Annotated in this window: 50 protein-coding genes and 3 tRNA genes (2 of these 53 cut by a window edge); 36 read left to right on the plus strand and 17 right to left on the minus strand. The window is 53.7% G+C overall.

The window, feature by feature from the left end; translation table 11 throughout:
- The 3 genes from choV to BC440_RS08870 all read right to left on the minus strand — a co-directional run.
- Positions 1-198, minus strand: partial view of a choline ABC transporter ATP-binding protein gene (gene choV, locus BC440_RS08860; RefSeq protein WP_037991387.1) — the start only. The gene continues 999 nt to the left of window position 1, outside the view; 198 of the gene's 1,197 nt are visible here — the first part of the coding sequence; it begins with the start codon at positions 196-198; its stop codon lies beyond the left edge, outside the window.
- A 2-nt stretch (positions 199-200) separates the two neighbouring features.
- Complete coding sequence (gene choW, locus BC440_RS08865; RefSeq protein WP_071239906.1) at positions 201-1,049, minus strand: choline ABC transporter permease subunit; 849 nt, start codon at positions 1,047-1,049, stop codon at positions 201-203.
- A gap of 92 nt (positions 1,050-1,141) precedes the next feature.
- Positions 1,142-2,101 (minus strand): choline ABC transporter substrate-binding protein, encoded by a 960-nt coding sequence (locus BC440_RS08870; RefSeq protein ID WP_071239907.1) that lies wholly within the window; start codon positions 2,099-2,101, stop codon positions 1,142-1,144.
- A 378-nt stretch (positions 2,102-2,479) separates the two neighbouring features.
- Between BC440_RS08870 and betI the strand changes: the two genes are divergently transcribed.
- The 5 genes from betI to BC440_RS08895 all read left to right on the plus strand — a co-directional run bounded on the left by betI (position 2,480) and on the right by BC440_RS08895 (position 9,538).
- The gene (betI, locus tag BC440_RS08875; RefSeq protein WP_007089364.1) at positions 2,480-3,070 is read left to right on the plus strand and encodes a transcriptional regulator BetI; all 591 of its coding nucleotides are present in this window, start codon (positions 2,480-2,482) and stop codon (positions 3,068-3,070) included.
- A 63-nt stretch (positions 3,071-3,133) separates the two neighbouring features.
- Positions 3,134-4,591 (plus strand): betaine-aldehyde dehydrogenase, encoded by a 1,458-nt coding sequence (gene betB, locus BC440_RS08880; RefSeq protein ID WP_071239908.1) that lies wholly within the window; start codon positions 3,134-3,136, stop codon positions 4,589-4,591.
- Between the two features lie 56 nt (positions 4,592-4,647).
- Complete coding sequence (gene betA / locus BC440_RS08885) at positions 4,648-6,333, plus strand: choline dehydrogenase (protein WP_071239909.1); 1,686 nt, start codon at positions 4,648-4,650, stop codon at positions 6,331-6,333.
- Positions 6,334-6,457: 124 nt separating this feature from the next.
- The gene (locus BC440_RS08890; protein ID WP_071239910.1) at positions 6,458-8,047 is read left to right on the plus strand and encodes an L-serine ammonia-lyase, iron-sulfur-dependent, subunit alpha; all 1,590 of its coding nucleotides are present in this window, start codon (positions 6,458-6,460) and stop codon (positions 8,045-8,047) included.
- Between the two features lie 177 nt (positions 8,048-8,224).
- The gene (locus BC440_RS08895) at positions 8,225-9,538 is read left to right on the plus strand and encodes an FAD-binding oxidoreductase (protein ID WP_071239911.1); all 1,314 of its coding nucleotides are present in this window, start codon (positions 8,225-8,227) and stop codon (positions 9,536-9,538) included.
- 4 nt (positions 9,539-9,542) lie between these two features.
- Here the strand turns inward: BC440_RS08895 and BC440_RS08900 are convergent, their stop codons facing one another.
- The 4 genes from BC440_RS08900 to BC440_RS08915 all read right to left on the minus strand — a co-directional run bounded on the left by BC440_RS08900 (position 9,543) and on the right by BC440_RS08915 (position 13,852).
- Complete coding sequence (locus tag BC440_RS08900) at positions 9,543-10,214, minus strand: cysteine hydrolase (protein WP_071239912.1); 672 nt, start codon at positions 10,212-10,214, stop codon at positions 9,543-9,545.
- Between the two features lie 236 nt (positions 10,215-10,450).
- The gene (locus BC440_RS08905; RefSeq protein WP_037991379.1) at positions 10,451-10,933 is read right to left on the minus strand and encodes a group III truncated hemoglobin; all 483 of its coding nucleotides are present in this window, start codon (positions 10,931-10,933) and stop codon (positions 10,451-10,453) included.
- An 83-nt stretch (positions 10,934-11,016) separates the two neighbouring features.
- On the minus strand, positions 11,017-12,366 hold the full coding sequence (locus tag BC440_RS08910) for an FAD-dependent oxidoreductase (RefSeq protein WP_071239913.1): 1,350 nt from the start codon (positions 12,364-12,366) through the stop codon (positions 11,017-11,019).
- Between the two features lie 115 nt (positions 12,367-12,481).
- Positions 12,482-13,852: an aspartate aminotransferase family protein gene (locus BC440_RS08915; RefSeq protein ID WP_007089372.1), complete on the minus strand. Its 1,371-nt coding sequence runs from the start codon at positions 13,850-13,852 to the stop codon at positions 12,482-12,484.
- A gap of 301 nt (positions 13,853-14,153) precedes the next feature.
- Between BC440_RS08915 and BC440_RS08920 the strand changes: the two genes are divergently transcribed.
- From BC440_RS08920 to pgi, 7 genes are all read left to right on the plus strand, one after another.
- A complete protein-coding gene (locus BC440_RS08920) occupies positions 14,154-15,536 on the plus strand; it encodes a glutamine synthetase family protein (protein ID WP_007089373.1) in 1,383 nt (460 codons plus the stop codon).
- Between the two features lie 54 nt (positions 15,537-15,590).
- On the plus strand, positions 15,591-16,139 hold the full coding sequence (locus BC440_RS08925) for a cupin domain-containing protein (protein ID WP_007089374.1): 549 nt from the start codon (positions 15,591-15,593) through the stop codon (positions 16,137-16,139).
- A gap of 69 nt (positions 16,140-16,208) precedes the next feature.
- On the plus strand, positions 16,209-17,714 hold the full coding sequence (locus BC440_RS08930) for an aldehyde dehydrogenase (RefSeq protein WP_071239914.1): 1,506 nt from the start codon (positions 16,209-16,211) through the stop codon (positions 17,712-17,714).
- Between the two features lie 27 nt (positions 17,715-17,741).
- Positions 17,742-18,713 carry an agmatinase gene (gene speB / locus BC440_RS08935; RefSeq protein ID WP_007089376.1) on the plus strand — a complete coding sequence of 324 codons (972 nt, stop codon included), beginning with the start codon at positions 17,742-17,744 and terminating at the stop codon, positions 18,711-18,713.
- A gap of 112 nt (positions 18,714-18,825) precedes the next feature.
- Positions 18,826-19,410, plus strand: a complete 585-nt coding sequence (locus tag BC440_RS08940; RefSeq protein ID WP_071239915.1) for a dual specificity protein phosphatase family protein — start codon at positions 18,826-18,828, stop codon at positions 19,408-19,410.
- A 152-nt stretch (positions 19,411-19,562) separates the two neighbouring features.
- Positions 19,563-20,534, plus strand: coding sequence for a PfkB family carbohydrate kinase (locus BC440_RS08945; RefSeq protein WP_071239916.1), 972 nt, complete (start codon positions 19,563-19,565; stop codon positions 20,532-20,534).
- A 142-nt stretch (positions 20,535-20,676) separates the two neighbouring features.
- On the plus strand, positions 20,677-22,323 hold the full coding sequence (gene pgi, locus BC440_RS08950) for a glucose-6-phosphate isomerase (RefSeq protein ID WP_071239917.1): 1,647 nt from the start codon (positions 20,677-20,679) through the stop codon (positions 22,321-22,323).
- 24 nt (positions 22,324-22,347) lie between these two features.
- On the opposite strand, the gene BC440_RS22380 is transcribed toward pgi, so the two are convergent.
- Positions 22,348-22,545 (minus strand): DUF2256 domain-containing protein, encoded by a 198-nt coding sequence (locus BC440_RS22380; RefSeq protein WP_083379330.1) that lies wholly within the window; start codon positions 22,543-22,545, stop codon positions 22,348-22,350.
- Positions 22,546-22,551: 6 nt separating this feature from the next.
- Complete coding sequence (locus tag BC440_RS08955) at positions 22,552-23,577, minus strand: FAD-dependent oxidoreductase (RefSeq protein WP_071239918.1); 1,026 nt, start codon at positions 23,575-23,577, stop codon at positions 22,552-22,554.
- A 172-nt stretch (positions 23,578-23,749) separates the two neighbouring features.
- On the opposite strand from BC440_RS08955, the gene BC440_RS08960 reads away from it, so the two are divergent.
- From BC440_RS08960 to BC440_RS08970, 3 genes are all read left to right on the plus strand, one after another.
- Entirely contained in the window at positions 23,750-25,348 is a 1,599-nt protein-coding gene (locus BC440_RS08960; protein ID WP_247643548.1) for a choice-of-anchor I family protein, read from the plus strand.
- 147 nt (positions 25,349-25,495) lie between these two features.
- Positions 25,496-26,254: a response regulator gene (locus tag BC440_RS08965; protein ID WP_240478846.1), complete on the plus strand. Its 759-nt coding sequence runs from the start codon at positions 25,496-25,498 to the stop codon at positions 26,252-26,254.
- Positions 26,255-26,265: 11 nt separating this feature from the next.
- Positions 26,266-27,774, plus strand: a complete 1,509-nt coding sequence (locus tag BC440_RS08970; protein WP_071239919.1) for an ATP-binding protein — start codon at positions 26,266-26,268, stop codon at positions 27,772-27,774.
- 91 nt (positions 27,775-27,865) lie between these two features.
- Here BC440_RS08970 and ugpC read toward each other — a convergent pair whose 3' ends face one another.
- From ugpC to BC440_RS08990, 4 genes are all read right to left on the minus strand, one after another.
- On the minus strand, positions 27,866-28,978 hold the full coding sequence (ugpC, locus tag BC440_RS08975) for a sn-glycerol-3-phosphate ABC transporter ATP-binding protein UgpC (protein ID WP_007089384.1): 1,113 nt from the start codon (positions 28,976-28,978) through the stop codon (positions 27,866-27,868).
- A gap of 4 nt (positions 28,979-28,982) precedes the next feature.
- Positions 28,983-29,870, minus strand: a complete 888-nt coding sequence (locus BC440_RS08980) for a carbohydrate ABC transporter permease (protein WP_007089385.1) — start codon at positions 29,868-29,870, stop codon at positions 28,983-28,985.
- A complete protein-coding gene (locus BC440_RS08985; RefSeq protein ID WP_007089386.1) occupies positions 29,863-30,771 on the minus strand; it encodes a sugar ABC transporter permease in 909 nt (302 codons plus the stop codon). The genes BC440_RS08980 and BC440_RS08985 overlap by 8 nt, the downstream gene beginning before the upstream one ends.
- A gap of 99 nt (positions 30,772-30,870) precedes the next feature.
- Positions 30,871-32,133, minus strand: a complete 1,263-nt coding sequence (locus BC440_RS08990; protein WP_037991354.1) for an ABC transporter substrate-binding protein — start codon at positions 32,131-32,133, stop codon at positions 30,871-30,873.
- A 561-nt stretch (positions 32,134-32,694) separates the two neighbouring features.
- Here BC440_RS08990 and BC440_RS08995 point away from each other — a divergent pair.
- Both BC440_RS08995 and BC440_RS22385 read left to right on the plus strand, forming a co-directional pair.
- The gene (locus BC440_RS08995) at positions 32,695-33,507 is read left to right on the plus strand and encodes a prephenate dehydrogenase (protein ID WP_071239920.1); all 813 of its coding nucleotides are present in this window, start codon (positions 32,695-32,697) and stop codon (positions 33,505-33,507) included.
- Between the two features lie 277 nt (positions 33,508-33,784).
- Positions 33,785-33,949, plus strand: a complete 165-nt coding sequence (locus BC440_RS22385; RefSeq protein WP_007089389.1) for a DUF1127 domain-containing protein — start codon at positions 33,785-33,787, stop codon at positions 33,947-33,949.
- Positions 33,950-34,070: 121 nt separating this feature from the next.
- Here BC440_RS22385 and BC440_RS09000 read toward each other — a convergent pair whose 3' ends face one another.
- A complete protein-coding gene (locus tag BC440_RS09000) occupies positions 34,071-35,645 on the minus strand; it encodes a cryptochrome/photolyase family protein (RefSeq protein ID WP_071239921.1) in 1,575 nt (524 codons plus the stop codon).
- A gap of 281 nt (positions 35,646-35,926) precedes the next feature.
- On the opposite strand from BC440_RS09000, the gene bfr (BC440_RS09005) reads away from it, so the two are divergent.
- The 5 genes from bfr (BC440_RS09005) (at position 35,927) to BC440_RS09025 (ending at position 40,475) form a co-directional block, all read left to right on the plus strand.
- Entirely contained in the window at positions 35,927-36,403 is a 477-nt protein-coding gene (gene bfr, locus BC440_RS09005; RefSeq protein WP_037991343.1) for a bacterioferritin, read from the plus strand.
- Positions 36,404-36,424: 21 nt separating this feature from the next.
- Positions 36,425-36,916 (plus strand): bacterioferritin, encoded by a 492-nt coding sequence (gene bfr, locus BC440_RS09010; protein ID WP_007089392.1) that lies wholly within the window; start codon positions 36,425-36,427, stop codon positions 36,914-36,916.
- 178 nt (positions 36,917-37,094) lie between these two features.
- A complete protein-coding gene (locus BC440_RS09015) occupies positions 37,095-39,581 on the plus strand; it encodes a heavy metal translocating P-type ATPase (RefSeq protein WP_083379331.1) in 2,487 nt (828 codons plus the stop codon).
- Positions 39,578-39,961: a Cu(I)-responsive transcriptional regulator gene (cueR, locus tag BC440_RS09020; protein WP_007089394.1), complete on the plus strand. Its 384-nt coding sequence runs from the start codon at positions 39,578-39,580 to the stop codon at positions 39,959-39,961. Before BC440_RS09015 ends, cueR begins: the two co-directional genes overlap by 4 nt.
- Before the next feature lie 31 nt (positions 39,962-39,992).
- The gene (locus BC440_RS09025; protein ID WP_071239922.1) at positions 39,993-40,475 is read left to right on the plus strand and encodes a cytochrome c; all 483 of its coding nucleotides are present in this window, start codon (positions 39,993-39,995) and stop codon (positions 40,473-40,475) included.
- 54 nt (positions 40,476-40,529) lie between these two features.
- Here BC440_RS09025 and BC440_RS09030 read toward each other — a convergent pair whose 3' ends face one another.
- Positions 40,530-41,642, minus strand: a complete 1,113-nt coding sequence (locus BC440_RS09030; RefSeq protein WP_063091907.1) for a PAS domain-containing sensor histidine kinase — start codon at positions 41,640-41,642, stop codon at positions 40,530-40,532.
- Positions 41,643-41,681: 39 nt separating this feature from the next.
- Positions 41,682-42,932 carry a D-amino acid dehydrogenase gene (locus tag BC440_RS09035; RefSeq protein ID WP_071239923.1) on the minus strand — a complete coding sequence of 417 codons (1,251 nt, stop codon included), beginning with the start codon at positions 42,930-42,932 and terminating at the stop codon, positions 41,682-41,684.
- 159 nt (positions 42,933-43,091) lie between these two features.
- Here BC440_RS09035 and BC440_RS09040 point away from each other — a divergent pair, with 159 nt between their 5' ends.
- The 9 genes from BC440_RS09040 to BC440_RS09080 all read left to right on the plus strand — a co-directional run bounded on the left by BC440_RS09040 (position 43,092) and on the right by BC440_RS09080 (position 52,835).
- The gene (locus BC440_RS09040) at positions 43,092-44,549 is read left to right on the plus strand and encodes a bifunctional ADP-dependent NAD(P)H-hydrate dehydratase/NAD(P)H-hydrate epimerase (protein WP_071239924.1); all 1,458 of its coding nucleotides are present in this window, start codon (positions 43,092-43,094) and stop codon (positions 44,547-44,549) included.
- Positions 44,550-44,808: 259 nt separating this feature from the next.
- Positions 44,809-44,893: transfer RNA gene (locus BC440_RS09045), tRNA-Leu, on the plus strand.
- Positions 44,894-45,007: 114 nt separating this feature from the next.
- On the plus strand, positions 45,008-46,465 hold the full coding sequence (gene tig / locus BC440_RS09050; RefSeq protein WP_007089399.1) for a trigger factor: 1,458 nt from the start codon (positions 45,008-45,010) through the stop codon (positions 46,463-46,465).
- A gap of 46 nt (positions 46,466-46,511) precedes the next feature.
- Positions 46,512-47,141, plus strand: a complete 630-nt coding sequence (clpP, locus tag BC440_RS09055) for an ATP-dependent Clp endopeptidase proteolytic subunit ClpP (RefSeq protein ID WP_007089400.1) — start codon at positions 46,512-46,514, stop codon at positions 47,139-47,141.
- Positions 47,142-47,444: 303 nt separating this feature from the next.
- Positions 47,445-48,710, plus strand: a complete 1,266-nt coding sequence (gene clpX, locus BC440_RS09060) for an ATP-dependent Clp protease ATP-binding subunit ClpX (RefSeq protein ID WP_007089401.1) — start codon at positions 47,445-47,447, stop codon at positions 48,708-48,710.
- Positions 48,711-48,840: 130 nt separating this feature from the next.
- Complete coding sequence (gene lon, locus BC440_RS09065) at positions 48,841-51,252, plus strand: endopeptidase La (RefSeq protein WP_007089402.1); 2,412 nt, start codon at positions 48,841-48,843, stop codon at positions 51,250-51,252.
- A 263-nt stretch (positions 51,253-51,515) separates the two neighbouring features.
- Positions 51,516-51,788, plus strand: coding sequence for an HU family DNA-binding protein (locus tag BC440_RS09070; protein ID WP_007089403.1), 273 nt, complete (start codon positions 51,516-51,518; stop codon positions 51,786-51,788).
- 110 nt (positions 51,789-51,898) lie between these two features.
- Positions 51,899-51,975, plus strand: a tRNA-Val gene (locus BC440_RS09075).
- 191 nt (positions 51,976-52,166) lie between these two features.
- The gene (locus BC440_RS09080) at positions 52,167-52,835 is read left to right on the plus strand and encodes a hypothetical protein (RefSeq protein ID WP_071239925.1); all 669 of its coding nucleotides are present in this window, start codon (positions 52,167-52,169) and stop codon (positions 52,833-52,835) included.
- A gap of 739 nt (positions 52,836-53,574) precedes the next feature.
- On the opposite strand, the gene fliG is transcribed toward BC440_RS09080, so the two are convergent.
- Positions 53,575-54,594, minus strand: a complete 1,020-nt coding sequence (gene fliG, locus BC440_RS09085; protein WP_063091910.1) for a flagellar motor switch protein FliG — start codon at positions 54,592-54,594, stop codon at positions 53,575-53,577.
- Between the two features lie 327 nt (positions 54,595-54,921).
- Between fliG and BC440_RS09090 the strand changes: the two genes are divergently transcribed.
- The 5 genes from BC440_RS09090 to BC440_RS09110 all read left to right on the plus strand — a co-directional run.
- Positions 54,922-54,998, plus strand: a tRNA-Asp gene (locus tag BC440_RS09090).
- Between the two features lie 287 nt (positions 54,999-55,285).
- Positions 55,286-55,651 (plus strand): NADH-quinone oxidoreductase subunit A, encoded by a 366-nt coding sequence (locus tag BC440_RS09095; protein WP_007089406.1) that lies wholly within the window; start codon positions 55,286-55,288, stop codon positions 55,649-55,651.
- Positions 55,642-56,184, plus strand: coding sequence for an NADH-quinone oxidoreductase subunit B (locus BC440_RS09100; RefSeq protein ID WP_007089407.1), 543 nt, complete (start codon positions 55,642-55,644; stop codon positions 56,182-56,184). The genes BC440_RS09095 and BC440_RS09100 overlap by 10 nt, the downstream gene beginning before the upstream one ends.
- An 18-nt stretch (positions 56,185-56,202) precedes the next feature.
- The gene (locus tag BC440_RS09105) at positions 56,203-56,832 is read left to right on the plus strand and encodes an NADH-quinone oxidoreductase subunit C (protein WP_007089408.1); all 630 of its coding nucleotides are present in this window, start codon (positions 56,203-56,205) and stop codon (positions 56,830-56,832) included.
- On the plus strand, positions 56,832-57,671 hold the 5' portion of the coding sequence (locus tag BC440_RS09110) for an NADH-quinone oxidoreductase subunit D (protein ID WP_007089409.1). It continues 339 nt past the right edge of the window; 840 of the gene's 1,179 nt are visible here — the first part of the coding sequence; its start codon is at positions 56,832-56,834; its stop codon lies off the right edge, out of view. The genes BC440_RS09105 and BC440_RS09110 overlap by 1 nt, the downstream gene beginning before the upstream one ends.

Here is a 57,671-nt window from a genome sequence, read left to right on the forward strand (position 1 = left end):
ACCCGAGCCCGAAAGCCCCATCAGAACGCAGATTTCACCCTGCGGGACGTCAAAGCTGACATTGGCAACACCAAGGATATTTCCGGTTTCCTTGGCTATTTCGTCACGGTTTTTACCGGCGTCGAGGAGGGCGAGCGATTCAGCCTGCTTATCCCCGAAAATGACGTCGATATTATCAAATTCAACAGCATTGCTCATGATTACTGCCCCGTATTTTCTGATTTGTCGCGGCGGCAGATGCGGTCCAGCACAATGGCCAGGATCACAATTGCAAGGCCGGCCTCGAAGCCTTGGGCGATATTGACCGTATTAAGGGCGCGAACAACCGGTTTGCCAAGTCCATCAGCCCCGACAAGAGCGGCAATCACCACCATGGACAGTGACAGCATGATGCATTGGGTAAGGCCCGCCATGATCGATGGCATGGCAGATGGCAGTTCGACCTTGAAAAGCAATTGCCGCGGCGTGCAGCCAAAGCTTCTGCCAGCTTCAATCAGCGCCTTTGGCGTGCTGGCGATGCCAAGATGCGTCAGGCGGATCGGGGCGGCGATGGCAAAGATCACGGTCGAAATCAGGCCCGGAACCACGCCAAGACCAAACAGGATCAGGGTCGGGATCAGATAGACAAAGGTCGGTATCGTCTGCATCAGGTCAAGAACCGGACGCAATGCCTGATAAAGCCAGGGGCGATGTGCCGATGCTACGCCAAGCGGTACCCCGATCATCATACAGAACAGCGTCGCATAGATTACAAGTGCGAGCGTTTCCATGGTGGCTTCCCAATAGCCAAGATTGACGATCAGAAGCAGGGAAAGAACCGTGAAGGCCGTCAGTTTCCATGATCTGTGCAGCCATGCAGCCAGCACGCCAAATAGCGCGATAATCAGAAACGGCGGTAACCAGACCAGCAGATCGACTGTGTTTTCGATAATGAATTCAAGAACGTCCGAGATGGTGTAAAACACGAAGTCGGCATGCTCGTTAAGCGCATCCATAAGGGATGCAATCCACCGTCCCAGCGGAATTTTAGTTTCCGTGAGCCATTCCATTGGATTTTTCCATTATTTGAACAAAGAAAATGTGCCGATACGCTGCCTGTGATGATGGCAACGTACCGGGATTATGTATTTGAAGCTGGACCCTAGAGACCGAGTTCATTTTTAAGCGCTGCCTTGGCATCGCCACCGTCAAAGGTGGTAACACCGTCAAGCCAGGCCATCGCGGCATCCGGATTGGCTTTAAGCCATGCGGTTGCGGCATCTTCCGGATCGGTGCCTTCGTTCAGAATGGCATCCATGATCTGGTTTTCCATATCAAGGCTGAATTTCAGGTTGGTGACGAATTTACCGGCATTCGGGCATTCATCGGTGTAACCGGCACGCAGATTGGTATGAACCGTGGCACCACCGAAATTAGGACCAAATACGTCATCGCCACCATCAAGATAGGCCATGTCATATTTGGCATTCATCGGGTGCGGTTCCCAGCCAAGGAAAACGATGAATTTGTCACGTGCCGATTTGCGTTTGACTTCGGCCAGCATGCCCTGTTCGGAAGATTCAACAAGTTCAAAGCCCTTGAGGCCGAACTGGTCATTGTCGATCATGTCCTGGATCAGGCGGTTGCCATCATTGCCCGGCTCGATCCCGTAAATTTCACCATCAAGCTGATCCTTGAATTTGGCGATGTCGGCGAAATCCTTGAGGCCCGCGTCATAAGCATTTTTCGAAACGGCGAGGGTGTATTTAGCGCCTTCAAGGTTGGCACCGGTGCTGACGACGGTTTTCTTTTCCAGATAGGGCGCAATGTCTGCTGCCATTGTCGGCATCCAGTTACCGAGGAAGACGTCAACGTCCCCGTTGGCAAGGCTGGTATAGGTGACAGGAACGGAAAGAAGTTCGGTTTCAGCGTCATAGCCAAGTGCTTCGAGAATAACCGATGCGGTTGCCGTGGTCGCGGTGATGTCGGTCCAGCCAACATCAGAAAATGTTACGGTTTTGCAAGCATCGCTATCAGCCGCCTGTGCACCGGCCGCCCCGAGAAGGGTGGTGGCAATGACAGTGGTGCCAAGAAGACGGCCAATGGTGGAACGTTTGGTCATGTTTATGGTTCTCCCTTGTGTGGACCTAGCGGTTACTGATGGTGGCAATATCGCCGCCATCAGACTTTCGGTTCCGGAGGCCAGACGCATGTCAAACGATGCGCATCTGGCACCGCCAACACCCGTCCAAAACCATGTGATCGGGTCCCCTGAACCCGGTCACATAGACCGGAATAATCATAAAAACAGCCGTAAAGCCGCGCAACCAAGGCACTTTCCCTGTTAACGTCGCGCCACAAAAGACGGCGTTTTTTATTGATTGATTGTTCAATTAAAATACAGCATATTCCCCCGAGGTCAATTGCGAAGGGCGAAAAAGTCGCATTTGCGTCATCAAACAGGCCTAAGTCCTTCGGATCGCTTAGAATTGGATTAGTAATGCCCAAGGTTGGAATGCAGCCTGTACGCCGCAGGCAACTGATCGATGCCACGATCGAGACCATTCACCGCTTTGGTTTTGCCGATACCACGATCAGTCGGATTGCCGGGGCGGCGGGGATGTCGTCAGGAATTATTTCGCACTATTTCGGCGGTAAGAATGCGCTTCTGGAAGCAACGATGCGCTTTCTGATGCAGGAATTGCGCAGCGATTTTCTGGGCCGCGTTGCCAAGGCGAAAACACCCCACGAACGTCTTGAAGCGATTGTTGATACCAACTTCAACGAAGAACAATTCACGCCGCAGGTGATTGGTGCGTGGTTGTCATTCTGGTCGCAGGTGCCGTTTTCCGATCCGCTGCGCCGATTGAATGCGGTTTATTTCAAGCGACTGGCATCGAATTTACGCCATGAGTTGCGCCGGCTGACAACCGATCAGCGGGCCGAAGAAATTGCGGCGGTGACTGCTGCCATGATCGACGGCATCTGGGTGCGGTCCGGTTTGACACCGGGACGCGCCAATGTCGCGGCGGCGCGGAAAATGGTGCTTGATACCATGCACCTGCATCTGGCGAGTTCGCCCGCGCGCTAGTCAATAGACATACACTTAAAAAAAGGGCTGCCCGTTTCCGGTGTGGCCTGCAGGAGTTTCGACATGAGCCTTTATCAGATCCAGAACTTTATCAACGGCAAAAAAGTTGCCGGTTCGGGTGCGGAAATGGTCACGCTGAACCCCGCGACCAATAAGGTCCTTGCCAAGGGTAAGGAAAGCACCGCTGCCGATGTTGATGCTGCAGTGAAGGCCGCACGTGCCGGTTTTGAAATCTGGAAAAACACGCCCGCGGCTGAACGGGCGCGCGTTTTGTTCAAGGCGGCCCAAATCCTGCGGGACCGTAACGATGAATTGGCGCTGGTAGAAACCCGTGATACGGGCCGTGCCATTCAGGAAACTGAAATCGTGGATGTGATTTCCGGTGTCGAATGCCTTGAATATTTTGCCGGTGTGGCCGGAAGCCTATCGGGCGAGCATATCGATCTTGGCGGCAATTTTGCCTATACCCGGCGCGAGGCGGTTGGCGTTTGCGGTGCGATTGGGGCGTGGAACTATCCGATCCAGATTGCCTGCTGGAAAGCCGCACCGGCATTGGCGTGCGGAAACGCGGTTGTTTACAAACCCTCCGAAGTCACACCGCTTTCGGCGATTGCGGTGGCCGAGGCATTGCAGCAAGCCGGTCTTCCCGATGGGGTTTACAACGTGGTTCAGGGCGCGCGTGCTTGTGGTGCAGCACTGGTCGAACATCCGGGCGTTGATAAGGTTTCACTGACCGGTTCGGCTGAAACCGGTGCCAAGGTTGCCGCGGTTGCCGCGGGCGGCATGAAGGCCGTCACCATGGAACTTGGCGGCAAATCGCCGATGATCGTGTTTGAAGATGCTGATCTGGATAACGCCGTATCGGGCGCGCAGATGGCGAACTTTTATTCATCCGGGCAGATTTGTTCGAACGGCACGCGCGTTTTCGTCCATGAAACCGTTGCCGATGCCTTCATCGAAAAACTGATTGCGCGCAGCAAGGATCTTGTTCTTGGTGATCCGGAAAAACCGACAACCCAAGTTGGTCCGATTGTGACCAAATCTCAGTTCGACAAGATCATGTCTTATATCGAAACCGGCAAGGGCGAGGGGGCGAAATGCGTTCTTGGCGGTCATGCGGTTACCGAAAACATGCCCGAAGGCGGCCTGTTTGTGGCCCCGACCATCTTTACCGGCTGCGCCGATGATATGGTTATTGTGCGTGAGGAAATCTTTGGTCCGGTGATGTCGGTCCTGACCTTCAGGGATGAAGACGAAGTCATCAAACGTGCTAACGATACCCAGTATGGTCTGGCTGCGGGGGTCTTTACCAGGGACCTGTCGCGCGGGCATCGCGTTGTCGCGCGGCTTGAGGCAGGAACTTGCTGGATCAATACCTACAACATCACCCCGATTGAAATGCCGTTCGGCGGGGTCAAGAAATCCGGGGTGGGCCGCGAAAATGGCCGGGCCGCGATTGAACATTATACCCGGATCAAATCCGTCTATGTCGAAACCGGTGACGTCGAGGCGCCTTATTGATCACGGTTCCGAACTGTGAATGGCTGCCTGCAACCTGTTGAAGATAAGGAAAAAGCATGAATACGCCGACCACCACGGAAAAGTACGATTACGTTATTGTCGGTTCCGGTTCTGCCGGTGCCGTGCTGGCCAGTCGCCTGACCGAGGACCCGGAAGTCAGGGTTCTGGTGGTTGAAGCCGGACCGGTTGATCATTGGTGGGACTGGCGCATCCATATGCCAACCGCACTTTCCTATCCGATGCAGTCCGAAACCTATAACTGGGCCTATTGGACGACGCCGCAGGCGAACCTTAACAATCGCCGTATGGAAACACCGCGCGGACGGGTCTTTGGCGGGTCCAGTTCAATCAACGGCATGGCCTATGTTCGAGGTCATGCGCTTGATTACAATCGCTGGGCGGAACAGGATGCGGTGCTGAAAGAATGGGATTATGCGCGGTGCCTTCCGTATTTCCGCAAGGCCGATACGCGCAACGAAGACACCAATGGTGACGAATATCACGGCGGAGATGGCCCGCTGCATGTCACCACGGGGGCTTGCAAAAACCCGTTGCACAAGGCTTGGATCAAGGCCGGTCAGGAAGCGGGTTATGAATTTACTCCGGACCAGAATGGCTATCGCCAGGAGGGTCTGGGGACGATGGATATGACGGTTTACAAGGGCCGCCGCTGGTCAACCGCGCGGGCCTATTTGCATCCGGCAATGAAACGTCCGAATTTGACAGTTCATGACAAGGCACTGGCGCAGCGCGTTGTTTTTGATGGAAAACGCGCCATCGGACTTGATTTCACCCACCGTGGTGAACTCAAACGCGCGACGGTCGAGCGCGAGGTGATTATTTCGGCAGGATCGATCAATTCGCCAAAGCTTTTGATGTTGTCTGGAGTTGGTCCGGCAGCACATCTGCGCGAACACGGGATTGATGTGGTGGCCGATATCCCCGGTGTTGGGGAGAACCTTCAGGACCATCTGGAACTTTACGTCCAGATGGAATGCACCCAGCCGATCAGTCTGAACAGCAAGCTTGATCCTTGGAACAAATTCAAGATCGGGTTGGAATGGTATCTTTTCAAAACCGGGCTTGGTGCGACCAACCATTTTGAAGCCGGTGGGTTTATCCGGTCAAAAGCGGGTGTTCAGCATCCTGACCTTCAATATCACTTTATACCGGCTGCGATTAACTATAACGGATCCAAAGCCGCCGAAAAGGATGGCTTCCAGGCGCATGTTGGTCCAATGCGGTCCAAATCGCGCGGCACGGTCCGGTTGGCGTCAAACGATCCGGCAAAGCGCCCGATTGTTGATCCCAATTACATGAGCCATCCGGAAGACTGGGAAGAAATGCGCGCATCCGTGCGTCTGACCCGCGAGATTTTCGCACAGGATGCCTTCAAGGACCTGCGCGGTATTGAAATTTCGCCGGGCAGGGGCATCCAGACCGATGATGAAATCAATGCATGGGTCGCCGATCACGCCGAAAGTGCCTATCACCCGTCCTGTTCGTGCAAGATGGGCAGCGACGATATGGCAGTGGTGGATGAAAAAACGCGCGTGCATGGTATCGAAGGTCTACGCGTGGTGGACAGTTCGATCATGCCGACCATTGCATCGGGCAATTTGAATGCTCCGACCATCATGATCGGGGAAAAGGCCGCAGATATCATTCGCGGACGCGATCCGTTGCCACCATCAAATGCGCCATATTTCGTCCATTCTGAATGGGAAACCAAACAGCGCTGATACTGCTCATCCCCGGTCTTTGATCTTTCAGGACCGGGGATTTTTCGTTTCGGTCATTGCTTTCGTCCATCTTGCGCGCGATCATCGGGGAAAATAACACGCAATTTTCCCGGATTGCCCCGCCATGCAAGAAATCAGTCTGCTTAATTCCGTTATTGGTCCCGTGATGCGCGGCCCATCAAGTTCCCATTGCGCAGCGCCTTATATGATGGCGAAGGTCGCGCGCGAATTATCGTGCAGCAATGGCGAGGTTTTGAAAAAGGCGATTGTCCGGTTCGATCCGCGCGGGTCGTTTGCGCCCGTGTATCAGGCACAAAGTTCGGATGAAAATTTTGCCGCCGGTTTTGCCGGGGCGGCGCTGACGGATACAGATTACCGTGACATTTTACCGCGTGTGACGCGCGGTGAGGGATTTCAGTTTGGCGTTGAAATCATTGAACTTGAAAACAACAACCATCCCAACCGTGTTGACCTTGAACTGACCGTAACCGAGCGGAATGGCATGGATCGTGCTGATCTGTATGCCGGTGCATCGGTTGGTGGCGGGATGTATTACATTGATGCGATGAATGGCGAACCGGTCTTTCTGACTGGCAAAACCGCAAGTGTGTTTGTCTGGGGCCCTGATATCGGTGCGCGGGCAGATAACATTGCGGCCGGGCTTGCTTTGAATGGCAACAGGTTGCTCGGCATATCGGTCGACCCGGATCATGATCGCTGCGAAATTGCCTTGCAGGCCTTGCCTGATACAACGTTGATAGCCTCTTTGCGTGATCAGGACGGTATCAAAGACGTTCGTTTCGCTGCTGCCTCGCAATATCCGGTGTGTGCCACTGATGATCTGTTTTCGACCAGCGATACGGTCATCGCGGTGGCCGAGCAACAGGGAGGATCGCTTGCCGAGGCTGGCCTGGTTCTGGAAGCAAGGCGCCTTGGTCTTTCACGTGATGCAACGCGCGCGCTTTTTCGTGAACGGTGCGAATTGATGTTGCGTGTGGTGGCCGAAGGGTTCGATGCCAAGCCCGAAGACAATGTGATGCGGTTTTTAACCCTTCGGGCGCGCAAGGTTCGCGACGCCAATTTGCCCGCAGGGCTGGGCGGGGCGGTTTTGCAGGATGCGATTGCAGGTGCCCTTTCGGCGATGGAACGGGATTCCAATCGCGGTTTGGTCTGTGCCGCACCGACGGCGGGCAGTGCTGGTGTGGTTCCGGGGACGCTGTATGGGTTGATCCGGCATGGCATTGATCTGGAGGGGGCGACCGATGCGTTGCAGGTGATGGCGCTGGTGGGTGCCGTGTTTGCCGCGCGCGGAACCTTTGCCGCCGAATGCGGTGGTTGTTCGGTGGAAACCGGTGCGTCGGCGGCAATGGCGGCCGCGGGTGTGGCGCAGGCATTTGGCGGAACACCTGTACAATGTTTTGACGCTGCCAGCATGTGTTTGATGAATACGCTGGGCCTTGTCTGTGATCCGGTGGGCGGGGATGTTGAAATCCCGTGCCATGCGCGCAATGTTGCCGGGGTGTCGCACGCATTTTCATCGGCAATGGCGGTTATGGCCGGGTTTGATGCGGTGTTGGGATATGACGAGTTGGTCGATCAGACGGTTAAAATCGGGGCCATGATGCATCCGGATTTGCGATGCACGGCACGCGGCGGATGTGCTGCGACCAAAACCGCCCTTCGTATGGTTGAGGCTGTAACGCAGGCGCGTTGAATTACCCTTATAAACCGGTTTTTGCGCAATCCTTTGTTCCGGTTGTTGCCTGTTTTGACATAATCGGTGAAAAGCATGTGCGAAGGCTGGTTTTAGCCATTTTTCCCTTGATGGTCCGATCAATTCCGGCACCATGACGGGATTATAAATCTCAAGACAACCAATCCGAGGCATCGCGTGTTTACCCCAAGCTTCCTGACCGCAAATGACAAGTCCGGTGCATATCCGTCGTCCTATTACGCCGCGACGGCAAACAAGACCGAACACTTTGTCGAACTGGATGGGGATCAGGTTTGCGATGTTGTTGTTGTCGGCGGCGGGTTTACCGGACTGTCCTCGGCACTTCATCTGGCGGAACGCGGATATAGTGTTGTGTTGCTTGAAGCGCACCGGGTTGGTTGGGGTGCATCAGGGCGCAATGGCGGGCAGGTCGGATCGGGACAGCGCCGCGAGCAGGACGACCTTGAAAAGATGGTCGGTCGCGACGATGCCAGAAAGCTATGGGATATTGCGGAGCAATCCAAGGATATCGTCAAAAGCCTGATCAGCAAGCATGACATCAAGTGTGACTGGAAACCTGGCATTCTGCATGCCGATCATCGCGAACGATTTGTTGCAGGTACGCATGAATATACCGAAAAACTCCGGACCGAATATGGCTACGGCGCCATTCGTGCCGTTGGCCGGGATGAAATCCGCGACATGCTGGGGTCGGATTTTTATCATGGCGGGTCGCTTGATATGGAGGCGGGGCATCTTCATCCGCTGAATTTCGCGCTTGGACTTGCGGATGCGGCACGTGCCGCCGGGGCGCGGATTTTTGAAAACGCGACGGTTACCGGCTATGAAAATGTTGAAAAGGTCGTTGTCACAACGGCGGGCGGGCATCGGGTGACGGCGGATATGATGGTGCTGGGCTGCAACGGGTATCTTGACGGGCTGGAAGACCGGGTTGCCAGACGGGTGATGCCGATCAACAATTTCGTTATTGCGACCGAGCCATTGGGCGATGATCTGGCGCGCGAACTGATCCGCGATGATGTGGCGGTGGCGGATTCAAAATTCGTGATCAATTATTATCGCCTGTCGGCTGATAAACGCATGTTGTTTGGCGGTGGCGAGACATACAGCTATCACTTCCCCAAGGATATAAAATCCTTTGTTGCGCCGTATATGCTGGAAGTCTATCCACAGCTTAAGGATGTGAAAATCGATTATGGCTGGGGCGGTACATTGGCGATTACGATGAACCGTATGCCGTTCTTCCGCAAGGTCGAGGACCGCGTCTATACCGCGACGGGCTATTCCGGGCATGGGGTTGCCATGGCGACACTGGCCGGGCAGATCATGGCCGATGCGATATCGGGCACGATGGACCGGTTTGATGTGATGTCAAACATCAAAATTCCAAGTTTCCCGGGCGGGAAGGCGTTGCGCTATCCGTTTTTGGTGCTTGCCATGACCTGGTATTCAATCCGCGATAGACTGTAAAGTTTCAGGATGCCTTGGCGGGGGCTTGTGTGCTGGTGCCTTTGGCACCATTCGCCGCGAGGCGGGCCTTGGTTTTTTGCCAAAAGCCGGGATTGACCGCCAAAATGCCAGCATCGGTGAATGAAACATCATATCCGCGGTTGATTGCGGCCTGAATTGTTGCTTGGACGCAGTAATTTCCATCCAGACCGACGATGTGCAGTTTGCCGACTTTCTGGCGTTCAAGAACGCGTTCAAGTTCAGGCGCGCTGAAGGCATCGGCGCGGGCTTTGGTAATGTCATGATCAATATCGCCGTTCAGGCGGGCATCAAGATCAAGGCCCGGTGATTTCGGGCTACCGCGCCCCTTATTGAACAGACTAACCAGAAGATTGATGTACCAGCCTTTGAATATCTGACGGACAGAGATCACCGATTGACCGGTTTTGTTGGCAATTTCAACAAGTTCATTGATCGCGGAAATCGTTTTTTCGACCGCGGCAGGTTCATAGGCGTTTTTGCCGGTGGCCAGCGTAAAGTCTTCTTGCAGATCAATGATTAGAAGCGCGCTGTTTGGGCGTTGAGAAAGATCGATTTTCTTACCCTTTGTCGGGCTGAGATGACGTTTGTGACCATAAATCGTATAGGTAATCAGGGCTAGAATGATGACTGCGCTGACGCCAATCCAAGACCACATATCGTCTTTCTCCGCTCTCGTCCGTCGTACTCTGCAATCGGTTTGGCACATAGCAATCTTGCAGGGCTGCCAATATAAGCCCTTTGATTTGCCAGTTCAGTGCGCGCGAAGATTGCCCCCGTCTAGTAATAACACGTAAAAATATTTTGTTCAGAGCAGGACAATGTTGTCAACATGTCGGTCTTAAGAAAGCTGACAAAAAGTTTCGCAGTGTGCTGATTACTATGAGTTCTGGCCTATTTCGGGGACCATGCCGAAACCGGATCGTAACGTTCGCCTTTGCCCAGAATGACACCATTATGCGCAGCAATCCCGATTTCGAAACTGGATGCAATCCGAAGGGCGCGTTCCATGAAGTGACGCGCGGCAGCTGTTTCGCAATGCTCTGCCAGTGTTTCGGCAAATAATTCAAGCCAGCGATCAAAATGGGTGCGGTCGATCCTCAGTGTCAGGTGCTTTTGCATCGGGCGACCGTCATAGGCACCACTGGCAAGTGCCACAGATGCCCAAAACATGCACATCCGTTCCAGATGGTGATCCCAATCCGTGATCTTCTCGGCAAATACCGGGCCCAGCATCGCGTCGTCGCGTACCTTGGCATAAAAGCCATGCACGATATCTTTGATCATCTGGTGATCAATACCGGTTTCCTCGCGGATTTTGCGGGTCGCGATTTCACGCCGTTCTTTGATTTCGGCAAGGGTCGGTTGATCTGACATGCTCGTCTCGTGCTCGATAAGGATTAATCCGGGCAATAGCGCAAAGGCCATATCCGCGACATGACATAGGTCAGTTTTACTGATTACGCAAACTCGTCACGCAGACCATAATATCGATAGGCAAGACTGCGGCCGATCCGGCGAAACTTTGATAACGGGAAACGATCCGGCGGTGTCCCCATGATGGCACCGACATCATCCGGGCCCTTGGTGCCCAGAATTTGCTGACCCAGCATTTTCCCGGCCAGACTTCCAAGTGCGACGCCGTTGCCATGCCATGCAAGTCCCGTCCAGACGTCCCGATGCCCCGGAACCCGACCAAGATAGGGGCGGAACGACTGCGAAAGGCAGGCAAGACCGTTCCAGTGATGGGTGATTTCAACATCCTGCCATGCGGGGAACATCCGGCGAAAATGCGCCAACAGATGCTGTTTTGCATCATCAAATGCGGCGGGGGTTGCCGTGATGCCGCCGCGACCGCCAAACATGAACCGATTATCAGGGAGTTTACGGAAATAGTGCAGCAAGATGCGGGTATCAAACGCCATCAGGTCGCTGGTCCAGCCTTGCGTTGCAAGCTCATGATCTGACATCGGTCGGGTGACAAGAATACCCGAAAAGACCGGCATCAATCGCCCGCCGATCCAGTCTGGCAGGTTTTCGGCGCTGTAGCCATTAGTGGCGATAACGACCTTGTTCGCCGAAATTCGCACATTTTTGCAGGTCAGGATGTAACCGTCCCCGGTGTCTTGGAGGTCTTCAATGGTCGCCTGTTCAAATATCCGAACACCTTTGGTTACACAGGCACGATGCAGTCCGGCCAGATATTTCAACGGATGCAGGCCAAAACCTTTTTTGACGTGCAATCCTGCATGGGTTTCCTGCGCACAAAGACCGCGTTCGCGAAGCTCGTCCTTGGTCAGGAATTCGCTTTCGATACCGGTAAAATGATTATTTTCCTCGGCCTCTTTGCGCAATTCCGCCACCCGATTGGCTTTGTGCGCCAGTATGACTTCCCCGTCCGAATGACGATCAGCATCAATATTCCACTCTTCAAGCCGCGATGCGACAAGGTCAATCGCACTGCGTTGAAGTTTGGCAAAATGGCGTGTTTGGTCATCACCAAACTTCTTTGAAAGCTGTGCATAGCTTTTGCCGCTTCCGCCCATGCAGCAAAATCCACCATTGCGCCCTGATGCGCCCCATCCGGAACGCCCGGCATCGAATACCGCAACATCAATGCCGCTTTCTGCCAGTTCCAGTGCAGCTGACAGGCCGCAATAACCGCCACCAATGATCGCGACATCGGCCGTGATGGTGCCCTCATCGGGCATTTGATCACATTCGGGCAGATGGCCAGCACTGGCAACCCAATAGCTGTCGGGCAGGGTGGCGGTTTGATAGGCGGGGGATTGATAAAGGCGTTTGAGCATGGCGGACTCTTTTGAGATAGGGCATTTCAGCAGTGTTTCGAGACAAAATCACAAACACCCGGCGAATGATATATCCCGCCGGGTGTTTGTGTAATGTCTTGATTTAAATCGGAACCTACATTTTGCCGATTTTCCTGGCTGTTGCATCAAACGCGGCACGTGCGCGTTTGACCAGCTCATCGACTTCGTCGTGCGTGATGCAAAGCGGAGGTGATGCCACCATGCGATCACCGCAGGCTCGCATGATAACGCCATTTTCAACACAGGCATCCCGGCAGATCGTGCCCACCGTGCCCGGTTTATCGAACGGTTTGCGGGTCGCCTTGTTATCGACCAGCGGAATACCGGCAATCAGGCCGACGGTTTCAACAGCCCCGACCAGCGGATGATCGGCAAGGGTTTTAAGTTTTTCGGCAAAGTACGGACCGATATCATCGCGGACACGTTCAACAAGCTTTTCATCGCGAATGATCCTGATGTTTTCCAAGGCTACGGCGGCGGCTGCCGGGTGGCCGGAATAGGTGAAGCCGTGGGTAAATTCGCCGCATTCGTTGATCAGGACGTCAGCAACCCGTTCACCGACCATAACGGCCGAAATCGGAAGGTAACCCGACGACATGCCCTTTGCCATTGGCATCAGGTCCGGCTTGATATCGAACGTGTCGGAGCCAAACCAGTTGCCGGTACGGCCAAATCCGCAAATGACTTCATCTGCAATCAGAAGAATGTCGTATTTTTTGCAGATGCGTTGAATTTCCGGCCAGTAGGTTGATGGCGGAATTATCACGCCACCGGCACCCTGGATCGGTTCGCCGATGAAGGCGCCGACGCGGTCGGCACCAAGTTCTTCGATTTTTTCTTCAAGCTTGCGTGCGGCAATCAGGCCGAATTCTTCGGGGGTATGATCGCCGCCTTCGCCGTACCAGTAAGGTTGATCGATATGCACAACATCAGGCAGCATCGGCCCGCCCTGTGAATGCATCCCGGCCATCCCGCCAAGCGATGCCCCGGCAATGGTCGAGCCGTGATAGGCGTTCTTGCGGCTGATGATGTAGGTGCGTTCCGGCTGGCCTTTAAGCTTCCAGTACTGGCGCACCATGCGCACGACCGTGTCGTTCGCTTCCGACCCGGAGTTGGCATAAAATACGTGGTTCAAACCATCGGGCGTGATTTCTGCAAGAACTTTGGAAAGCTCGATCGCAGGCGTGTTCGCGCACTGGAAGAAGTTGTTGTAGTAGGGCAATTCCAGCATCTGGTTATAGGCGGCTTCGGCAAGTTCCTTGCGGCCATAACCGACATTGACGCACCACAGGCCAGCCATGCCGTCCAGATACTGTTTACCATGCGAATCTTCGATGAAGACGCCTTTGGCGCGTGTAATCACGCGTGTGCCACGATTGTTAAGGTCGGCCGTATCGGTAAACGGATGAATGTGGTGCTGCTGATCGATATCCTGCCAATAGGCGGTTTTGTCGAAATTATTCATAACGTCTCCTGACAGCGATAGTCGCCTGCTTTGTGCGATATGTTGAACATCTGAGACAAGTGTTCGTTTTTTTGAACACCTTTGCAAGGGGAAATTTTATGAAACAATTTTGTCGTCTTGGCGTCAAATTTGATATGCACTGGTTGTTTCAAACCATTCTTAATATCCAATGCAATGATGTCGTGCGTTTATTTTGCAGTGCATTATTTGCACGATATATCGAACGAGGGGCTTGACCGCAATCATTGGGCGGGGCACGATGAAAAGTGAAATAAACAGGCTTTTCTGGGAGTATTAGACGATGAACAAGTCGTTCGTCGAAGACAGTAGGGCGGAAGCTCAACGATTCTTTGAAGCAAATCCGGATATAGAACTTGTCGAATTACTCATTCCTGATGTGAACGGGGTGTTCCGGGGCAAGCGAATCAGCAAGCAGAAGTTTCTTAAAAGCTTCCATGAAGGCATCAACATGCCGGGTTCTGTGTGTCTGGTGGATATCACTGGCGACAACCCGGAAGGTACCGGCATGCTTTGGTCCAGTGGTGATCAGGACAATATCGCCAAGCCAATCCCGGGAACCCTGCATGCGGTTCCCTATGGTGAGCTGCCGTTGGCACAGGTCATGATGAGCCTGTATAACTTGGACGGTACAAAATTCTTTGCCGATCCGCGCAACGTTTTGCAGGCGGTTGTGGATCGTCTGGCAGCGGATGGTTTCTATCCTACCGTGGCGCTGGAACTTGAATTCTATCTTGCCGATCAGAACGAACAAACTGCCGCACCCTTGCCACCCGCACCGCTTGGCGGCGGGATCGCGTCGGATGGTGTGCAGGTCTATGGTCTCCAGCAGATCGAGGATTTCGAAAAAGTCCTTCATGACGCGGTTGCCGAACTGAACCGTCAGGGCATTCCGGCCGATACAATCGTTGCCGAAGCTGGCCCCGGCCAGTTCGAGATCAATCTGGGTCATGTCAATGATCCGATGCAGGCGGCAGACCACGCGATGCAGCTTAAGCGCGTTGTCAAAGGTATTGCCTGGGATCATGGTGTGACCGCGACATTCATGGCAAAACCTTATTCCGATCAGGCGGGTAACGGATTGCACGTTCATGTGTCGCTGCGTGACGAGGAAGGAAACAACGCCCTGTCGCCCAAGGGCGACGAGGATGTTTCGGACCTCCTGTTGAACGCTATTGGCGGCTTGCAGGCGTCGATGTTTGAAAGCATGGCGATTTTTGCGCCAAATCCGAATTCCTACCGTCGGTTCCAGAACAAGGCCTATGCGCCGATGTCTCCAAACTGGGGGCTTAACAACCGTACGGTTGCCCTGCGTATCCCGGCCGGTAGCCCGCAAGCCGCGCGTATCGAACATCGTGTGTCGGGCGCGGATGCCAACCCGTATCTGGTTCTGGCCTGCGTTCTTGCAGGGATGCATTACGGCATCAAGAACAAGCTTGATCCAGGTGATCCGATTGTTGGCAACGGCTATGAACAGCATGGCGGCAAGATCGTCCCGCGCAGCATGATTTCTGCACTTGATCGTTTTGTCGAGGGTGACATCGTCAAGGAATATCTGGGGGAACGGTTTGTAGAGGTATTCGATATCTGTCGACGTTCCGAATATGACGAATTCTTCTCGGAGGTCACGCCGCTTGAATACCGCTGGTATCTTGACGCGGTATAACGCCACTTTTGCAAAATGGTCGCCGATAAGAGCGACCGACAGGGAAGAGACCGGATGTCACAAAAGGTTGGGGATCGCCTGAAAGCAGTACGTACCATGTACGGGCTATCCCAGCGTGAACTGGCGCGCCGCGCCGGTGTCACCAACAGCACGATATCGACGATTGAACAGAACCGGGTCAGCCCGTCGGTCGACAGTCTGGCCAAGGTTCTGGCAGGCATCCCTATGAGCCTGATCAACTTCTTTACGATTGATCTGGAAAACGGCGAGGAGATTTTCTTTCGCAAGGAAGACCTCGTCGAGCTTTCCGATGGCACCATGTCGATGCGTCTTGTCGGCGCAACACGCAAGGACCGCAATCTGCGCGTCCTTCATGAAATCTATCCGCCCGGCGGCGATACCGGCGACAATCTGATCGTCCAGAAGGGTGAGGAGGCCGGTGTTGTTGTCCGTGGCAAGCTTGAGGTCACGGTGGGCGAACGGGTTCAGGTTCTTGGGCCAGGTGACGCCTATTACTTCAATGCGGAAATCCCGCACCGGTTTCGCAATGCGGGCGACATTGAATGCGAAGTCGTCAGTGCCGCGACACCACCGTCATACTGATTGCACAATCATCATGTTTGAATATCGCGCGGAACAAACAGCACGCGCGATCCGTCAGGAGGATTTCCGATGACAAACCAGTTGAATTTCGAACAGCTTAGAGCACAGGCCGCCAGCCTGGCGATCCGCAACAAGGCCTTTATCAATGGCGTTTATGTCGATGCAGCATCGGGTAAAACGTTTGATTGCATCAGCCCGCGCGACGGCAAGATTTTGACCAAGGTCGCCGAATGCGATGTTGAAGACGTCAATCGCGCGGTGCAGTCCGCGCGTGCGGTCTTTGAAAAAGGCAGCTGGTCGGAAGCATCCCCGGGCAAGCGCAAGGCCGTCATGATGAAATTTGCCGATCTGATGGAACAGCATGCAGCCGAACTGGCGCTGCTTGAAAGTCTTGATATGGGCAAACCGATCAGCCTTGCGGCGGGTGATGACATTCCGTTGTCCTATAAATGCATTCGCTGGTACGCCGAGGCGATTGACAAGATTTATGACGAGATTTCACCGGGCGAAGCACGCGCAATCGGTATGATCACGCGTGAATCGCTGGGCGTGGTGGCGGCAGTCGTGCCATGGAACTTCCCGCTGATGATGGCGGTCTGGAAGCTTGGCCCGGCACTGGCGATGGGTAACTCGATCATTCTCAAACCCGCCGAACAGTCGCCATTAACCGCGATCCGTGTTGCGGAGCTGGCGGTCGAAGCCGGTATTCCGGCGGGTGTTCTGAACGTTCTGCCCGGCTTTGGCCCGACGGCTGGCAAGGCGCTTGGTCTGCATCCTGATGTCGATTGCGTGACTTTTACCGGTTCGGGCGAGGTCGGGAAACTGTTCTTGCAATATTCCGGTCAGTCGAACATGAAACGCGTCTGGCTGGAATGTGGTGGAAAAAGCCCCAATATCGTTCTGGCCGATTGTCCGGATATGGACGCGGCGGCAGAAGCGGCAGCAGGCGGAATTTTCTATAATCAGGGCGAGGTTTGCACGGCCGGTTCGCGCCTGATTGTCGAAGAAAGCATCAAGGACGAATTCATCGAGAAAGTGGTTGCAGCAGGCCGCAAAATGCAGCCGGGTGACCCCTTGGACCCGAACAGTCAGATGGGCGCGATTGTCGATGAAAATCAGATGAACCGCGTTCTCGGCTATATCGAGAAGGGGGCGGCAGAGGGTGCAAAACTTTGCACCGGCGGCAAGCGTGCACGCACCGAGTCCGGTGGCTATTATGTCGAACCAACCGTTTTTGATGCGGTCAAAAACGACATGACAATCGCCAAGGAAGAAATCTTTGGCCCGGTTTTGTCGGTGATTTCGGTCAAGGACTGGAAAGAGGCTGTTCAGACGGCAAATGATACGCCATATGGACTTGCCGCAGCCGTATGGACGCGCGATATCAACAAGGCGCATCTGGCCGCGAAAAAACTGCGTGCCGGTCTTGTCTGGGTCAATTGCTGGGACGGTGGATCCATCACTATGCCGTTTGGCGGTTACAAGCAATCGGGCACCGGTCGTGACCGTTCGCTGCATGCGATGGACAAATATTGTGAAATCAAGTCGACCTGGATTGCACTGGGCGACGCCTGAGGTTCGGAAAGGACAAGGGGACGAATTATGAGCAGTACCGGGGTTATTGATACCAAAGGCGGCGACAACGCTTTTACTGCGAAATCCGTGCATCAGAATACCAGCGAGCCGATGTATTCCGGCGCGCTGTCATTCATGCGCCGCAAATATACCCGTGATCTTACGGGCATTGATGTTGCGGTAACCGGTATTCCCTTTGATCTTGCAACGTCGAGCCGCCCTGGTACGCGCCTTGGCCCGCAGGGGGTGCGCCGTGCGTCGGTCAATCTTGCATGGGCACCACATTTTCCGTCCGGGCGCGATATCTTTGGGGAACTGGCCGTGATTGACTATGGCGATATGGTCATCGATCCCGGTTATCCGCATAAAATCCCGGAAATGATCGAGGATCACGCACGCGATATCGTCAGTTCCGGGGCAAAGATGTTGACGATCGGCGGCGACCATTTCATCAGCTATCCGATCCTGAAGGCCCATGCCGAAAAGTACGGTAAGGGTATATCGCTTATTCAGTTCGACGCCCATTCCGACACTTGGGAAGACGATGGTGATCGGATCGATCACGGGACCATGTTCTGGCATGCGGCAAAGAACGGCATTGTCGATGCGTCGAAATCCATTCAGGTCGGTATCCGTACGCACAATGAATCGACCCACGGATACAACATCCTTTACGGGCCAGATGTGCAGGCGATGTCGATTGATCAGATCGTGGCCAAAATCAAGGACGTGGTGGGTGATAATCACGCCTATATCACCTTTGATATCGACGGGCTTGACCCGTGCTATGCACCGGGCACCGGCACGCCGGTTCTGGGCGGTCTGACCAGCCATCAGGCGGTTTCGATCCTGCGCGGTCTTGCGGGGGGGATCAATCTGATCGGCTCGGACGTGGTGGAAGTTTCCCCGCCTTATGATGTATCGGACATCACATCGCTTGCTGGTGCGACGATTGCTTGGGAAATGCTGAATATCCATGCGGTGAACCGAAAGCCGTAATAGCAAGATCATAAAGATTTCAAAGCGGGCCGGTATTTTAACAGTACCGGCCCTTTGCTTTTTACGGCTGCTGTGATGTTATTGCGCTTAATCAGTGTATTGGAGGAAAGACATGAAACCGGTTTCTATTTCGCTTTTGACGATTTGTGGCATTGATGAACTGCCAACCCATCAAACCCGGTCGGTTTCGCATGTGCTTTCGGTCCTTGATCCGGAAAGACCAGACCCGGATGCATTCGCGGCTTATGCCCCGCATGAACGTACCATTTTGCGGTTCCACGATATCATTGATGAACTGCCCGGTCAGATGGCTCCGACGGTCGCCCATGTCGAAGAGGTTCTCGCCTTTGGTGAGGGACTCAAAAACACCGTCGATGCTCGTAAGGACGGCCATTTGCTGGTGCATTGCCATATGGGCGTTTCACGTTCGACAGCAGCGATGCTGACGCTCATGGCGCAAACCCAGCCCGATGCAAACGAGGATGAACTTTTTGCAACCCTTCGTGCCATTCGTCCGATTGCCTGGCCAAATTCGCGCATGATTGCCTTTGCTGATAATCTGCTTGGTCGGGACGGTAAGCTGACGGCTGCCCTTAACCGGCATTATCGCTATCAGCTTGAACATGACGTTCATTTCGATGAATGGATGACATCGCTTGGCCGTGCGCGTGAAGTGGCACTTGGAAGAGCTGCCTGAAGTTGCAGTATAATGCCCGGAAATCAGCCACTTTGTTCGCGAAGTGGCTTTTCCTTTGCCTGATGAATTGAATCGATTTAAAAACGTCGCGTCCCACAGCAAATGATAATGCCCGCAACCCGATTGCCGGGCGATATAAACGGAGAAACGCTATGAGCGCAAAAGCAGTTTGCCTTGGGGAATTGCTGATCGATTTTGTTCCGACCGTAACCGGCACCGGCCTTGCTGATACCCCGGCATTTGCCAAGGCCGCAGGTGGTGCGCCGGGCAATGTGGCTGTGGGATTGCAGCGGCTTGGAATTGAAACGGGTTTTATCGGCAAGCTTGGCGATGATGCATTCGGTCATTTTCTGGTCGATACGCTCAAAGCCGACAATGTCGATACATCGGGCATTGTCCTGACCAAAGAAGCCCTGACAGGGCTTGCCTTTGTTTCATTGCGGGCCGATGGCGAACGCGAATTTTCTTTCTATCGCAGCCCGTCGGCCGACATGCTGTTGTCGCCGTCCGATCTGAATCAGGACATGCTGAAGGGATGCGCGCTGTTTCACTATGGCACGCTTTGCATGATTGATGACGATCCGCGCGCGGCGACGCTTGCGGCCATCGACATTGCACGTGAAAACGGCGCGATCATTTCATGTGATCCGAACCTGCGCCTGCCACTTTGGCCAAGTGCCGATGCCGCGCGTGATATGCTGCGTCTTGCGATTACCAAGGCGGATGTTGTTAAAATCTCCGACGACGAAGTCGCCTTTATCACCGGCAAGGATGATCTTGAAGCAGGCGTTCGTGAATTGTGGTGCGATCACTGGAAACTGATGATCGTGACGTCGGGCCCGAAAGGCAGCCGGTTCTTTACACCTGATTTCGAAGGTTCGGCCGATCCGTTCAAGGTCACGGCTGTCGACGCGACCGGGGCAGGGGACGGTTTTACTGCCGGCTTCCTGTCGCGTTTGTTGAAAGATCCGCAATTGCTGGAATCTGCGGAAAAGGTCGAGGCAGCCTGCCGTTTTGCCAATGCGGTAGGTGCAATAACAGCCACCAAACGCGGTGCGATTGCTGCCCTCCCGACCGAAGCGCAGGTTTCGGAGTTTCTTTCTGCAAACGGATTAACCGGTTAATATCCGTGGTGATGGCAATCCTGTTCCCGCCGGATTGCCATCAAAATGTCCCACAAACTGTCCCACAAATGGTCGCATCGGCGTGTTAGTGTTTTGACATGACGTCGATATTGTTTGCTATCTGTTTGAAGCCGAGGGTGGAATGTCCACAGAAAATCTGACGACCTGTTGGGAAAAGCTTGATCGACTGGGCGCGGAAGTTTCCAAGAACCTTAATTTACGCAAAGCCTTTGCCGATGATCCGGCGCGGTTTGCGCGTTTCCATGTCACGCAGGACGATCTGTTTATCGATTATTCGAAAAATCTGATCACCGATGATGTGATGGCCGCATTACGTGAATTGGCGGAAACTGCCAATGTCGAAAGCTGGCGCGAACGGATGTTTGCCGGTGACCGGATCAATGTCACCGAAAATCGCGCTGTTCTTCATACGGCACTTCGCAATCTGGATGGCAATCCGGTGATGGTCGATGGCAAGGACGTTATGCCCGACATCAAGGAAGTCCTTGTACGTATGAAACGCTTTGCCGCGCGCGTGCATACTGGCGACTGGAAAGGCCATACCGGCAAGGCGATCACCGATGTCGTCAATATCGGGATTGGCGGTTCCGATCTTGGGCCGGTCATGGTGAACGAGGCACTTCGTCCGTATCATATCGACGGTATTCGCTGCCATTTCGTTTCCAACGTAGATGGTGCGCATATCGTTGATACACTGAAAAACCTTGATGCGGAAACGACGCTTTTCATCATTGCATCCAAAACCTTCACCACCGACGAAACCCTGACAAATGCCTATTCGGGCCGTGACTGGCTGGTTGGTTTGCTGAAAGATGAAGGTGCAGTTGCCAAGCATTTTGTCGCGGTGTCAACTGCCTTGGACAAGGTTGCAGAATTCGGCATTGATACTGACAACGCGTTTGGTTTTTGGGACTGGGTCGGTGGGCGATACAGCCTTTGGTCGGCTATCGGCTTGCCGATCATTCTGGCGGTCGGTTACGAGAAATTCGAAGAATTGCTGCGCGGTGCGCAGGCGATGGATAATCATTTTCGTTCAGCCCCGCTTGAGCGCAACATTCCAGTGACGCTGGCATTGATCGGCGTCTGGTATCGCAATGTTCTGGGGGCCTCCAGTCAGGCAATCCTGCCTTATGACCAGCATCTTTCACGTCTGCCAGCCTATTTGCAGCAGGCCGATATGGAAAGTAATGGCAAGTCGGTTACCCGCGATGGCAAGCCGATCTATTACGAAACCGGCCCGATCATCTGGGGTGAACCGGGTACCAATGGCCAGCATGCCTTTTATCAGCTGATCCATCAGGGCACGGAACTGATCCCGGTTGATTTCATCGTTGCGGCGAATGCCCTGCATCCATTGGCAAACCATCATGACAAGTTGGTAGCGAACTGCTTTGCCCAGGCCGAAGCCCTGATGCGCGGCAAGACCGAGGCCGAAGTACGTGACGAACTTGCCGGTGGCAATCTGACCCCGGCCGAGATTGATGTGCTGGCACCGCAAAAGGTCTTTGCCGGGAACAAACCCAGCACCATGATCCTTTACAAGCAGCTTGATCCCTTTACGCTGGGACGTCTGGTTGCAATGTATGAACATAAAATCTTTGTTCAGGGGATTATCTGGAACGTCAATTCCTATGACCAGTGGGGGGTCGAACTTGGCAAACAGCTTGCCAAGGAATTGCTGCCAATGGTTCAGGGGAATGAAACTGCCGATAGCCGTGACGCTTCAACCGCCGGTCTGATCTATCAGTTGCATGCCCTTCGGGGTTAATTTTGATCCGACAAATCTGTGGATTTATGGGGCGGTGTCAGCCTGACTGGCACCGCCCTTGTTGTTTGCGCGATGATCCCGACAACGGGCAGAGCAATATTTGACATCGTCCCAGCAATCACGCCATTTGCGCCTCCAGACAAACGGTCGATTGCAGGTCAGGCAGGTTTTGTGTGGCAGGTCTGATTTTGTCGGCCTTTGACCATTGGCATTTCGGCGCATCCCAAATTACCCGATCAGTGTCTCGATCATGGCATGGGCTGCGCATTTTCCGCTGCGCCATGCGGCTTCCACCCTTGCACCAAGACACCAATCGCCCGCGGCAATTACGTGCCCGTTCATGCCGCTAAGATGACTTTTTCCAAGCGGTTTGATCGTGCGGGCATATCGCCAGCGATGCGTGTTTATGGACACCACATCGGGAAGCTTAGCACCGCTAGCTTTATGCAGTTTTTCAAGCAGAAGGAATGCGATGCGTTCCTTGTCTTCTTCCAAGTGATCAAGTGACCATTCCGGACTTGCGTGCAGAACCCAAAGATCAGGTGAAGGTCGATGGATCAGATCACGGTGGTCGCCATTGCGTGCCGCCCAGCTGATCGCAGGATCGGGATGGATCATGGCATCAAATGCCGTGGGCAACGGTTTGGCAAATGCAATCATTGCTGCCCAGCACGGTGCCATTTCCACATCGGCAATGGGATCAAATCTTGGGGCAAGTGGTTGCAGAAGCTCTGCGGTTTGCGGGGCAGGGGCGGTAACAATCACACCGTCAAATGGCCCGAATTCACCATCCAGATCGTCATGCAGGATAAAGCTGCGTGGTCCGGCAGTTTCGATACAGGTAATACGGTGTTCTTTGCGGATTTCAAACGGATCAAGCAGCGGGGTGATCAGTTTGTTCATTTGCGGTGACCCCTGATACCAGATATCTGCGGCCGTATTTGTACGTTTCAAAGCCGATGCCGGTGCCCCAGCGGTTGCTTTTTCGCCACGAAGGAGATGTGGTTGCCATTTCCGAACGGATTTTTGATGTTCGGCCTGTTGCAGGAATGATTGAAATTCCGGATGCAGTGCCGTGACATATTGGGCGCCATGATTGAAATTGCCCAATTCGGTACGACGTGTTGCAAGTCGCCCTCCGGCACCACGGCTTTTTTCAAAAACCGTTACGCAAAAGCCGACTGCATGAAGTGTGGCCGCCGCCCGAAGGCCGGCCATTCCCGCACCGATCACGGCAATATTCATTGGGGCCATTTTGTTGTTCCTGTTCGAACCTTGTGAACCTTTTCCTCCTTACGTCAGAAGTCTTTGTTTGGAGCATCAACACCCCGAAGATATTTATGAAACTGTCATCGTCAGGTCATTAAACCGTTACGCATTGTCCGCAGTTTGTCTGCCACGGTTCATCCAGTTTTCAGGGGGAAATATGCGTTATTCTTTGATGGCCACGGTGGCATTTTCGGTTATGCTCGGTGCCTGCGGCACCACGACAACGTCAAAAAACATGGTAATGGCCGTTGATACGGCGTCGCCTGCCGCCAAGCCGCTTTCAATCGTGCCGATGGGCGACTATCGCACCGGCATGTTTGACGAAGGGGCTGCGGAAATTCCGGCTTTTGACCCGGTGACCAAACGCATATTCGTGGTCAATGGTGGCGACAAGTCGATTGATATTCTTGATATGTCGGACCCTGAAACACTTGCAAAAGTCGGTTCGGTCAAGCTTTCGACATGGGGTAAGGCGGCAAACAGCGTTGCCGTTCATGGCAATATTGTCGCAGTGGCTGTCGAGAATGACGACAAACAGGCACCGGGCAAGGCCGTGTTCTTTAACACGGATGGTGATTTCATTGCGGCTGTAACTGTCGGTGCATTGCCCGACATGATCAAATTTACTCCGGATGGCAAGCACGTTCTGGTCGCGAACGAAGGCGAGCCGAACGACGCATTTGACAACGACCCGGAAGGGAGTGTTTCGATTATCCCGGTATCGGGAAATCTCACCGATCTGTCAGATGCCGATGTTCGCACGGTAAACTTTGGCTTCCTGAATGATGTGGACCTGCCTTATGGCATGCGGACATCAAACCCGGGAACGTCGACCGTGGCACAGGATGTCGAGCCGGAATATATCGCCGTCTCGAAAGACAGCAAAACGGCTTATGTTTCACTTCAGGAAAACAATGCGGTGGCGATCATTGATATTGAAACCGCAAACGTTGTCCGGGTTGCCGGTCTTGGCTTCAAGGACCATTCGGTCAACGCATTTGATGCCAGCGACAAGGACGGCAAAATCAACATCCGTACATGGCCTGTGATGGGCATGTATATGCCAGACACGATCGATGCTATCGAAATCGGCGGCAAAACCTGGGTCCTGACGGCAAACGAGGGCGACTCACGCGACTATGACGGCTACAGCGAAGAAACCCGCGTCGGAAAACTGACCCTTGATCCGGTCGCCTTCCCGAATGCCGCAACCCTGCAAAAAGATGAAAACCTCGGTCGCTTGAAAACGACTACTGCGCAGGGCGATACGGATGGTGATGGCGATTTCGATGTGATCTACAGCTATGGGGCACGTTCGTTCTCGGTCCTGAATGCGAATGGCGACATGGTTTTTGACAGTGGCGACAAGTTCGAACAGTTCATGGCGGCCAATTACGGGAGAGTTTTCAACGCATCGAACACCGAAAACTATAGCCGCGATAACCGCTCGGATGACAAGGGCCCGGAACCCGAAGGTCTGGCAACCGGCTACGTTAATGGCACACCTTATGCCTTTATCGGTCTGGAACGTCAGGGCGGATTTATGGTCTATGATCTGACCAATCCGACTAATCCGCAATTTGTCACCTATCATTCGGATCGTCGTTTTTCCGGCAATCCGGAAGCCGACACCGCAGGCGAACTTGCCCCGGAAGGCATGCTGTTTGTCGAAGCAAAGGATAGCCCCACCGGCAATGCCATGCTGATCGTATCAAGCGAGGTATCGGGCAGTACAAAAGTTTATGACCTGAAATAGGTTTTTAAGCTGCTGTATATAAAGAGATTTTACCTAAAAAGCCGGGGATTTTGCCCTCGGCTTTTTCAATTGTGTCCGGTGCTTGGTAAAATGGTTCAATCCTGTAACGTTATGCACTAAACTCCGCGCCAGGGTCCGGTTCCGGGCTTGTCGACCGAAGGGAGGCGGAGACTGAGTACGCGACGTGAACCCCATATTCTGGTTGTCGATGACGATCAGGAAATCCAGAAGCTCCTGAAAAAATTCCTGCTCCAGCACGGGTTTCGTATCACCACCGTTTCCGACGGGGCGGAGATGCATCGTGCGCTTCGTGACTGGAATATCGATCTGGTGATCCTTGATATCATGTTGCCTGGCGAGGATGGTTTTGCGCTCTGCCGGGATGTGCGCCGCAATTCCAAGGTACCGATTGTCATGCTGACTGCGGTGGGCGAGGATACAGATCGTATTCTTGGTCTTGAACTGGGTGCAGATGACTATCTGACAAAGCCGTTCAATCCGCGTGAATTGCTGGCCCGTATTCGTGCCGTGTTCCGCCGTTTTGAAACCGGTACCGTGACACAGGTTCATCACGAAGAAACCAAAACCCAGAAAATCCTGTTTGCCGACTGGACGCTCGATATCGGATCACGTGAATTGCGCGATCTTGATGATGTGGCGGTGCATTTGTCGACCGGGGAATTTTCGCTGTTGCTGGCGCTGGTCAAGCATAACAAGCGTGCGCTGTCGCGTGAACAGCTTGTCGATATCGTACGCGGTCAGAGCTCGATCCCGTTTGACCGCAGTATCGATATCCAGATCAGTCGCCTGCGCCGCAAAATTGAAAAAGATGCCAAAAACCCCAAGCTGATCAAAACCGTGCGCGGCATTGGCTATCAGTTCTGTGCCGATACGAGGACCGTCTAGGAATTCGATCGATGGCAGTTCAGATTGGTGCGTTTTCCGAATATATGCGGCGTTTCAAGCCCCGCACGCTAGGCGGACGCATTTTTATGATCATGATGGTCGGCGGTGTCATCATCGCGGGCATCAGTTCAATCGCATCGAAATACATCATCGAACGGAGCGAGCGGATCAGCCGGGCCTATACTTTGGGCTTTACCATTCGCGAATTGATCCTGATTGCCGAAAGTCCGGAGTTACAGGGAAATATCGTTGATATAGCCGCGCGTGACGGGCTTTCTGTTCGTGTTCTGCCATCTGACGATATCGGTACAATTCTTCTGTTTTCGCGCCCGGCACAACATATCGCAATGCCCGCACGTCTGGCCGATACGGGCTGGCCGACATCGGTAAAGGTCCATTTTCGGCGCGGGCGTCTTGGCGCGGAACAGCGCCACCTGATTGAAACCGCCGAAAATCCCAGTCTGTTTTTTGCCGGCCTATCGCGCGAAATAGCGCGTCAGGGACTTGAGGCTCGCGTTGAAATCATGTTGCCATCCGGCATGCGAATGCTGTTGTCTCATCCGGTGCTGTGGTCCGACTATGCATCCCCATCCATGGTTTTTCTGATCTTTCTGGTCGGGGTTGTTGCCGTGTTGGCGGTGTTTGCCGCTTTGGCCGATCTTCTGGCAGGTCCCTTCAAGAATTTGACCGAGGCGATCATTCGCCAGGGGGATGAAGTTGAAGGCCCACCGGTGGAGGAGCGCGGCCCGACCGAAGCCCGGTCAATGGCCGCGGCATATAATGGATTGCGAGAACGGATTTCACGGATGCTGGGTGACAGAACCCGTATGCTGGCCGCAATTTCACACGATTTGCGCACGCCCAGCACGCGCCTGCGCCTGCGTGCAGAATTTATCGACAATGAAGAATTGCGTGAAACCGTGTTGCGCGATCTTGACGAAATGGACGGGCTTCTCAACGATGCACTCGATTTCCTTGGTGACTGGATTAGCAAGGAAGAAGAGCGCACAGTTGACTTCACATCGGTTCTCGAAGCGATTTGTGACGATTATGCCGATCTTGGCCGTCCGGTAAGTTTCGAGGGACCGCAGCCGCTTCGTTTCAGTTCGGTTCATACGGTTTTTGGGGGCGGGGACGAGGCGCATTCGTTTGGTGACAAGCGCAGCATCCGTCTGACCTGCCGGCCCGGAACATTAAAACGTGCCTTCACCAATCTGATCGAGAATGCGCTGAAATACGGTTACCGTGCCTATGTCAGTCTGGATGCGACGGCCGACACGGTGCTAGTGTCCATTCGGGACGAAGGACCGGGAATCGCCGCGGAACATCAGGAGGATGTCTTTCTGCCGTTCTTCCGTGTCGAAGGATCACGCGCACGCACCACCGGTGGCAGCGGCCTTGGTCTGTCGATTGTAAAAACGGTCATCGATGCACACGACGGGACGATACGATTACGCAATCTGCCCCGACGCGGGTTGGAAGTCACGATTGCTTTGCCGCGGCGCGTCGACAAAGGTTGAAAACAAAACGACCCGGGAATTCCGGGCCGTTTTTAAGAATCCTATAAAGACAAGAACGGCGGGCGGCCCCCAGAACCGCCCGCCGATCAGATCAGATCCGAAGTTCCGTTACCGGATCAAACAGACTGATCTGAGACATGTCGGCCGAGAATGTCATCATCTCGCCCGGTTGCGGTGCCCGGTCAGGCCGGACACGTGCAACAATTTCCTTCCCGCCGATTTCGACAACGGTCATGGTGTCAGCGCCGGTCGGTTCAATAACTTCGACCTTGCAGTCGAAATTGACATATTGGCTGCCCGGTTCATCAGAACCGGTACGCTTGTGCGTCAAGCCTTCCGGACGGATGCCAAAAACGACATCTTTCCCGACATAGCTCTGATAGCTTTCAGGCGCATCTTTCAGCGGCAGAATGATCGGGTCGTTATCGCGTTTGATCGATACGGCCAGATTGCCATTGTCATTGATCAGGGTTGCGTTGATGAAGTTCATCGACGGCGAACCGATAAAGCCAGCAACAAAGATGTTGTTCGGGCGTTCATAGATGTTCTGCGGCGTATCGAACTGCTGCAGGATGCCGTCTTTCATGACCGCAATGCGCGAGGCAAGGGTCATGGCTTCGATCTGGTCGTGGGTGACGTAAACGATGGTGGCACCCAGACGCTGATGCAGTTTCTTGATCTCGGTGCGCATATCGACGCGCAGCTTGGCATCAAGGTTCGACAGCGGTTCGTCAAACAGGAAGATGTCCGGATCGCGAACCAGTGCACGGCCCATCGCAACGCGCTGGCGCTGTCCCCCCGAAAGCTGGGATGGTTTGCGATCCAGCAGGGCTTCGATCTGTAGCAGTTTGGCGACGTCGGCGACAGCCTTGTCGCGTTCTGCCGCTGAAACACCACGGATTTCAAGACCGAAGGTGATGTTCTTGCGAACCGTCATATTCGGATAAAGCGCGTAGGACTGGAACACCATGGCGATGTTTCGGTCCTTGGGGTGGACATCGTTGATCACGCGATCGCCGATGCGGATTTCCCCGTCGCTGGAACCTTCCAGACCTGCAATCAGGTTCAGAAGGGTGGATTTGCCGCAACCCGACGGGCCGACCAGAACCAGGAACTCGCCGTCTTCAATAGCAATATTGATTTCTTTGAGAACCTCGACAGGACCGAAGGCCTTGCGAACTTTATCAAGGGTGAGTGATGCCATTTGCTTATCCCTTCACCGAACCGGCGGTCAGGCCGCGGACGAAGTATTTTCCGGCCAGAACATAAACAAGTAGCGTCGGCAGGCCGGTCAGCAGGGCTGTGGCCATATCGACATTGTACTGTTTCACGCCGGTCGTGGTGTTGACGATATTGTTGAGTGCGACAGTCATCGGCGCATTATCGCCAGAGGCGAAGGAAGCACCGAAAAGGAAGTCATTCCAGATCTGGGTAAACTGCCAGATGACCGACACGACGATGATCGGTGTCGAAATCGGCAGAATGATACGCCAGAAAATGGTGAAGAAACCTGCGCCGTCGATAGTGGCTGCCTTCACCAGTTCATCCGGGATCGAAACATAGTAATTGCGGAAGAACAGGGTAGTGAAGCACAGGCCGTAAACGACATGCACAAGAACAAGACCGGTGGTCGAGCTGGCAAGGCCAAGTGACCCCAGAACCTGTGACATCGGCAGCAGCACAACCTGGAACGGAATGAAGCAGCCAAACAGCAGCAGGGCAAAGACGATATTAGCCCCTTTAAAACGCCATTTGGTCAGGGCATATCCGTTGATCGCACCAAGGAATGTCGAAATCAGAACCGCCGGAACCGCCATTTTGACCGAATTCCAGAAGTAAATTTTAATGCCTGAACATTCAACGCCAACACAGGCTTCATTCCACGCATAGGTCCAGGCATCGAACGTGATGACGCGCGGCAGCGAAATGAGTGAGCCTTCCCGGATTTCATCGAGCGACTTCAACGAGGTCGAAATCATCACGAAAAGCGGGAACAGATAGTAGGCTGCAAACAGGATCAGAACGAGATATAGCAACCCGCGCAGTATGGTATGTTTCCAGCCTGCGTCGTGGCTGTAATGCTGAATATCAGCCATTTTTCTTGCCTCCGCGCAGTTCGGAATACAGATACGGCACAATGATCGCCATCACGGTCGCCAGCATCATCATGGCACTTGCGGCACCAACGCCCAGCTGGTTGCGCTGGAAGGCCATCGTGTACATGAAGGTTGCCGGAAGATCGGACGAATAGCCGGGGCCGCCGCCGGTAAGTGCAATGACGAGGTCGAAGCTTTTAACGGCCAGATGGGCCAGAACGACGATCGCACTGAGGAAAACCGGACGGATCGACGGGATGATAATGCCGAAATATATGCGGGGCAGGCTGGCACCATCCATATAGGCTGCGCGAATGATGTCCTGATCGACGCCGCGCAATGCCGCAAGGAACATTGCCATAACAAAACCCGATGCCTGCCAGACGGCTGCGATCACGACCGTGTAGATCGCCATGTCCGAATTGACCAGCCAGTCGAATTTGAAACTGGTCCAGCCAAGGTCATGCATCATGCTTTCCAGGCCAAGGCCCGGATTGAGAAGCCATTTCCAGACGGTGCCTGTCACGATGAAGGACAGGGCCATCGGATACAGGAAAATTGTGCGAAGGACGCCTTCGGCGCGGATGCGCTGATCAAGAAGAACTGCAAGCAGGCAGCCAAGAAACAGGCAGATAACAATAAAGAGACCGCCGAAAATCAGCAGGTTCTCGATGGCAACATGCCAGCGTTCCATTTGCCACAGACGTTCGTATTGCCGCAGACCGGCCCAATCCCAGACCGGAAGCATGCGCGATTTCGAAAACGCCATATAGCCTGTCCACAGGATGAACCCGTAGACGAAAAACAGGGACGCAGCAAAGGACGGTGCAACAACGATCTTGGAAAGATGACGCTGGATGCTGGCCGTCAGGTTGCTTTCGGTGCTTGAAGAAGCCCCCATACCCTTTGCCTCAAACAATTAAAGTAGCGGGAATCCGGCCCCGGAAATGTCCGGGGCCGGTGCGTCGTCAGTCAATGTGACTGTACAGGTCAGATGAGATTAGTCTTTGGCCAGTTCAACAGCTTCGACCAGCCGCGAGACGGCTTCGTCAGACGACATGTCGGAGTTGAAGTGGGCGGTTACGACGTCAATGATCGCACCCGAAAGATGACCGCGAAGAGCCATGCCGTGTGCCATCGACGGAAGGAACCCGCCTGCGTCCTGGGCAGCCAGAAGGTCAGCCTCGGATTTCTTCGCACAATCGTCAAATTTGTCGAGCGGAACGCCAAGACGTGCCGGGATCGAGCCTTTGAGAAGGTTGAAGGTTTCCTGGAATTTCTGGCCAACGATCAGTTCTGCAAGCAGTTTCTGGCCTTCTACCTTGTCATCGCCCGAAACATTGAACATCGCAAAGCTGTCAACGTTGAACAGGTAACCGTGTTCGGACGGGGTTGCCGAACAGATGAAGTCTTTGCCCGGGACTTTGCCAGCAGCAAGGAATTCGCCTTTTGCCCAGTCCCCCATGATCTGCATGGCGGCATCGCCATTCATGACCATAGCTGTTGCAAGGTTCCAATCACGACCCGGGAAGTCGGCATCGACATAACCGCGGATTTTACGCATCTGGTCGAACACGGCTTTCATCGTGTCTGATTTCAGCGCGTCTTCGTCGAGATCAACCAGGGCTTGCTGGTAGAATTCCGGGCCGCCAAGCCCAAGAACGACGGTTTCAAAGACGGTTGCATCCTGCCACGGCTGACCACCATGGGCGACAGGCGTGATGCCGGCCGCTTTGAGCTTGTCAGCAAGGGCGTTGAATTCGTCCCAGGTTTTCGGCGCTTCGGTGGCACCAACTTTGGCCAGCAATTCCGGGTTTGCCCAAATCCAGTCAACACGGTGAATGTTTACAGGAACGGCAACATAATCGCCTTCATACTTCATGACGCTCTGAATAGCTGGCGGAATGACTTTGTCCCAGCCTTCTGCTTCGGCAACGTCATTCAGATCGGCAAGTGCACCCTGTTCTGCCCAGTCCTGGATCGCCGGGCCTTTAAGCTGAACAGCGGCCGGGGCATCGCCCGACAGAACGCGCGAACGCAGTACGGTCATTGCGGCGTCACCGCCACCACCGGCAACCGGGCTATCAACCCATTTGCCACCACGTGCTTCGAAATCTTCTTTCAGGGCAGAGACCGCTTTGGCTTCACCGCCCGAGGTCCACCAATGCAGGACTTCGGCAGTCGGTTCGGCATGTGCAAAGCTTGCAGTCGCGAGAGCAGAGAACGCCACACCGGTGGCGAGAATGGTTTTGCGCAGATTCATTTAGGTTTCCTCCCTGGCTTTAAACCAATTGCAGCGACAACATGCTGCCAAGGGGGACCCTTTGCACTCACAAAACTGTAACAGGGCGTTTCCAGAATGCGAACTGAAACAAACTGTTACAAAAATAGCATGATAGTCCTGAATTATATTGCATGGCAGCAAGGGAAATTAGCCTATTTCGCCGCAAGACAGTTATTCCAGTGATGCACAACTGAATGAAATGTGTCCGTATTTGTAACAGCTTGGAACAGGCGTGCCGGTGCAATTTGAATTCAGCATGCGTCCTTCGTAGAAGGTGTGAAAAGCTCTGCGAGAGGGTGAGGGACTTTAGTATTGATGCTGTGCTGCTCTTGGTATCGTGCCAGAGATGCCAAGATGCCTTGACATGGAAAGGTTTGGCATTATTAATCGCCGCCATGAAAAACGTTATTTGCCTGTTTGCTGATTTCTATTACGGCCCTGCCACATAAGGCGGGAGCGTTTTTCTATGTTCAACCGCTGCGTCGTCGGCGGTTGATTTATAAGGCAGGCACCGGCATCGCAGCTCTTCGGAGACAGAAGATGCCTTTTTTATTTCCAGATCACCCGACCATCGGGATTTTCGGGTTCGGCGCCTTTGGCTGTTTGACCGCCCGGCATCTGTCGGATCATTTTCCGGTTTTGGTACATGATGTTAATCCTGATGCGGTTTCGGCATACGTGTCGGAAGCAGCACATGGAAACATTCGGGCGGCTGATATTCTAAGCGTGGCGAAATGCGATATCGTCATTCTGGCCGTTCCCGTTACGGAAATGAGGTCTGTGATCGCGACGATTTCACCATATTTGCGTACGGGGGCGATTGTTCTGGATGTCGGGTCCGTGAAAATGGAACCGGCGCAGGCAATGCTTGAAGGGCTTCCCGATCATGTCGAGATCATCGGTACTCATCCGTTGTTTGGTCCGCAAAGTGCGCGGGACGGTGTTTCCGGGCTTAAGATCGCGATATGCCCTGTGCGGGGATACAAATTTCGCCGGATTGCCGCGTTCCTGCGCCATATTCTGCGGCTCAAGATTTTTGTTGTTACTCCGGAGGTCCATGACCGCGAGGCCGCGGTCGTGCAGGGTGTCACGCATCTCATTGCCAAGGTTCTTGCCCGGATGGATCCATTGCCTGTGCGCATGACGACAGCAAGCTTTGACTTGCTGGTCAAGGCCACCGAAATGGTGCGCTACGACGCGCCCAGCGTTTTCTGGGCGATTGAAAACGAGAACCCCTATGCCGGTGCCGTGCGGGAACAGTTCTTTGAATTGGCAATGGGGGTACGTGATCAGCTAGCGGGTGATAAATTAGCGGGTGATAAATGTGTGGTTGCCGCGGGAATGGCGAAATGAGCTTTTTGCCGTGCGTGGCTATGTTGCGTTGCCGCATGGGGGCGAAGGCTGAAATATATGATTTATTTCAATTTTTCCTGTGATGAAGGCTACAAGTTTCACAATTGAACCCATTCAATTGTGACGTTTTGGAATAGATGATATGCAATCTTTGGCGGTTGAGGTATATGGCACTTGGGAGCATATTGCATTGCAGAAAGCGAAGTGATGAACGCGCCGACCAAAAGCGGAAGACCCGCAGGCTAGCGTTCTTATTCTTAAACCAAGGAGGTTCAACATGTTCCTGTCCAGTATTCTCGTTGCTGTTCGCCGTTGGGCCTATGCACGCTCTGTCGCGAACGAACTCTACAATCTCGACAAGCGTGATCTGGATGATGTCGGGATTTCCCACTGGCAGATCAAAGACGTAGCGCGCAAAGCTGCTCGTGACGCGATCGCTTAAGCCAGACTGAATTTCGGCAGCGCCAGTTTGTAGGCAGCTGTGTAAGCAGAAGCCGGACATTTCGTCCGGCTTTTTGTTTTTCTGTCTTCTGAATATGCCGCTGTATTTCAGATGATCCCGGCTACCACAGGCTTGCCTGATGTGATGGCTTTGGGATTTTTCCGGTATCCATCTGTGTCAGGAAATGCTCGGCCTGTTCGATTAGTGCCGTTTTACTGTTCCCATTCATACGCGACCAATTGCGATATGGCATAGCAAGGCGCGGATTTTTGCCGAGTTTATCGACGTTACGATCCAGGAAGTGCCAGTAAAGTGCGTTAAAGGGGCATGCATCGGGCCCTGTGTTCTTATTGGGACTGTATTGGCAAGCCGTACAGTAATCAGACATCCGGTTGATGTATTTTCCACTCGCAGCATAGGGCTTGGACGCCATTTTTCCCCCGTCGGCATAAAGTGCCATGCCAAAGGTGTTGGGAAGTTCCACCCACTCAAATGCGTCGATATAAACTGCCAGATACCATTCACAGACTTCCTTTGGATCCAGACCGGATAGAAGCGCAAAGTTGCCAATCACCATCAATCGCTGAATGTGATGCGCGTAGGCATTGTCCAGCGTTTCGGTGATGGCGTGATGCAGGCAGTTCATCCCAATATTCCCATCCCAGAAAAAGGCGGGTAGGGGGCGTCTGGCATCGAAATAACTGCCTTTTCCGTAATCGGGCCCCATATGCCAGTAAAGCCCGCGCACATATTCGCGCCAGCCAAGGATCTGACGAATAAAGCCCTCGGCGGCGTTGATTGGTATCTTGCCGACGCGATAGGCATTTTCAGCGGCACGGCATACTTCATCGGGGAGCAAAAGGCCGACATTGATATAGCCGCTTAGAAGAGAGTGATAAACAGTGCTGCTTTTTACAGTCATCGCATCCTGATAGTCACCAAATAGCGGCAATCGATGTTCTATAAAGTGATCAAGGACTGTAAGCGCATCGCGTCGGGTAACCGCCCAGCCGAAACTTTTGTGATCCCCGCAGGCATTCGGGAAATCCTGTTTAACCCGGTTGAGCAATGCCTGCGTGATGCTATCCGGTTTGAAAGTCAGGGGGCTTGGCGGCCTGTGATCATCGGGAAGGCGTTTGCGATTATCGTGATCAAAATTCCACTGACCGCCAACCGGTTTGCCATCCGGTTCCATCAGGATACCGGTTGTACGTCGCAGTTGCCGATAGAAATACTCCATACGGAGTTCCTTGCGGTTTTCAGCAAATTCCGCAAATACCGAAAGTGGGGCAAAGAAACGATCATCGTCGCGAACATCAAGGACGATACCGAACTTGTCCGCCCATGTTTCGATTTCCGTGCGTATCCGCCATTCGCCGGGCTCTGTAATGATTACATGTTTTACCGGATGATTTTTCAATGCCAGTTTCAGGGCATCGCTAAAGCTATTGGTCGGCTGATTCTCATAATCGAAATAACAAACCGCGAAACCCTTTTCACGTAATTCATGAGCGAAATGGCGCATCGCAGACAGAATGAAGACAATTTTCTGCTTGTGATGGGCGACATAGTTTGCCTCGCTGTTCGGTTCCGCCATTACAATCAAGTCGTGATCAGGATCGGCATCCCTTAAACTTGCCAGTGAAACAGACAGCTGATCACCAAGTATGAAACGGATCGATTTGATGGCAGACATTTAACGGGCGACCTCCGGCAGCGAAAATCATATTTCCGACTCGTACGCGAAAAAAGGTCCCAGAGATTGGTTGAAGCAAACAAAAACAACCGAAAACGGGCGGACCGATTTTCATTCGCAATGGTTGCTGCGCGAATGATTTTTACTTGTGTGCCATGATCTGAAAATTTGCAAAAAATCGGCTAAATTATTGATAATGGTAATCAAAGGCGCGGTTTTCCCTTGAAAAGGGGAATGGTCGATCCCACTATTTGGACAGCCCAATCATCAGGAGTGCCACCATGAAGGGTGATCCCAAGATCATCAGTTATCTTAATCGCGTGCTGACCAACCAGTTAACGGCGATTAACCAGTATTTCCTGCATGCCCGTATGCTCCGCGACTGGGGCGTGGAAGAAATGGGCGAGTACGAATACAAACTTTCGATCAAGGAAATGAAACGTGCCGATGACACCATCGAGCGCATTCTGTTCCTTGAAGGTCTGCCCAATCTTCAGAATTTGAACAAGCTTATGATCGGCGAGAATGTCGAGGAAATCGTTTCCTGCGACATGAAGTTCGAGTTGGCAAGCCTGCCGCTTCTGCGCGAGGCGATTAGCGCCTGCGAAAAGGCCGAAGACTTTGTAACCCGCGATCTGCTGGTCAAATTCCTTGAAGATCAGGAAGAACATGTCGACTGGCTGGAAACGGAGCAGTGGCAGATCGAAAATGTCGGTATGCAGAATTATATTCAAAGCCGTTCTGGCGACGGCGACTAACACATCAGGAGCTTAAACGCCATGAAGGGTAACAAGAAGGTTATCGACGCGCTGAACAAGCAGCTTACGGCTGAATTGTCCGCCGCCGACCAGTACAACACCCATGCCGAGATGTATCTCGATTGGGGTTTGCATGCACTTTATGCTCGTATGCATCATGAAAAGGACGAAGAACTCGAACATGCAAAACGCCTGATCGAACGTATTCTGTTCCTTGAAGGTGTGCCCGATACCGCGTCGCGCAGTCCGATCAAGATCGGCAAAACCGTGCCCGAGATGATGAAAAACGATCTCGAACACGAATATCATGTGATCGATCTTCTGAAAAAGGCGATTAAACTTGCCGAGAAGGAAGAAGATTATCAGACGCGCAATATGCTGACCACGCTGCTGGATGACAGCGAAGAGGACCATGCATATTGGCTTGAACAGCAGATCCGTCTGATCGATATGATGGGCTTGCCGAACTATATCCAGTTCCGCGCTGTTGGCGAGCCGAACCCGCACGGTTAAGGTTGCCAAATGTCATTTGAAAACCCCGGTATTGTCCGGGGTTTTTTATTTTTTATCAGATATTTGAGGGTGAATTGATCACGCAAAATCAATCCGCCCGTTTTATGCTTGACCTTCCAGTTGCTGGAACCTCTATGGTCACCCATATCAAGTTATTGATTATGGAATGGTGACCTAAATGGACAGGCGATCAGAACCCGACATCCCTGAAATTCGTGGCAATGGTGCCCCCGGTTGGAAAAAACCGACGGACGAAGGGGCGCGTGGCGAAGTGACCCTGCAAATCGGCGGGATGACTTGTTCATCCTGTGCCGGTCGGATTGAAAAGGCATTGGGCAAGCTGCCCGGTGTATCGTCCGAGGTTAACCTTGCGCTGAATTCTGCCCATGTCACCTTTGATCGTGATCAGACATCAGTTAGCAAACTGGCCGATACCATCCGTTCCGCGGGCTATTCTGTTGCCGATGAAAGCCGGTCTTTTGATATTGATGGCATGACCTGTGCCAATTGCGCGCTTCGCGTCGAAAAGGCATTGAGCAAACTGCCCGGCGTTACGGAAGCCAGTGTCAATTTCGCACTGGAGCGGGCCGATATTCATACCTTACCGGGACAGGTTGGTGACGCCGATGTCATCGCGGCTGTTGAAAAGGCCGGTTATCACGCTGTTTCACGAGGCAAATCCGGTCAGGAAAACGGGCAGGATCCCGCAGACCAAAAGAATTCCGACAAGTCGCTTTGGTGGCTGGCGGCTTCGATTGTCCTGACCGCGCCGTTGGTGGCCCAGATGATCTGGATGTATCTGGGGGTCGATTTTCATTTGAGCCCGTGGGTAGAACTGGCGCTGGCGACCCCGGTGCAGTTCCTGATCGGTTGGCGGTTTTATCGCGGCGCCTGGATGGCGTTGCGTAACGCCAGCGCCAATATGGACGTGCTGGTCGCACTTGGCACGTCGGCCGCCTATTTCCTGAGCCTTTATAACATGATTGTGGCTGGTCATGACGGGCAGACTCATCTTTATTTCGAGGCATCCGCCGCGATCATCACCCTGATCCTTGCCGGTAAAATCATGGAAGAACGCGCCAAACGCGGTGCGTCGGCGGCTATTCGTGAACTGATGGCGCTACGTCCGCGCCGTGCGCGTAAACTTGACGAAACCAAAGGCGAAATTGAAATCGATATCGCCCAGCTTGTTATCGGTGACACCGTCAGGGTTTTGCCAGGTGAACGTGTTCCCGTTGATGGCAAGGTTTCAGCAGGTGAAAGTGAGCTTGATGAAAGCCTGATCACCGGAGAAACACGCCCGGTCGCGCGTGTGGCAGGGGATATGGTCGTTGGCGGCGCTGTCAATGGCACCGGGCGGCTTGATGTCGAAGTCACCGCAATCGGCGAAGATACAACACTGTCGCGGATCATTCGGCTGGTTGAACAGGCCCAGACCGGAAAGGCACCGGTTCAGAAACTGGTCGATAAAGTTTCCGGGATTTTTGTGCCCGTGGTCGTCTTGATTGCCTTGGTTACCTTTGGCGGATGGCTTTTATTCGGTGCCACGATGGAAGCATCGATTGTGGCCGCTGTTTCGGTTCTTGTTATTGCCTGCCCCTGTGCATTGGGACTTGCGACACCAACCGCACTGGTGGCGGGCACGGGGGCCGCGGCGAAAAGCGGTATCCTGATCCGGAACTTCGATGCGCTGGAACAGGCACACAATGTTGATACCGTCATTTTTGATAAAACCGGTACCCTGACCGAAGGCAAGCCAACAGTTCGAGACATCAAACCCGCAGAGGGCACAGATGAAGCCGAACTGCTGCGTATGGTTGCCGCCGTGCAGGCCGCAAGCGAACATCCGCTGGCGCGTGCAATCGTCAATGCCGCACGCAAACAGGAAATTAAAATTCCTGACATCACTGATTTTAGCAGCAAAACCGGTGCCGGTGTTCAGGCAAAGGTTGAAGACCATAATGTCGTTATAGGCAATGAGGCAATGCTTGCCGATCTTGGTATTGGATTGCCAGATGATGATCTTGGCAGCCAGATTGCCGATTACGAAGGGCGCGGCCAGACCGTCATTCTGGTTGCGATTGACGGCAGGTTCGCCGGGTTCATCACGCTGGAAGATCGCATTCGTGCGTCGGCTAAACAGGCGATAGCCGATCTGAAAGCGCGTGGGATCAACAGCATCATGTTGTCTGGAGACGGTGAAGATGTTGCTTCCTATGTTGCAGAGCAGCTTGGTCTTGAAGAAGGCCGCGGTCGTATCCGGCCGCAGGACAAGGCGCGCGAGGTCGAAAAACTGCGCAAGGCTGGCCGTCATGTTGCCATGGTCGGCGATGGTATCAATGATGCGCCAGCCCTGGCGGCGGCGGATGTCGGTATTGCGATGGGGGGCGGTACCGATGTGGCCATGGAGACGGCGGGCATTACCCTGATGCGGTCTGACCCGGCACTTGTCGAGGGGGCAATTGATGTGTCGATCGCAACACGGCGCAAGATCGCCCAAAACCTGTTCTGGGCGTTTGGTTATAACGTGATCGGCGTGCCGTTGGCGGCGTTCGGTATCCTGAGCCCCGCGATTGCGGGGGCTGCGATGGCGTTGAGTTCGGTTTCGGTCGTCAGCAACTCGCTGTTGCTGCGCGGTTGGAAAGTCCGCGGAGAAAAACCATGAATATTTCCGATGCATCCCGCGATAGCGGTCTTCCGGCGAAAACCATCCGTTATTACGAGGATATCGGACTGGTAAAGCCCGGTCGGCTTGAAAACGGCTACCGGGACTACAGCGACGATGACTTGCACAAATTGCGCTTTTTGCAGCGTTCCCGGGGGCTTGGCTTTTCGGTAGAGGATTGCCGGGTGTTACTGTCGCTCTACGAGGATCGAAACCGTGCTTCGGCAGATGTGAAGCAGATTGCCAAAACACATCTGATCGAAATCGAACGCAAGATCGCAGAACTGCAAAGTCTGCAAAAGACCTTGTCGCATCTGGTTGACGAATGCCAAGGCGATCATCGTCCTCATTGTCCTATCATCAACGATCTCGCGGGATAGCCTGCTTAAATCTGAAGAAGGAAGACATTCGTTGAAGAAGAAAACGATTTTTGCCCTCGGCGGAGCTGTGGCCGTGTCCGCAATCGTGGTGATTGCTGTTGTCGTTTCAGGTGCCTACCCTGAAAAAGATGCGGCGCAGGTTCGCTTGCAACCCGATAATTTGCAACTGGTTGCAATGGGCAAGAAAATCTATGACGCCAATTGTGCGTCCTGCCACGGTCGTGATTTTAAAGGGGAAGCAAACTGGCGCGAACGACGCGACGATGGTTTGCTGCCTGCACCTCCCCATGATGAAACCGGCCATACCTGGCATCACCCGGATGATTTGCTGTTTGCATTGACCAAATATGGTCCGGCGAAAATGATCGGTGATGGTTATCAGTCTGCGATGCCCGGCTTTGAAAAAGTTCTGACGGATGAGGAAATCATAGCATCCCTGTCCTATATCAAAAGCCGCTGGCCCAAAGAAATCCGGATGCGCCACGATCAGATGAACAAGTCGGCCGCCCAATAAAGCACAAGGCCTGGCAATGTTCTGCCGGGCCTTCATGTTTTTACGACATAAAACCTAAACGCGGGGCAGGGTGATTCGTACTGTTGTGCCCTTGCCAAGGTCGCTTTCGATGCTTAGTCGTCCTCCGTGCAATTCAACCAAAAGCTTGGCCAGCGGCAAACCAAGTCCCGTTCCCGCACTTTCCTTGACCCCTGATGGGTGCAATTGGGAGAACCGGGCAAGAGCGCGTGGAATGTCGTTCGGACTCATGCCGACACCATTATCCTGAATGGCAAAACAGATTTCGTCGTCCAAGACCGTCAATGTTACGGAAATCTCTCCCTTGTCGGGGGTGAACTTGGCGGCGTTGCTGAGGATGTTTATCAGGATTTGCTTCAGTTTCAGGCGATCACATGGCATCATCAATGGTTTTTGCGGCAAATTCAGGATCAGTTTGTGATGCCGTTTTTTGATGTCGTCGCTGACTAGTTTTGTTGCTTCCTGCGTTACAGAAACAATATCGTCTTCTGCCAGTTGCAAAGCCATCGAGCCATTCGAAAGCTTCGAGACATCAAGAACATTGTTCACGAGTTCAAGCAGATGCGTTCCAGCCTCGTACACGTCGCGTGCGCAGTCACGATAGCTGTCGGAAATATCGCCCAGCACGCCTTCGGCGATCAATTCGGAATTGCCGATAATCGCATTAAGCGGGGTGCGCAGTTCATGCCCCATATTGGCAATGAAGTCGGATTTTGATGCATTGGCGTCCGAGCGTTCGCGATTCTGTTCCATCAAGGTGCGCTCGGCCTGTTGCTGCCTGTCATTTTCAAGCAGCGTCATCAGGACAGCTGTGCGTGTTTCGTTTTCGCGGAAATATTCCAGCGGGGCGATGGACAGATCGCACATGTGGCTTTCATCGCTGGCATTGACCAGCACGATATCGCCGCGCCATGTCCTACCGGATGCAAAGACATCATCAATGTCATTGAGAAGTCCGGCAGACAGAAAGCCTGCCTTGCGCCCGATCATCCGGTCGCGGGCAACACCGATCAGGTTCGCCATGGCGTCATTGCACTGCAAAACCTTGCCGCTACGCTCGCAGATGACGGCGGCATAGGGCAGTGCGTTCAGAACAACTTGATCTGCCAATGGCGCGGTTTCCGCGTCAATCGGGGAGTCTGTGGTCATGTCGGCCCCTGGTCCCATCGTTATCCAGCAATCAATCGTTTAAAAACGGTCGATACCCAGTCCAAGAAGCGAGATATCGGGTTTGCGTCCGTCAATGAGATCGGCAACAGCCTTTCCAGAACCACAACTCATCGTCCACCCCAAAGTCCCGTGCCCCGTATTAAGATACAGATTATCATATTTTGTATCACTAATAACAGGGGCAGAATCAGGTGTTACAGGACGAAGTCCCGACCAGAACTCGATTGTTGAACGATCACCGGAATTTGGAAACAATTCGAATGCCTTGTCGGCAATCATTTTTTGGCGTCGTTCCGACATTCTAAGATTATAGCCGTCCAGTTCCGCCGTTCCCGCGGCGCGGAGCCGGTTTCCAAGCCGCGAATAGACCATCTTCACGCTGTCATCAATCAGGGCCACCCGGGGGGCGCCGTTATGGCCGGTGGTATCAATGCTGATCGAATATCCCTTGCACGGGTAAACCGGCAAATGAATGCCAAGCGGCTTTAACAGAAGCGGGCTGTAACTGCCCAGACACATCAGATAACGATCACCGGAAATATCGCCCTGATCGGTGCTGACGGCGGCAATGCGGCCCTGATCCTGTTTAAGTCCGGTGATGGTGGTGCCGAGCCTGAAGATGGCACCGCGTGCACTGCAGCGGTCTGCCAGAAGTTCGGTAAATTTTCGCGCATCCCCGCTTTCATCGTCGGGGGTAAAGCTGCCGCCGATGATTTTGGCATTGCTGTCGCGCAAGGCTGGTTCGATTTCAAGGCATTCGGTGGCGCTGACCATGCGACGGTTCAGGCCAAATTCCTGCATCTGGCGCGTTGCCTTTTCGACCGTTGCCAGTTCGTCTTCGTTTCGACAGACGTGAAGAATACCCTGTTCGAGATGGTCATATTCAAGCCCAAGGCTGCTGCGCAGGTCTTTTAGGCAGGCGCGGCTGTATGTCGCAACGCGCAGTGCCTTTTCAAGGTTCACGCGTGCCCGTTTATCGGTGCAGTTGCGCAGGAACCGGAGACCCCATGAAAACAGTTGCGGATCCCAGCGCATCCGGAACAACAGCGGCGCTTCTTCGCGGCCAAGCCATTTCAGTATCTGTGCGGGGGTATGTTCATTTGCCCACGGTGTGGCATGGCAGGCGGAAATCTGGCCACCATTGGCAAAGCTGGTTTCCTGACCTGCGGCGTGCTGTCGGTCAATGACCGTAACCTGATGGCCGTTCTCCAAAAGATACCAGGCCGCCGTCGTCCCAATGACGCCAGCGCCCATCACGACAACATGCATACCGGAAAAGCCTCGTTACGGATAGTTAAGTACGCGTTAGTCTCTGACTCGCGATTGCGTTTGCAATATACTGATCGGGAAAACAAATAGCTACCGGTGTCTGTTCGTTTTCCGGATGATCCGGCAAGCACGCCAATGTACCGAATGTGACAGGTGAAAATGTTCGAAGTCCTCACCACTGAACAGATATACGAAGCCGACCGCAGAACCATTGAAGCTGGCACATCTGGCGATGTCTTGATGGAAAATGCCGGTGCGTCTGTTGTTGCCGAAATCGTGTCGCGGTGGACGGCGCGTGCCGCAACGGTGTTATGCGGGCCGGGGAACAATGGCGGCGATGGCTTTGTTATTGCCCGCCTTTTACGCAATGCGGGGTGGTCGGTACGGTTGGGGCTGCTTGGCGATGTTGAGAAGCTGACCGGGGATGCCGCCCTGAATGCGGGACGCTGGGAAGGGGCGGTCGAGCGGCTTTCACCTGCATTGCTGGTCGGGGCCGATCTGGTGGTTGATTGTCTGTTTGGCGCGGGGCTTGCGCGGCCAATTGAGGGTGATCTTGCCAGTCTGGTGCAGGCTGTAAACGATTCCAGCGTGCCGGTTGTTGCGGTTGATGTGCCAAGCGGGGTTGATGGCAATTCCGGCGAAGTTCGCGGTATTTCGGTCAAGGCGAACGTCACCGTGACATTCTGCCGTCCGAAGCCGGGGCACTATCTTTTGCCCGGTCGCATTTTGTGCGGTCAGGTGATTGTGCGTGACATCGGTATCGCCGATCAGACGATCCGCGATATCCGTCCGATGCTTGTATGTAATGAGCCCGGTGTGTGGCGGGCGGGCATCAACTGGCCCGGTGTGGATGGGCATAAATATCATCGGGGGCATTTGCTGGTGATTGGCGGGGCGACCATGACCGGGGCAGGCCGGCTGGTGGCAAGGGCGGCGCGCCGTGCCGGGGCAGGGTTGCTTACAGTTGTGGCAGAACCCGCAAGCCTTTCGGTTTATGCCGCGGATAGCCCCGGCATCATGACGGCACCGATTGCGACCCTTGATGACCTGTTAAAGGATTGTCGTCACAACGCGTTGGTGATCGGGCCGGGATTCGGCGTTGGGGATGAAACATGCAGCCGGATCATTACGTTGCTGCATTATTGTCGGTGCACGGTTCTGGATGCCGATGCGCTGACCAGTTTCGCCGAACAGCCAAGCACGCTGTTTTTTGCCATTCAGGGGCCAACGGTGTTAACGCCGCATGAAGGCGAATTTGCCCGTCTGTTTCCTGATATCGAAGGCGACAAGCTAAGCCGGGCACGGGCCGCAGCCAAGCGAAGCGGTGCGACCGTCCTGATCAAGGGGGCGGATACGGTTGTTGCCGCCCCAGATGGCCGGGCGGCAATCAACACGATCGATGCGCCGTGGCTGGCAACAGCCGGATCGGGGGATGTCCTGGCCGGGATTATTGCCGGGTTGATGGCACAGGGGATGGAAATGTTTGATGCTGCCTGCATGGGGGCGTGGCTTCATGCGCGTGCCGGGGTGGATATTGGTCCCGGTCTGATTGCCGAGGATATTCCGCATCATCTGCCGGTTCTGCTGGGGCAGCTTTGGCGTGCCGTACCCAAGTGATGTCTGGATGAGGCGCTAGTTCTATCGCAAATCGGCTGCGTTCGGCCCCCTGAAGCCGGTGTTTGATGGGCGAAGATGCTTTTTCGGGTAGTTTTTTGAACCTTCCAACAATCTTGTGAAACGCAGAAAACCGGCCCGTTTCAAATTAATTTTCCACCGGAATGCATCTGTCTAAAAGGCGATGCTTGCATGACATGATCGAAGTTTGTATTAAGGCGCACCCACACCGGTACTTCCGGTGTGTTTGGTATGCTTGTGTGCGGGCGTGGCGGAACTGGTAGACGCGCTGGATTTAGGTTCCAGTGGAGCAATCCGTGGGGGTTCGAGTCCCTTCGCCCGTACCATAAGCTGACCATAAATTAAGACCAGGATGCATATTCGTTTAGTCATATTGACTTTCTGAGGTCCGGACTGCGTCGCGTAACGGACATTATTCGAACCAAGCAAAAGAGTTATCTATGCAGGTTACTGAAACCAAAAACGAAGGCCTGGCGCGCGAGTTCAAAGTCGTTGTGCCCGCCGCTCAGATCGAAGAAAAAGTCGTCGCCAAACTCGACGAGATCAAAGACCAGGTTCGCCTGCCGGGCTTCCGTCCGGGCAAGATTCCGGCGAAACTGCTGCGCCAGCGCTATGGCCAGGCTGTCATGGGCGAAGTTCTCGAAGCCGCTGTAAACGAAAACACCGGCAAGGTTCTTAACGACAATGACCTGCGTCCAGCCGTTCAGCCGAAAATCGAAGTGACCTCGTTTGACGAAGGCAAGGACCTTGAGTTCGCCATTGCTGTCGAAGTCATTCCGGCCATCGAACCGATGGACTTCAAAAAGCTGAAGCTGACCCGCGAAGTCGTTGAACTTGACGATGTGAAGGTCAACGAAACGCTTGACCGTATTGCAGCAGCGCAGGGCACCACCGAGCCGCTCGCACGCAAGCGCAAGTCGAAAGCCGGTGACGTTGTCGTCATCGATTTCCTTGGCAAAATCGGCGGCGAAGCTTTTGAAGGCGGTAAAGCCGAAGATTACGAACTTGAACTTGGTTCGGGTTCGTTCATCGAAGGTTTCGAAGACCAGCTGACCGGCGTTAATGCCGGTGACGAAGTTGTCGTCAAAGTGAAATTCCCGGAAGCCTATGGTGCGGCTGAACTTGCAGGCAAAGATGCCGAGTTCGACGTAACTGTCAAGGAAATCAAGGAAAAGAAACCGGCTGCTCTTGACGATGAACTCGCCAAGAAACTCGGTCAGGAAAGCTTTGACGCCCTCAAAGACGCAATCCGCAAGGATTTCGGTCGCGAGTACGAATCGGTTGCCCGTCAGAAACTGAAACGCCAGCTGCTTGATGCATTGGCCGAAAACCACAGCTTCGAACTGCCGACCAGTCTGGTTGAGAACGAGCTGGAAGGCATCATTGCCCAGATCAAACAGGCACGTGATGCGGGGCAGGAAGATGACGAGACCAAAGGCAAGTCCGAAGAAGAACTGACCGACGAGTTCCGCGAAATCGCAGAACGCCGTGTTCTTCTTGGTCTGCTTCTGGCAGAAGTCGGCCGTAAAAACGAAATCCAGGTTACCCAGGAAGACGTGAACAAGGTCCTTGTTGCCGAGGCCCAGAAATATCCGGGTCAGGAACAGCAGGTTATTGAATTCTACAAAAATAACCCGCAGGCCTTGCAGGCGCTTCAGGGCCCTGTATATGAAGACAAGGTCGTGGATTACATCGTCGAACTCGCCAAGGTAGAAGACAAGACCGTTTCGGTCGAAGACCTTCTGAAACCGGAAGAGGAAGACGAAGCTCCGAAGAAGAAATCGGCTGCCAAGAAGGCATCGGCTAAAAAAGACGCAGACAAAGAGGCTCCGGCCAAGAAATCTGCTGACAAGAAGCCAGCTGCCAAGAAAAAAGCCGATAAATCGGAAGAGAAGTAATCCGTCCGACATACCGGTTTAGGATGCAGCAAGGAGATTGCAGTCGATGATTGAAGCACAGATGAACTCGCTCGTGCCGATGGTGGTTGAACAGACCAGTCGTGGTGAACGGGCCTATGACATCTTTTCCCGTCTTCTCAAGGAGCGGATCGTCTTCATCAACGGCCAGGTTCATGACGGCATGTCGTCACTGATCTGCGCGCAGTTGCTGCATCTCGAATCGGAAAACCCGGACAAGGATATCTCGCTTTATATCAACTCCCCGGGCGGGGTTGTGACGTCGGGTCTGGCGATCTATGACACCATGCAATACATCCGTTGCGATGTTTCCACGGTGTGCATGGGGCAGGCGGCTTCCATGGGGTCGCTGTTGCTGATGGCCGGTGCAAAGGGCAAGCGTTACTGCCTGCCGAATGCGCGCGTCATGATTCACCAGCCGTCCGGCGGGTTCCAGGGGCAGGCATCGGATATCGAAATCCATGCCCGCGAAATTCTGGCATTGCGTCAGCGTCTTAACGAGATTTATGTCGAACATACCGGCCGTGATCTCAAGACGATTGAAGACGCGATGGAGCGTGATAACTTCCTTACCCCGGATCAGGCCAAGGAATTCGGCCTGATTGACGAGGTGGTAACGTCGCGTCCGAAGCCGGAGTCTGATGCGAAAAAAGATTGATCGTTGCATAACGATCCGATGAAAACGCCCCGGTGTTTTGCCGGGGCGTTTTTTTTATGGCTTGCGCACATTCATCCTCTGGTCATAGACAGGACGTATAAGTAGGTTCTGTGACATTGTTTGGAACATGCGAAATTCCATAACGTTCAGGTGATAATGAACAGGGGTTTCGCATCCTTGGGTGCGCTCCCATATCAAACATGTGGCCATATGGCCGATAAGCGTAGATTAAACGTTGAGATCGGTATCGTTTACCGGCTAACATGGCGATAAAAGATAACGTCAAACGTAATTGGGGTTTGTATGAGCAAATCGAATAGCGGGGACTCCAAGAACACTCTGTATTGTTCTTTCTGTGGAAAGAGCCAGCACGAGGTTCGCAAGCTCATCGCCGGTCCAACCGTATTCATCTGTGATGAATGCGTAGAGCTTTGCATGGACATCATCCGCGAAGAGCACAAAACCCATCTCGTCAAATCGGCTGACGGGGTGCCTTCTCCGCAAGAGATTTGCAAGGTTCTTGACGATTATGTGATCGGTCAGGGCCATGCGAAGAAAGTTCTCTCTGTCGCGGTTCACAACCACTACAAACGCCTGCATCATGCCAGCAAGAACGAAGACATCGAACTTGCCAAGTCGAACATCATGCTGGTCGGTCCGACCGGTTGTGGTAAGACGCTTCTGGCGCAGACGCTTGCGCGCATCCTTGATGTGCCGTTTACTATGGCAGATGCCACGACCCTTACCGAAGCAGGTTATGTCGGTGAGGACGTCGAGAATATCATCCTCAAGCTGCTTCAGGCGGCTGACTACAATGTCGAGCGTGCACAGCGTGGCATCGTCTATATCGACGAGGTCGACAAGATTTCGCGCAAGTCCGACAACCCGTCGATCACGCGTGACGTGTCGGGTGAGGGTGTTCAGCAGGCCCTTCTGAAGATCATGGAAGGTACGGTTGCATCGGTTCCGCCGCAGGGCGGCCGTAAACACCCGCAGCAGGAATTCCTGCAGGTCGACACCACCAATATCTTGTTCATCGTGGGCGGTGCCTTCGCTGGTCTGGATAAGGTGATTTCGCAGCGTGGCAAGGGCAGTGCTATCGGGTTTGGTGCGGATGTCCGCAGCCCCGAAGACCGTCGTACAGGCGAAGTCCTGCGCGAAGTCGAACCCGAGGATCTGTTGAAATTCGGCCTTATTCCGGAATTCATCGGTCGTCTGCCGGTTCTGGCAACGCTTGAAGACCTCGACGAGGATGCGCTGGTCAAGATTCTGACCGAGCCGAAAAACGCACTTATCAAGCAGTATCAGCGTCTGTTCGATATGGAAGACGTGAAACTGACCTTCCAGCCTGATGCGCTGGTGGGAATCGCCAAAAAGGCGATCGAGCGTAAAACCGGTGCGCGTGGCCTGCGGTCAATCATGGAAGGTATCCTGCTTGATACCATGTTTGATCTGCCGACCCTTGAAAGCGTCGAGGAAATCGTGATCAACCGTGATGTCGTCGAAGGAAAGGCAAAACCTTTGCTGATCCATGCAGAACGACGTGAAGGTGTCGAACACAGTGCCTGATTTCTGATCCCGCACCGGCATCCTATTGCGGTGCGGGAATTTCAGATTATCTTTTGAATGTTCGCGTTACTGGCGGGGCCTATGGCAGGACCCCAGCAACGTTTTGGCTCAGAATAGGGAATAGAACATAATGGTTGAATTGGCGCGTGGCGAAATTTACCCGGTACTGCCGTTGCGCGACATCGTAGTGTTCCCGCACATGATTGTTCCGCTGTTTGTCGGGCGTGAAAAATCAGTGCGCGCACTTGAAGATGTAATGCGCGAAGACAAGCAGATTCTGCTTGTTACCCAGAAAGACGCGGGTCTTGATGATCCGTCGGTCAAGGATCTGTACGAAATCGGTACTGTCGCAACCGTGTTGCAGCTTCTGAAGCTGCCCGACGGGACGGTCAAGGTGCTTGTTGAAGGTGGCAAGCGCGCAGAGATTTCCGGTTTCGTCGACAATCCTGAATTTTTCCAAGCTTATGCCGCTGTTCGTGAGGAAGCGGATGAGGACGATAGCGAGCTTGAAGCGCTTGCGCGTTCCGTCGTGACCCAGTTCGAACAGTATATCAAGCTGAACAAGAAGATACCGCCGGAAGTTCTGGTATCGGTTAATCAGATCGAAGAGCCTGCGAAGCTTGCCGATACGGTGGCGTCGCATCTGTCGCTCAAGATTTCCGAGAAACAGGAACTTCTGGAAACCACCCTCGTCGGGGATCGTCTGGAACGCATTTTCGGTTTCATGGAATCGGAAATCGGCGTCTTGCAGGTCGAGAAAAAAATCCGCAACCGCGTCAAGCGCCAGATGGAAAAAACCCAGCGCGAGTACTATCTGAACGAGCAGCTTAAAGCCATTCAGAAGGAACTGGGCGAGGGCGAAGATGGCAAGGATGAAGCTTCTGAAATCGAAGAGAAGCTGAACAAGGCCAAGATGCCGAAGGAAGCCAAGGAAAAAGCCCAGGCCGAGCTTAAGAAACTGCGCAATATGAGCCCGATGTCCGCCGAGGCCACCGTGGTGCGCAACTATCTTGACTGGATGGTGTCTATTCCGTGGAACAAACGTTCGCGGGTTTCGCTTGATCTGAAAAAGGCCAAGAAGGTGCTCGACAAGGAGCATTACGGTCTTGAAAAGGTCAAGGAACACATCCTTGAATATCTTGCCGTTCAGGCGCGCGTCAAAAAAGTCAAAGGCCCGATTCTGTGCCTTGTCGGTCCTCCGGGCGTTGGTAAAACCTCGCTTGGGAAATCGATTGCGAATGCGACCGGTCGTACGTTCGTGCGCATGTCGCTTGGCGGGGTGCGTGACGAGTCTGAAATTCGCGGTCATCGCCGGACCTATATCGGTTCCATGCCGGGCAAGATCATCCAAGGCATGAAAAAGGCGAAATACTCCAACCCGCTTTTCCTTCTCGACGAGATTGAAAAAATGGGTTCGGATTTCCGCGGCGATCCGGCTTCGGCGTTGCTTGAAGTTCTTGATCCGGAACAAAATTCGACCTTTAACGACCACTATCTTGAGGTCGATTACGATCTTTCGGATGTGATGTTCGTTACGACCGCCAACAGCCTGCGCATGCAGCAGCCGTTGCTCGACCGTATGGAGATCATCCGGATTTCGGGTTACACCGAAGATGAAAAGGTTGAAATCGCCAAGCGCCACCTGATCCCGAAACAGGTCAAGGAAAGCGGTCTGAGAAAAGGCGAGTGGAGCATTTCGGACGACGCATTGCGGGATCTGATCCGGTACTACACCCGAGAGGCCGGTGTGCGTAGCCTTGAGCGCGAGCTGGCAAAGCTTGCCCGTAAGGCGACCAAGCGCATCATGCTTGAGAACCTGAAAACCGTTCGCGTAACGCCGCGCACGCTTGGCAAATATGCCGGGATTCGCAAGTTCCGTTATGGCGAAACCGAAGGCGAAGATCAGGTCGGTGTTGTTACTGGTCTGGCCTATACCGAATTCGGCGGCGATCTGTTGCAGATTGAATCGGTCACCGTACCGGGCAAGGGCAACATGAAAACCACCGGCAAGCTCGGTGAAGTCATGACAGAATCGATTCAGGCGGCAACCTCGTTTGTCCGGTCGCGCGCCACCCAGTTCGGGATCAAGCCGACCCTGTTCCAGAAACGTGACATTCACGTTCACGTTCCGGAAGGGGCGACACCAAAAGACGGTCCGTCGGCTGGTGTTGGCATGGTGACGTCGGTGGTTTCGGTTCTGACGGGCAATCCGGTTCGCCGGGATGTCGCGATGACGGGCGAAATCACGCTTCGCGGTCGTGTGCTTGCGATTGGTGGTTTGAAAGAAAAGCTTCTTGCGGCATTGCGCGGCGGTGTCAAAACCGTCCTGATCCCGCAGGAAAATGAAAAGGACCTGGAAGACATTCCGGACAACGTCAAACGTGGCATGGAAATCATTCCGGTTTCCCATGTTGACGAGGTTCTCAGCCATGCGCTGGTCAATCCGCTGGTTCCCATCGAGTGGGAAGAAGAAGTGGATGACGTCGCTGTCAAAACCAAGGACGGCGAAGAATCGGAAGTCGGTGGTGTTACCACGCACTGATTGACGTCAAAAAGGTCTGAATTCAAGGGGGGATGGCGCTGTCATCCCCCCTTTTCTGTGGATAACTTTGGCCCAGAATCGGCAATGATCCACAGCCGTGTTGCTGTAAAGGCGAAAAAAATCAAAAAAACGTTCGAAACCGCAGAAAACTGCGACTGTCGCATTGACGGGATGTTGGCTACCTGCTTACACTGCCGATGCAACAGGTTTGGGGCAAACCAAATTTCCTCATAACTCCGAACGTCCAATAAGGGGGCCAGGAAGTGAATAAAAACGATCTCGTTGGAAGTGTAGCTGCTAAAGCCGATCTGTCCAAAGCAGACGCTGCTAAAGCCGTTGACGCTGTTTTCGATTCCATTACCGAATCTCTCAAAGGCGGTGACGAAGTTCGTCTCGTCGGTTTCGGTACCTTCGCTGTCGCTGCTCGCGCTGCTTCAAAAGGTCGCAACCCGCGCACCGGTGAAGAAATCGACATTCCGGCATCGAAACAGCCTAAATTCAAGGCTGGCAAGGGTCTTAAGGACGCCGTCAACTAAGTTTGACGATGTTCTGAAAAAAAATGCCGGTGACGAGCGTCACCGGCATTGCTTTTTCAAAAAAGCATGTTATGTTCCGCCCGCTTCCGCAAAACGGAGCATCAAAATACGGGTGATTAGCTCAGCTGGTTAGAGCATCTCGTTTACACCGAGAGGGTCGGGAGTTCGAATCTCTCATCACCCACCATTCTTGCAAAAGTCGGCTTCGTGCCGGCTTTTTGCATTTCTGGGCAATTCGATTTTCTTTTTGCCAATCAGCGTCCTATCGCAGTGCACCCCGAATCCTTTTGAAGAATCGGAACGTGATGCACACGGTTGACGCCATTGCGCCTGACAGGCAAGCTTGATCAAGCCCCCCAAAGTCAGGATGACGCTGCGATGACCATGATTTCCACAATCCCGTTTTCCGCGCTTGTAGCGTCGTTGCGCAGGGTTGCTGCCCATCGGGGCCAATTAATCGCCCGTGGGGCGCTGGTGGCGATTATAGCGCCCCTGATGCTGGTTGGCTGTTATCTGCCCGAAGCCTTCACCATCGATCTTAATGTCGAACAGAATGGTGATTACCGGTTCAGCTATCGCGGGCTTCTGGTTCAGCCGACAATTACCGAGGCCCTTCTGAACGAAGAAATTGACGCCGACGAGGAAGAGGAACGGGTTGCCAAGGTTCTGGCCGACCTGAAACGCGATTCCGGCGTCAAGCAGCTGACCTATCAGGGCAAGGGGATATTTAATATCGTCTATGAACGGCGCAGCAACATCATGCGCGATAAAAGCTTTGTGTTTGTCCGGCGCAATTCGCGAATCCTTGAAATGTTTTTCCGCGCAGATTCGAACACTGTTGAAATACGCGGCGGCTTTGTTCCCGATCAGTATGAAGAACGTCTGACCGCACTGGGCTACCAGATGACCGGCAAGATCGAACTGCGCACCACGGCCGGCATTCGCAGCCATAACGCCGCCGAGTTCATTGAGACAGGCGGGCAGAACAGGCTGCGCTGGGAAATCAGATCGATTACTGATCCGGTGCCGAATGTGATCATCGGATAGGGCTGCGGACTAGAGTATCGGGCAGAGTAGTCGGGCAGGGAGATCGGATCCGAAAGGTCGGAAATTTTCATCGGCGAGGATGCAGCGGCTACATTTTTCGATGGCCCTGTTTTCCTGATAGAAATCGATCATCGCACCTGCACACTACAATGGCTTTGTATCCTGCCTTTGTCATCGTTCTTAATTTTGTTCTTTATTTGTTCTTTTTGTTGTGGTAAAGATATTTTATCAACTTGATAATTGCGTCTGCATCGCGGGCGAGAGGGGGCGGAATTTTCGGATTTCAGGCTCCTGAATAATTTCCCAGACAATTCCGGCATGACGCCGTCACAGGATATTTGCAGTGCAAACGGAACGGACGGCGCATGTGTTGTTTCAAAAGGAAAGAGGGCCATGATCACGAATGTCGATGACGAAGGGCCGTGATGCCGTCAGGGCAATGGCCGAGGCGCGGGGCTGGCGGGGTGTTTGTTGAACCCGCGTTCCGAACCCGGCGGGCATGAAGATTTCATGCAGCGGTATATTGGACTGTCATGTGAGCGGAGGAAGATAAAGTCACGGCGCGATGCCAGCCGTTATTCAAGGCATCCGAAACAGGGGTCGCAAGCCCGAAAATGGCAAAAGTCATTACGGAAGTAGTTTGTCAAATTCGCAAAATGAAAGACAAAAAAAGGGACGACAAGCTGCCGTCCCGTTTCGGGGGGAAATCTGGCTCGCGGTTCAGAGCGGATGCCGGAGGTCAGTAGACCATTTCGTCCTCGCCACCCCCTTCGGTGATGACGATCTGACCCTGTGCGGCGAGTTCCTTGGCGAGCTGGACGATCATCATCTGGGATTCTTCGACATCCGACAGGCGGACGGGGCCCAGTGCATCCATGTCTTCGCGCATCATCTTGCCGGCACGTTCGGACATGTTTTTGAAGAACAGGTCGCGCATCGCATCGGTCGAGCCTTTGAGGGCCAGTGCGAGTTTGTCTTTTTCGACCTGACGCAGCAGCGTCTGAACGCCGTTGTTGTCGAGACGGGCCAGGTCTTCGAAGGTGAACATGAGCGCCTTGATCTTTTCCGCAGAGTCGCGGTTGCGTTCCTCGAGTGCGGTGAGGAAGCGATCCTGGCTTTGGCGATCCAGGCTGTTGAAGATATCAGCCATCAGTTCGTGGTTGTCGCCGCGCGAGCCGCGCGCAAGGTTCGACATAAACTCTGTACGCAGGGTTTTCTCGATATTGTCGAGGACCTCTTTCTGGACGGCCTCCATGCGCAGCATACGCATGATGACCTCCATCGAGAAGTTTTCCGGCAATAGCGACAAAACGGCAGCAGAGTGGGACGATTTCAGTTTCGAGAGCACCACGCCAACGGTCTGCGGATATTCGTTTTTCAGATAGTTGGCGAGAACGGCTTCGTTCACGTTGTTGAGCTTGTCCCACATGGTGCGACCGGCGGGGCCGCGAATCTCTTCCATGATGCCGTTGACACGGTCTTCGGGCAGGACTTTGGACAGCAGGCGTTCGGTCGTATCAAACGACCCGACAAGCGAGCCGGTTGAGGAAAGCTGATCAGCAAATTCGACAAACAGACGTTCAACGATGTTCGAACTGATGGTGCCAAGGCCCGACATGGTCTGGGAAATCTCTTTGATTTCCTCGTCATCCATCATGCTGAACATTTTGGTGGCATGTTCTTCACCAAGTGCCAACATCAGAATCGCGGCTTTTTCCGGCCCGGCCAGCGACCTGTATTCTTCTTTAACGCGCCCCACTGGTGGTCTTCTCCGTCACTGCGTTTATTCGTCTGGTTTGTGCGCTTGCGCGAACATGCCTGTCTTCAGGCTCCTGTCCCTACGGCAAAGAATATATTCTATTTATCAACAATTCTATAAAACCCGTGCACAGGATGCAAAGGTAACCGGCGAAACCATGCATGGAAGTGATTGGAAAAACGATATTTGTCGAAAATCCGGGGGCTGTGACATGTTTCACAGGGTGATGATCTCTGGCGCAATTGACGAGATGGTTGAAAACGCTGGTATCAGCTTGACTTGGCATAGGTGCTGGTCTAACAAAGGCGCGCCAATAGCTGGTCATTTGGGGGCGTAGCTCAGTTGGTTAGAGCGCCGGCCTGTCACGCCGGAGGCCGCGGGTTCAAGTCCCGTCGCTCCCGCCATGATCACCTATCTGTTGTCTTTCGTCGGGCGTTTCGTCCTTTCCGCGATCGCTTTTTCCTGCGCAGCCGATGTTGCTTTGCAGGAAAGGGACTTGATCATGGCGTTGCGCGGTCCGATATCGGAGAGCAGGGAATGGCAAAAAGATTAGGAAGTTTCCGGCCTTAGGCGGTGTTAAAACCGCTTACGGGGCTGGAACTTGTGCGGTGCATACGTTATGGTGCGCCGGTATAGGCCGGGTGGGGACCTGGTCGGGTCAAAAGAGGCCTGTTCTTGAGAGGTCAGAGAGATGCAAGAGCTTCTTTCGGAATATCTTCCGATCCTGATTTTCATCGGGATCGCCGTCGGTCTCTCGGCGGTTATCGTCATCGCGTCGCTGGTTCTGGCCAAGCAGGCTCCTGATGTTGAAAAGCTGTCCGCATACGAATGCGGATTTGCGCCGTTTGAGGACGCGCGCATCAAGTTTGACGTCAGGTTCTATCTGGTCGCCATCTTGTTCATCATTTTCGATCTCGAAGTTGCGTTCCTGTTCCCGTGGGCTGTGACCCTTGGTGACATCGGCACCTTCGGTTTCTTTTCTATGGTGATTTTCCTGGCTGTGCTGACGGTCGGATTTGTCTATGAATGGAAGAAGGGAGCTTTGGAATGGGAGTGAGCACCAATACAGGCGCACCCCTGGCACCCGGTCAGGATCAGGATACCCTGCTTAAAGGCGTGTTCGACGAGATGAATGACAAGGGCTTTGTCCTTGCCAATCTCGACAAGCTGGCAAGCTGGGCGAGCACCGGTTCGCTGTGGCCGATGACGTTCGGTCTGGCCTGCTGTGCTGTGGAAATGATGCATGCCGCCGCATCGCGTTACGACCTTGACCGTTATGGTCTTGTGTTCCGTCCGAGCCCGCGTCAGTCCGACGTGATGATCGTTGCGGGAACGCTGACCAACAAAATGGCCCCTGCATTGCGCAAGGTTTACGACCAGATGGCCGAGCCGCGCTGGGTGATTTCGATGGGTTCGTGCGCGAATGGTGGTGGGTATTATCACTATTCCTATTCGGTGGTGCGCGGTTGTGATCGCGTTGTGCCGGTGGACGTATATGTTCCCGGGTGCCCGCCGACAGCCGAAGCGCTGATTTACGGCGTGATGCAGTTGCAAAAGAAAATCCGCCGTACCGGTGTCCTGACACGCTGATCCTTATAGGGGGCTTGCATGAGCGAAGTGCTCAGCGATAACAGCGCCGCGCTGAAAGATCTTAAAGATCTAGTGGTGTCCCAGTTTGCCGACAAGGTTCTGGAAACCCAGTACCGTTATGGCGAACTGACCATCGCGGTCAAACGCGATGCTATTCTTAAAGTTCTGACATTCCTTCGCGATGATGCGGGCTGTCTGTTCAAGCAGCTTGTTGACATTTGCGGGGTTGATTATCCCGAACGCGCCCAGCGTTTCGACGTCGTGTATCACCTGCTGTCGCTCAAGCATAACCTGCGTGTGCGCGTCAAGGTCAGCACCGACGAAGAAACCCCGGTGCCAAGTGCCGTTTCCGTTTACAGCGCCGCCAACTGGTTCGAGCGCGAAACGTGGGATCTGTTCGGCATCTTCTTTGATAATCACCCGGACCCGCGCCGTATCCTGACGGATTACGGTTTCGAAGGTCATCCGCTTCGCAAGGATTTCCCGCTGACCGGTTATGTCGAGGTTCGCTATGACGACGAGCAGAAGCGCGTTGTCTATGAGCCGGTGAAACTGGTTCAGGATTTCCGTAACTTTGATTTCGAAAGCCCGTGGGAAGGCATCCAGCATGTTCTCCCCGGCGATGAAAAGGCGGAGGGCAAGGCCTGATGTCGGAACAGAAAATCAAAAACATGACCATGAACTTCGGCCCGCAGCACCCTGCGGCGCACGGCGTTCTGCGTCTGGTTCTTGAAATGGACGGCGAGGTTATCGAACGCGCCGATCCGCATATCGGCCTTCTGCACCGCGGTACGGAAAAGCTGATCGAATATAAAACCTATATTCAGGCGACGCCGTATTTCGACCGTCTCGACTATGTCGCGCCGATGAACCAGGAACATGCCTATTGCCTGGCCATCGAGAAGCTGATGGGTGTCGAGGTGCCGAAACGTGCCCAGTATATCCGCGTCCTGTACGCGGAAATGGGTCGTATCCTGAACCATCTTCTGAACCTGACCGCCTTTGCGCTTGACGTTGGTGCGATGACCCCGCTGCTGTGGGGCTTCGAGGAACGTGAAAAGCTCATGGAATTCTATGAGCGTGCGTGCGGTGCCCGTCTTCATGCCAACTATTTCCGTCCGGGCGGCGTTGCTGCCGATCTTCCGGCAGGGTTGCTGGCCGATATTGATGCCTGGTGCGATCAGTTCCCGAAATTCGTCAAGGATTTCGACCGCATCCTGACCGGCAACCGTATCTTCAAGCAGCGTACGGTTGATATCGGGATCGTTTCGCCCGAAGAGGCGCTGGACTGGGCCTTTACCGGGCCAAACATCCGCGCATCGGGGATGGCGTGGGATCTGCGGAAATCGCAGCCCTATGATTCGTACGAAGATTTCGATTTCGATATTCCCATCGGCAAAAACGGCGACTGCTATGATCGCTTCCTGGTGCGTTTCGAAGAAATGAACCAGTCGCTTCGGATCATGAAGCAGGCCATTAAAGAAATG

Origin of the sequence: Thalassospira sp. MIT1004 (genome assembly GCF_001858545.1) — a bacterium.
Lineage (GTDB): Bacteria > Pseudomonadota > Alphaproteobacteria > Rhodospirillales > Thalassospiraceae > Thalassospira > Thalassospira xiamenensis.

Coding starts and splice junctions, on each gene's coding strand:
- BC440_RS08920 (WP_007089373.1), top strand. CDS start 14,154: ATGAACAAGTCGTTCGTCGAAGACAGTAGGGCGGAAGCTCAACGATTC.
- BC440_RS09015 (WP_083379331.1), top strand. CDS start 37,095: ATGGACAGGCGATCAGAACCCGACATCCCTGAAATTCGTGGCAATGGT.
- choW (WP_071239906.1), bottom strand. CDS start 1,049: ATGGAATGGCTCACGGAAACTAAAATTCCGCTGGGACGGTGGATTGCA.
- BC440_RS09080 (WP_071239925.1), top strand. CDS start 52,167: ATGACCATGATTTCCACAATCCCGTTTTCCGCGCTTGTAGCGTCGTTG.
- BC440_RS08955 (WP_071239918.1), bottom strand. CDS start 23,577: ATGGCCCCAATGAATATTGCCGTGATCGGTGCGGGAATGGCCGGCCTT.
- BC440_RS09100 (WP_007089407.1), top strand. CDS start 55,642: ATGGGAGTGAGCACCAATACAGGCGCACCCCTGGCACCCGGTCAGGAT.
- BC440_RS08970 (WP_071239919.1), top strand. CDS start 26,266: ATGGCAGTTCAGATTGGTGCGTTTTCCGAATATATGCGGCGTTTCAAG.
- BC440_RS09035 (WP_071239923.1), bottom strand. CDS start 42,932: ATGCATGTTGTCGTGATGGGCGCTGGCGTCATTGGGACGACGGCGGCC.
- cueR (WP_007089394.1), top strand. CDS start 39,578: ATGAATATTTCCGATGCATCCCGCGATAGCGGTCTTCCGGCGAAAACC.
- BC440_RS08930 (WP_071239914.1), top strand. CDS start 16,209: ATGACAAACCAGTTGAATTTCGAACAGCTTAGAGCACAGGCCGCCAGC.
- clpP (WP_007089400.1), top strand. CDS start 46,512: ATGATTGAAGCACAGATGAACTCGCTCGTGCCGATGGTGGTTGAACAG.
- BC440_RS22385 (WP_007089389.1), top strand. CDS start 33,785: ATGTTCCTGTCCAGTATTCTCGTTGCTGTTCGCCGTTGGGCCTATGCA.
- pgi (WP_071239917.1), top strand. CDS start 20,677: ATGTCCACAGAAAATCTGACGACCTGTTGGGAAAAGCTTGATCGACTG.
- BC440_RS08900 (WP_071239912.1), bottom strand. CDS start 10,214: ATGTGGTCTTGGATTGGCGTCAGCGCAGTCATCATTCTAGCCCTGATT.
- tig (WP_007089399.1), top strand. CDS start 45,008: ATGCAGGTTACTGAAACCAAAAACGAAGGCCTGGCGCGCGAGTTCAAA.
- BC440_RS08915 (WP_007089372.1), bottom strand. CDS start 13,852: ATGAATAATTTCGACAAAACCGCCTATTGGCAGGATATCGATCAGCAG.
- speB (WP_007089376.1), top strand. CDS start 17,742: ATGAGCAGTACCGGGGTTATTGATACCAAAGGCGGCGACAACGCTTTT.
- BC440_RS08995 (WP_071239920.1), top strand. CDS start 32,695: ATGCCTTTTTTATTTCCAGATCACCCGACCATCGGGATTTTCGGGTTC.
- BC440_RS08960 (WP_247643548.1), top strand. CDS start 23,750: ATGCGTTATTCTTTGATGGCCACGGTGGCATTTTCGGTTATGCTCGGT.
- BC440_RS08945 (WP_071239916.1), top strand. CDS start 19,563: ATGAGCGCAAAAGCAGTTTGCCTTGGGGAATTGCTGATCGATTTTGTT.
- betB (WP_071239908.1), top strand. CDS start 3,134: ATGAGCCTTTATCAGATCCAGAACTTTATCAACGGCAAAAAAGTTGCC.
- BC440_RS08940 (WP_071239915.1), top strand. CDS start 18,826: ATGAAACCGGTTTCTATTTCGCTTTTGACGATTTGTGGCATTGATGAA.
- BC440_RS08870 (WP_071239907.1), bottom strand. CDS start 2,101: ATGACCAAACGTTCCACCATTGGCCGTCTTCTTGGCACCACTGTCATT.
- BC440_RS08925 (WP_007089374.1), top strand. CDS start 15,591: ATGTCACAAAAGGTTGGGGATCGCCTGAAAGCAGTACGTACCATGTAC.
- BC440_RS09095 (WP_007089406.1), top strand. CDS start 55,286: ATGCAAGAGCTTCTTTCGGAATATCTTCCGATCCTGATTTTCATCGGG.
- BC440_RS08910 (WP_071239913.1), bottom strand. CDS start 12,366: ATGCTCAAACGCCTTTATCAATCCCCCGCCTATCAAACCGCCACCCTG.
- BC440_RS09030 (WP_063091907.1), bottom strand. CDS start 41,642: ATGACCACAGACTCCCCGATTGACGCGGAAACCGCGCCATTGGCAGAT.
- lon (WP_007089402.1), top strand. CDS start 48,841: ATGGTTGAATTGGCGCGTGGCGAAATTTACCCGGTACTGCCGTTGCGC.
- ugpC (WP_007089384.1), bottom strand. CDS start 28,978: ATGGCATCACTCACCCTTGATAAAGTTCGCAAGGCCTTCGGTCCTGTC.
- betA (WP_071239909.1), top strand. CDS start 4,648: ATGAATACGCCGACCACCACGGAAAAGTACGATTACGTTATTGTCGGT.
- clpX (WP_007089401.1), top strand. CDS start 47,445: ATGAGCAAATCGAATAGCGGGGACTCCAAGAACACTCTGTATTGTTCT.
- betI (WP_007089364.1), top strand. CDS start 2,480: ATGCCCAAGGTTGGAATGCAGCCTGTACGCCGCAGGCAACTGATCGAT.
- BC440_RS08905 (WP_037991379.1), bottom strand. CDS start 10,933: ATGTCAGATCAACCGACCCTTGCCGAAATCAAAGAACGGCGTGAAATC.
- bfr (WP_007089392.1), top strand. CDS start 36,425: ATGAAGGGTAACAAGAAGGTTATCGACGCGCTGAACAAGCAGCTTACG.
- BC440_RS08990 (WP_037991354.1), bottom strand. CDS start 32,133: ATGAATCTGCGCAAAACCATTCTCGCCACCGGTGTGGCGTTCTCTGCT.
- bfr (WP_037991343.1), top strand. CDS start 35,927: ATGAAGGGTGATCCCAAGATCATCAGTTATCTTAATCGCGTGCTGACC.
- BC440_RS09105 (WP_007089408.1), top strand. CDS start 56,203: ATGAGCGAAGTGCTCAGCGATAACAGCGCCGCGCTGAAAGATCTTAAA.
- BC440_RS08980 (WP_007089385.1), bottom strand. CDS start 29,870: ATGGCTGATATTCAGCATTACAGCCACGACGCAGGCTGGAAACATACC.
- BC440_RS09000 (WP_071239921.1), bottom strand. CDS start 35,645: ATGTCTGCCATCAAATCGATCCGTTTCATACTTGGTGATCAGCTGTCT.
- BC440_RS08890 (WP_071239910.1), top strand. CDS start 6,458: ATGCAAGAAATCAGTCTGCTTAATTCCGTTATTGGTCCCGTGATGCGC.
- BC440_RS08985 (WP_007089386.1), bottom strand. CDS start 30,771: ATGGGGGCTTCTTCAAGCACCGAAAGCAACCTGACGGCCAGCATCCAG.
- BC440_RS22380 (WP_083379330.1), bottom strand. CDS start 22,545: ATGCGCCGAAATGCCAATGGTCAAAGGCCGACAAAATCAGACCTGCCA.
- BC440_RS09040 (WP_071239924.1), top strand. CDS start 43,092: ATGTTCGAAGTCCTCACCACTGAACAGATATACGAAGCCGACCGCAGA.